Here is a 55,354-nt window from a genome sequence, read left to right on the forward strand (position 1 = left end):
TGGCGCGGCACGGCGAGCCGTCCGGTGCGGTCTCCGCCCGGCACCGGGTCAGCCCCGCTCGCCCACCCGGTGCAGCACGACCTCGGCGCAGCCCGGCAGGCCGGCACCGATCCGCGCGCTCATCCACGTTGTGTCGGGCTGACGGCGCCGGTCGGTCGGAGACCCGGGGTTGAGCAGGCGCAGCCCGGCCGGGGTGGTGGTGTCCCACGGGATGTGGCTGTGGCCGAACACGAGGAGGTCGAGGTCCTCGGCGTAGGCGGCGTCCATCCGCCTCTCGCGCCCGCCCCGCGGCCCCGTCTCGTGGACCACACCCACCCGTACCCCGGCCAGCTCGGCGCGAGCGACCTCGGGCAGCCGTGCACGGAGCTCGGGCCCGTCGTTGTTGCCCCAGCAGCCCAGGAGCGCCTGGGACCGCTCCTCGAGCTCGTCGAGGAGCCGCGCGTCCACCCAGTCCCCGGCGTGGATCACGAGCTCGGCCCGCTCGACCGCCTCCCACACCTCTCCTGGCAGCGCCTTGGCGCGGCGCGGCCAGTGCGTGTCCGCGAGCAGCACCGCCTCGAGCGGAGGGCCAGCCGTCGTCACGACAGGCGCCACGGCGCCCACCCCCTTACCGTCGAGGAACCCGATCCGAGGAGCCCAGCATGCCGCGCGCGCCCCAGTCCCTGCCCGGCCGCAGCCCCGACGGCCGCCACCACGTGGTCGTCGTCGGCTCGGGGTTCGGTGGTCTGTTCACCACCCGGGCCCTGGCCCGCGAGCCCGGGGTCGCGGTGACCTTGGTCGCGAGCACGGGCCACCACCTGTTTCAGCCTCTGCTCTACCAGGTGGCCACGGGCATCCTGTCCGAGGGTGAGGTCGCTCCGGCGACCCGGGAGGTGCTCCGGCGTCAGCGCAACGCCCGGGTGCTCCTGGGCACGGTGACCGACGTCGACCTCGAGCGGCAGGTCGTGACCTCGACCTCCCCGGGCGGCACCACCACGACCTCGTACGACTCCCTCGTCGTGGCCGCCGGGGCCGGGCAGTCCTACTTCGGCAACGACCACTTCGCGCGCTACGCCCCCGGCATGAAGAGCATCGACGACGCCCTCGAGCTGCGCGGCAGGATCTTCGGCGCCTTCGAGCTCGCCGAGCTCAGCGAGGACCCCGAGGAGGTCGAGAAGCTCCTGACGTTCGTCGTCGTCGGGGCCGGCCCGACCGGGGTCGAGATGGCCGGCCAGATCGCCGAGCTCGCCCACCGGGCCCTGCGGGGGAACTTCCGTCACATCGACCCACGGCGGAGCCGCATCGTGCTGGTGGACGCCGCCCCGACGATGCTCGGGGCCTTCAGCGACAAGCTCTCCCGCGCGGCTACCGCCCAGCTCGAGGCTCTCGGGGTCGAGGTGCGCCTCGGCCAGATGGTCACCGGGGTGGACGCCGACGGCCTGGACCTGCGCGACCAGGGCGGCAGCACGAGCAGGATCGCCACCCGGTGCAAGGTCTGGGCAGCGGGGGTCGCGGCCTCGCCCCTGGGTGCCCAGCTCGCCGAGCGGGCCGGGGCCGAGACAGACCGCGCGGGGCGGGTCCGGGTCGAGCCGGACTGCACCCTGCCCGGCCACCCCGAGGTCTTCGTCATCGGAGACATGATGGCCCTGGACGACCTGCCCGGGGTCGCCCAGGTCGCGATGCAGAGCGGCAAGCACGCGGCCGGGGAGATCTCTCGCCGTCTGCGCGGGGAGACCCAGCGCCGACCGTTCCGCTTCCAGGACAAGGGCAGCATGGCGACCGTCTCGCGGTTCTACGCGATCGCCGAGGTCGGCGGCCGCGAGGTCTCCGGGGTCCTCGCCTGGGTCCTGTGGCTCGGCGTCCACGTGTTCTACCTCATCGGCTTCAAGAACCGCGTCACCACGCTGCTGCACTGGTTCGTGAGCTTCGTCGGCCGGGGCCGGTCGGAGCGCACGGCCACGCTGCAGCAGGTCCGGGCCCGCCAGGCCCTCGCCGCGCAGGACGAGGCCGAGCGAGCCCGGGCTCAGGACCGACTCACCGAGGCGGGGGACCGCCCGCGAGGCGACACGCCTGCGCAAAGCACGTGAGCAGCGGGCCGGACGTGCTCGACGTCCTGGTCGTGGGTGGCGGGCCGGGGGGCCTCAGCGCAGCCCTGGTGCTGGCCCGTGCTCGACGGCGTGTCGTCGTGGTCGACGCCGGGGAAGCCCGCAACGCCGCTGCGTCCCACGTCCACGGGTACCTGGGGCTGGACGACACCTCCCCGGAGGACCTGCGGCGCCGGGGACGAGACGAGGTGGCACGTTATGGCGGTGTGCTGCGGGCGGGACGGGTCACGAGCCTGCGGACGGCCTCACACGGCTTCCAGGTCGGTCTGGCAGACGGGGCGATGTTGATCGCACGGCACGTGGTGGTGGCGACGGGCCTGCGCGACGAGCTACCTGAGATCCCTGGTCTCGCCGAGCGGTGGGGCCGCGAGGTGCTGCACTGCCCGTACTGCCACGGCTGGGAGCACAGCGGTGAACGGGTGGTGGTGCTCGTCACGGCGTCGGAGGAGGTCGACAAGGCCTTCACGCTGCGTCAGTGGACCTCATCCGTCCAGGTCGTGCTGCACGGCCTCGAGCCGGAAGACCTGGAGCCGGAGGTCCTCGAACGCCTCGACGCCATGGACGTCGGCGTGAGAGCAGGGCCGGTCCGTCACCTCGTCCCAACCGCGCTCCCGGGGTCCCCCGCGCCGCGCACCGACCTCGCGGGCGCCGGCCAGAGCACGGGTCGGCTGACAGCGGTCGCGCTCGCGGACGGGAGTCACGTGCCGTGCGATGCCGTCGTGGTCCAACCCAGGCTACGAGCGCAGGACGAGCTGCTCGCGGATCTCGGCGTGCCGGTCCAGGCCGACGCGTTCGGGGAAGAGGCCTGGAGCACCGACCAGGGCCGCACCGGTGTGCACGGTCTATGGGCGGTGGGCAACGTCAGCGAGCTGGGCGCCCAGGTCGTCGCGGCGGCGGCCGCGGGTCACCGTGCTGCCGTCGCGATCGACCACGAGCTCACGACAGCGGCCGTGGATGCTGCCGTGGACGCCCGCCGCTCGCGACGGGCCTGAGCCCTCAGTCAGTCGGACCCGAGGCCTCGGCGGTGGCCTGCTGGGTCGCGAGCTGGGCGCGCACGTCCTCCATGTCCAGGCCCTTGACGGCCGTGACGACCTGCTCGAGGGCAGGGGCGGGCAGCGCGCCGGCCTGCGAGAACACCAGGATGCCCTCGCGGAAGGCCATCAGCGTGGGGATCGACGTGATCTGGGCGGCGGCGGCCAGGCCCTGCTCGGCCTCGGTGTCGACCTTGGCGTGCACCACGTCGGGGTGGGACTGCGAGGACTCCTCGAAGACGGGGCCGAAGCGCTTGCACGGTCCGCACCACTCGGCCCAGAAGTCCACGAGGACGATGTCGTTCTCGGTGACGGTCTTCTCGAACTCGGTCTCGGTCAGCTCGATCGTCGGCATGGGTGATTCCTCCCTGATTCGTGTCTCTGCGTGAACGTCGCCGACGTCCTGGTATTCCGCGGCCGTAGGCTCCTGCCATGACCGACACCGCCGACTACCCCGAGGACCACACCCCCGACGGGTGGCTCTCCGAGGCCGACATCGCGACTGCCCGGTCGCGCCTCCCCATGCTCTACGTGGACGCCGTGCCCGTGCGGGTCGACGAGAGCGGGGACGTGGTCGCGGTGGGACTGCTGCTGAGGGTCTCGCACGACGGCGCGATGACCCGGGCCCTGGTCTCGGGTCGCGTGCTCTACCACGAGCGCGTGCGCGACGCCCTGCTGCGGCACATCGAGAAGGACCTCGGGCCGGTGGCCCTGCCGCAGGTGCCGGCCTCCCCGCAACCCTTCACGGTTGCCGAGTACTTCCCCACCCCCGGCGTGACGCCGTACCACGACCCCCGTCAGCACGCGGTGTCGATGGCCTACGTCGTGCCGGTCTCCGGGGACTGCGAGCCCCAGCAGGACGCCCTCGACCTCGCGTGGATGACCCCCGAGGAGGCCTGCGCCGAGCAGGTGCAGGTCGAGATGACCGGGGGCCACGGGTACCTGCTCCGCCAGGCGATGGCCCACGTCGGTCGGCTGCGCTGACCTCAGCCTCCGCTGAGGTCGAGCACAGGCCAGTCGGCGAGGTCGGTCTGCAGGGCGCGGTCGTGTGTCGCGACCACCACGGCCGCGCTCGTGGTGCGCAGGGCGTCGGTCAGCTCGTCGACCAGGGCCACCGAGAGGTGGTTGGTCGGCTCGTCGAGGAGCAGCACGTGCGGCGCGGCGAGCAGGGCCCCGGCGAGGTCGAACCGTCGGCGCTGCCCGAGGGACAGCTCCCCCAGGGGACGGTCGAGGTCCTCCTCGGTCAGCAGCCCCAGCCCGGCGACCGCGACGAGCTGCTCGGGGTCGAGGGCTCCCGCCTCGAGCAGGCGCAGGGCACGCCGGGCGTAGGCCTCGAACCCCGTGCTGTCCGGGGAGTCCTGGGTCGTCGCGTCGTCCTGCCCCAGCAGGCCCAGCCGAACGCCGGGCCGCACAGCGCGCACGCCGCGCAGGCTCGGCACCGTCCCGGCGAGCACCCCGAGCAACGTCGACTTGCCCGCGCCGTTGGGCCCCGTGACCAGCAACCGCCCGCAGGGCGGCAGGCCGACCCGGACCCCGGGGAGGTCAAGCCGGCCCGGGACCCGCGGGCCACGCACCTCGACCAGCGGGTGTGCCGGATCCCCGCCCGGGGGCATCGCGGGCAGGTCGGGGAAGGCCAGCGTCAGGGGTGGCGCGGGAACCTCGACGGCCTGGGCCTCGAGCTGCTCGACGAGCCGGTCGGCCGCCTTGACGTGGATCCTGGCCCGCGTCGCGCGCCGGTGCTTGTCGCTCCCCTTGGGCGGCCGCCACTCGTCCGAGAGACCTTCGTAGGAGGCGTCGAGCCGCTCCGCGAGCTTCTCCCGGCGCGCCTGCTCGGCCGTGTAGCGCTGCCGCCAGCGTCGAAGGGCCTGGTCGCGGGAGAAGCGGTACGCCGCGTAGCTCGTGGCCCCGTAGACCGTCGGGCGGCCGTCGATCGACGGGTCGAGGTCCACGATCGCGGTCATGATGTCGTCGAGGAGCCGTCGGTCGTGGGTCACGATCACCACGGCACCAGGCCAGGTGCGCAGCTGCTCGGTGAGGTGCTCGATGCCCGAGGCGTCGAGGTGGTTGGTGGGCTCGTCGAGCAGGAGGACGTCGGCCCGCTGGGCGATCCTGCATGCCAGACGGGCCCGGTAGCGCTCCCCCACCGAGAGCGAGGCCAAAGGACGGCTGCGGTCCCGCGGAGCCCCGAACCGGCTCAGCGCCTCGTCGGCACGCCGGTCCGCGTCCCAGACGCCGAGCCGTTCGGCGCGGGCCAGGGCCTGGGCGAGCCGGGTGGCGGGGCCCTCGTCGCGCCCCTCGGCCTCGCCGCCCAGGGCGTCGACCGCTGCCGTGGCCGCCTCGAGCTCGACCGCCGCGGCCCGCGCGTCGGCCAGGGCCTCCTCGACCAGGTCCCCGACGGTGAGCCCCTCGCCCAGGGCAAGCTCCTGCTCGACGACGGCGAGGCTCCCCACCCGGCGGACCTCACCCGCGGTGGGCTCGAGCCGCCCGGCGAGCACCCGCAGCAACGTCGTCTTCCCGGTGCCGTTCTCCCCGACCAGCCCGACGCGGTCCCCCGCCGCGGCCGTGAACGTCACCCCGGCCAGGACGGGTCGCCCCGGGTGCCCGACGGCGACGTCCTTGGCGGCCACGTGCACGACCCCCGCCGAGACCGTCGATCCGTCGCCGAGAGCGGGGCCTCGTGCGCGTCGACCAGCGCCGCGTGCCTGTGCGGCCACCTCAGGTCCCCAGCTGCTCGGCGATCACCCGGGCCAGCGCGCGGAAGGCCTGGCCGCGGTGGGAGATCGCGTTCTTCTCCTCGGCCGTGAGCTCGGCGCAGGTGAGCTCGGCGTCACCCGCCCGCGCGGGCTGGAGCTCAGGGACGAGCGCGGGGTCGTAGCCGAAACCGCCCTCGCCGCGCGGTTCCGTGGTGAGCCGTCCGCGTAGCGCACCGGTCTCGACGTGCTCGAACCCGGCCGGCGTCACCAGGGCCGCGGCGCAGGTGAACTGCGCGCCGCGGTGCGCGGCCGGGACGTCGGCGAGCTGGGCCAGCAGCAGCGCGAGGTTGGCCGCGTCGTCCCCGTGCCGCCCGGACCACCGCGCCGAGAAGATGCCGGGTGCACCACCCAGCACGTCCACCGCGAGCCCCGAGTCGTCCGCGACGGCCGGGAGCCCGGTGTGGGCCACGAGGGCCCTGGCCTTGATGAGGGCGTTCTCGGCGAAGGTGACCCCGTCCTCGACCGGCTCGGGACCACCGACCTCCCCGGCACCGACGACCTCCTGGGCGGCCAGGCCGGGCACGACCGGGCCCAGGATCGCGCGCAGCTCGCCGAGCTTGTGCTGGTTGTGGGTCGCGAGGACCAGGCGGGGTGCGCTCACGCGGTCGTCCCGCCGGCCAGCGCCTCGGCCTGCACCCGGCTCAGCTCGGTGGTACCCGCGAGGGCGAGGTCGAGCAGGACGTCCAGCTCGCGGCGGTCGAAGGGCGCCTGCTCAGCGGTCCCCTGCACCTCGACGAACTGCCCCGAGCCCGTCACGACGACGTTCATGTCCGTCTCGGCCCGCACGTCCTCGACGTAGGGCAGGTCGAGCATGGGTGTGCCGTCGATGATGCCGACGCTGACCGCGGAGACCGAGTCCCGCAGCACCGGCTTGGTGCTGCGGACCGCCCCGGACCGCTGGCCCCAGGCCACGGCGTCCGCCAGCGCGACGTACGCACCCGTGATGGCCGCGGTCCGGGTACCGCCGTCGGCCTGCAGGACGTCGCAGTCCAGCACGATGGTGTTCTCCCCGAGGGCCTTGACGTCGATGACGGCGCGCAGCGAGCGGCCGATGAGCCGCGAGATCTCGTGGGTGCGGCCACCGATGCGCCCCTTGACGGACTCACGGTCGCTGCGGGTGCTCGTCGAGCGCGGCAGCATCGCGTACTCGGCCGTGACCCAGCCCTCCCCCGACCCCTTGCGCCACCGGGGCACGCTGTCGGTGAAGGAGGCTGCGCACAGCACACGGGTGCGGCCGAACTCGACCAGGACGCTGCCCTCGGCGGCGTCGAGCCAGCCCCGGGTGATCGTCACGGGCCGGAGCTCGTCGGCGCGGCGGCCGTCCGCACGCAGGAGGAAGGAGGAGGGGGATGCGGCGTCGGAGGTCATCCCCCGAGCCTAGGTGCAGGCGGTGACGCCCGGGATCAGAGCTCGACGACCATGCCCGGCCGGGCGAGGTCGATCGGGCCCGGGTACACCGCGACGGCCTCGTCGTAGGCCGCGCCGGGCGGGTTCCAGGCCGGGACGTGGGTCAGCACGAGCCGCCCCGCACCGCCGTCGGCCGCGGCCTGCCCGGCCCGGCGACCGGTCAGGTGGATCCCCCGCACGTCGTCGTCCCGGCCCTCGACGAAGGCGGCCTCCGCCAGCAGGACGTCGGCCTCCCTCGCCAGGGCGTCGAGGCCCGGGCAGCTGTCGGTGTCCCCGGTGTAGGCGAGGGTCACCCGGCGGGTCGGGTCCCGCTCCGAGGGCCCGGTCACGCGGACCCCGTAGGCCGGCACGGGGTGCTCGACGGCCACCGGGGTCAGGGTCAGCGGACCCACCTGGATCGGGCGACCGGGCTGCCAGGCGTGGACGGCGAGCTGGTCGGTCATCGACTCGCCGGGCTCGAGCCCGTAGGCCGCTGCCAGACGCGAGGCCGTGCCGAAGGGGCCGTGGACGTCGAGCGGGCCCCGCCGCGCCCCGGTGCCCGCGCCCTCGGCATGGCCGCCGTGCCCCCGCGGCCGGTACTTGAGGTAGACGTAGAGCCCGCACATGTCGGCCATGTGGTCGGGGTGCAGGTGCGAGAGCCCGATCGCGTCGAGGTCGACGGGGTCGCAGTAGCGCTGCAGGGGCCCCAGCGCGCCGCTGCCCAGGTCCAGCAGCAGGCTCCAGGTGCGCCCAGCCTCGTCGTCGGCCTGCACCAGGTAGGAGGAGGACGCCGACTCGGGTCCGGGGAAGGACCCTGCGCAGCCGATCACCGTGAGCCTCATCGCAGACTCGTCGCCGTCTCGACCGCGAGCACCTCGGGGCCCAGGAAGCGCCGGGCGAGGGTCGCGAAGCCGTCCGCGTCCCCGGTCGCGAGGAAGCGGTGCTCGGGCGGTCCCAGGCTCGGGTCGCGTTCGAGGTCGTGGGCCACGAGGGTGCGGTACACGTCCTTGGCGGTCTCCTCGGCGCTCGACACCAGGGTCACCTGCTCGCCCATCACGTAGGAGATCACCCCGGTCAGCAGCGGGTAGTGCGTGCACCCGAGGACCAGCGTGTCGACATCGGCCTCGCGGACCTGCTCGAGGGAGCGCCGGGCGACCTCGAGGACCTGCGGGCCCGACGTCGTGCCCGCCTCGACCAGGGTGACGAACTCGGGGCACGCCTGCGAGGTGAGGCTGATGCCTGCGGCGACGGCGAGCGCGTCGTCGTAGGCGCGCGAGCCGATCGTCGCGCGGGTGCCGATCACCCCCACACGGCCGTTGCGGGTCGCCGCGGCCGCGCGCCGCGCCGCGGGGAGGATCACCTCGACCACGGGCAGCCCGCGACGCTGGGTGTAGCGCTCCCGGGCGTCGCGCAGCACGGCGGCCGAGGCGCTGTTGCACGCGATGACGAGCATCTTGACCCCCGCGTCGACCAGGTCGTCCATGACCTCGAGGGCGTGGGCCCGCACCGCGGCGAGGGGCTTGGGGCCGTAGGGCCCGTTGGCCGTGTCCCCGATGTAGAGCACTGACTCGTGCGGGAGCTGGTCGAGCACGGCGCGCGCGACCGTGAGGCCCCCGACACCGGAGTCGAAGATCCCGATCGGCGCGTCGTTCACGCGCCCGAGCCTAGCCCGGTTCGGACCCCACCTCGGGCAGCGCCTCGAGCATGAGCTCGACGAGGGACTCCTGGAGCAGGCTCAGCACCACGTACACGGTGGCGAGGAACCGCCGGGCCACCTGGGCCCGCGGGTCCGCGACGTCGGAGGGCTCGGGGTCGGAGCCGATCAGGTGGTAGAGCGCGTCGGCGTCGGCGTCGGTGCGCACCTCGAGACGCTCGGAGACCACCAGCCGCACGTCGGTCAGCGCCGCCGCGATGCGCGGGGCCTCGCTCGGCACGACGACGACGTCGAGGCTCGCGGCCATGAGAGCAGCCCGCAGCCGCAGCAGGTGGTCGGTCTTGGCGGTGCGCAGGTCCGCCTCGGTCAGCCGGCGGAACTCGGCCGTGACCTCGGGGTCCACCGAGGCGTCGGGGAGCAGCCGGCGCAGCGCCGGGTCGGTCGGGGTCTGGACGTCCTCGGCCTCCATGCGCAGCGCGTCCAACGGGTGCGACGCCGCGGCCCTGCCCCGGGCGACCGAGCTGGGCCCACCCTCGGCGAGCAGGCTGACGACGTCGTCGACGACGTCGAGCAGGACGGCCCGCTCGGCGGCGTCGAGCCGGGCCACGTAGGCATCCCCCTCGCGGCGGAAGCCCTGCATCACGGGGTCCCGGGCTGGACGGTCGCCCACAGGCCGTAGCCGTGCATGGCCTGGACGTCGATCTCCATCTGCTCGCGGTTCCCGCGCGAGACCGTCGCCTGACCGTCCTCGTGCACCTGGCGCATGAGGTGCTCGGCCCGCTGGGTGCTGTACCCGAAGTAGCTCCGGAACACGTAGGTGACGTAGCTCATGAGGTTGACGGGGTCGTTCCACACCACCGTGCTCCAGCCGTCGACGACGGCAGCCTCGCCGAGGTCCACGTCCTCGAGCGGGGCCGACGAGGCGGTCACGGTGCTCACGACCTCACTCTAGGCAGCGTGAGGCCCCCCGGCACCAGCAGGGCCGCGGTGGTCACGGTTCGTGCCTGCCGCGCCCCCGCCCTACGGTGATCCCATGAGCGCAGAGCTGCCCTCGCCGTCGGCCCCGGCCCTCTCGGGCGAGGCCCCCTGGACGGTTCCGGCGTCCACCCCGCGCACCGGGGCGGGACGCCCCTCCACGGCGCTGCACACCGACCGGTACGAGCTGACCATGCTGCAGGGCGCCCTGGCGGACGGCACCGCGGACCGGCACTGCGTCTTCGAGGTCTTCGCCCGCAGGCTCCCCGCAGGACGTCGGTACGGCGTGGTCGCGGGCACGGGACGCGCGCTCGAGGCGATCGCCGCGTTCCGCTTCGGCGACGAGGAGCTGGCCTACCTCAGCCGGGAGCAGATGGTGGACCGGCGGACCCTGGACTTCCTCGCGGGCTACCGGTTCAACGGATCCATCACGGGCTACGCCGAGGGCGAGTGCTTCTTCCCCGGCTCCCCCGTGCTCTCGGTCGAGGGCACCTTCGCCGAGGCCGTGGTCCTCGAGACCCTCGTGCTCTCCGTCCTCAACTACGACTCCGCGGTCGCCTCGGCCGCCTCCCGGATGACGAGTGCGGCCGTCGACCGTCCGTGCCTCGAGATGGGCAGCCGGCGTGCTCACGAGCAGGCCGCCGTCGCCGCCGCCCGGGCGGCCGCCGTCGCGGGCTTCGCCGGGACCTCCAACCTCGAGGCGGGACGCCGTTACGGCCTGCCGACGATCGGCACCGCGGCCCACGCCTACACCTTGCTGCACGACGACGAGGAGACCGCGTTCGCCTCCCAGGTCGCCTCGCACGGCCCCGGCACGACCCTCCTGGTCGACACCTACGACGTGACGCGCGGCGTCGAGCGGGCCGTGGCCGCCGCCGGGACCGGCCTCGGCGCCGTGCGGCTCGACTCGGGCGATCTGCCCACCCTCGCGCACGAGGTGCGCGCCCAGCTCGACCGCCTGGGGGCGACGAGCACCCGGATCGTGGTGAGCTCGGACCTCGACGAGCACGCGATCGCCGCCCTCGCGGCCGCGCCGGTGGACTCCTACGGCGTGGGCACCTCGGTGGTGACCGGCTCCGGGGCACCGACCTGCGGCATGGTCTACAAGCTCGTCGCCCGGGAGGGACGGGACGGCACCCTCGAGCCCGTGGCCAAGGCCTCAGGGGCCAAGAGCAGCCAGGGCGGCCGCAAGGTCGCGGCGCGCAGCCTCGACCAGGACGGCCGGGCGGTCGAGGAGGTCGTGGTGAGCGGGCTCGACCACGCCGTCACCGCCTGGGAGCCCGAGCGCGAGGACCTGCGGGGGCTGCACGTGCCGCTCGTCGTCGAAGGGGCGATCGACTCCCGGTGGACGGGGGCGGCAGGGGTCACGATCGCGGCCCGGCGGCACGAGGCCTCCCGCGAGGAGCTGCCGCGCGGGGCACGGCGCCTCTCGGCCGGGGACCCGGCCATCCCGACCTCGGGCCTGGTGCTTCCGGGCTGAGCGCGCCGGCCCGCCACACCCCCGCCGGTCACGAACCCGTCGAACCGCGCCCCGACGCACGAAGGTCCGGGGACCGGGCGGCTCTCGCCACCGGTCCCCGGACCTTCGTCGATCTGCGTGCCGTCACGGGGTGACGGCGGCGCGGGCCGTGAGGCCCGCGACCTGCGGCTAGACCTTGGCCTTGCCGCGCCCCACGAGCCCGAGGATCAGGCTGACGACGAGAACGATGATCGCGATCCAGATGAGGAACTGCGCGGCCTCGACGGCAACGCCGAAGACCAGCAGGACGACACCGACGAGAAGAATGATCAACCAAGTAGGCATGACGAGCCCTTTCTGCATGTGGACCGTCTGGGGGAAGCCCAGCGGCTCGTGACCTAACGTTGGCAGCCTCTGAGGCGCCTCGCATCCTGAACGGTGAAGTCGCGCGAAGGTCGGCTTGCCCTGGTATAAGCCGCTCAGCGTCGGCCGACGAACCAGTCCCGCAGCAGGGCGGTGCGCTTCTCGAGCTGCTCGACGGTCGCCAGGGCCACCTCGGGACCGCCGGACCGACGCCGCAGCTCGGTGTGCACCGAGCCGTGGGGCTGACCGCTGCGGCGGGCCCACGCCCCGACCAGGGTGTTGAGCTCCTTGCGGAGCTCGACCAGACGGCGGTGGTCGACCTCGGGCTCGGCGGCACGCCGCGCAGCGGCACCGCTGACCTGCTGGGCCTGGCGCTGCCGGAGCAGCGTGCTCACCTGGTCGGCGTCGAGCAGGCCGGGCAGCCCGAGGAAGTCCTGCTCCTCCTCCGAGCCGACCTCGGCACCCGTGCCGAACTCGCCGCCGTCGAAGAGGACGCGGTCGAAGCTCGCCTGCGCCTCGAGGGCCTGGAAGGTACCCGGGATCCCGTCCGCCCCCACCGTGTCCGAGGCGCTCTCGGCGCGGTTCGCCGCGGCGAGGAGGTCGTCGGCGAGACCGACCTCCCCCTCCTCGGGCAGCGGGCGGTCCAGGGCGTGGTCCCGCTCGAGCTCCAGGGTCGCCGCGAGGGCCAGCAGCTGCGGAACGCTCGGCAGGAAGAGGGACGCGGTCTCGCCCCGGCGCCGGACCCGTACGAACCGGCCGACGGCCTGGGCGAAGAACAGCGGCGTCGCGGTCGACGTGGCGTAGACGCCCACCGCGAGGCGCGGCACGTCGACGCCCTCGGAGACCATGCGGACCGCGACCATCCACCGGCTCGTCCCGGCGGAGAACTCGTCGATGCGGTCCGAGGCGCCGTCGTCGTCCGAGAGCACGACCGTGGGGGCCTCACCGGTGATCGACCGCAGGTGAGCGGCGTAGGCGCGGGCGTCGGTCTGGTCGGTCGCGATGATCAGGGCCCCGGCGTCGGGCACGGTGCGCCGCACCTCGGACAGCCGGCGGTCGGCAGCCGCCAGCACCGAGGGGATCCACTCCCCCTGCGGGTTCAGCGCGGTGCGCCAGGCCTGCGCCGTCATGTCCTTGGTCATGTCCTCGCCCAGGCGGGCCGAGACCTCGTCCCCGGCCCGGGTGCGCCAGCGCATCTGCCCGCTGTAGGACAGGAAGATCACGGGCCTGACCACGCCGTCCCGCAGCGCGTCGCCGTAGCCGTAGACGTAGTCGGCGACCGACCGCCGGATGCCGTGGGCGTCGGCGGCGTACTCGACGAAGGGGATGGCCGAGGTGTCCGACCGGAAGGGCGTGCCGGTGAGGGCGAGGCGCCGGGTGGCCCCCTCGAAGGACTCGCGCACGGCGTCCCCCCAGGAGAGCGCGTCCCCGCCGTGGTGCACCTCGTCGAGGATGACCAGCGTGGGGGCCGCCGCGGTGCGGGCGGCGTGCAGGGCGGGCTTGCTGGCCACCTGGGCGTAGGTCAGGGCCACGCCGTCGAAGTGGGCGCCGTGGCGACCCTGGCTGTTGCGGAAGTTCGGGTCCAGGTGGACGCCGACCCTCGCGGCGGCGTCGGCCCACTGGCGCTTGAGGTGCTCGGTCGGGGCGACCACCGTGACGCGCCGGACGACGCCTCGCTCGAGGAGGTTGGTCGCGACCCGCAGCGCGAAGGTCGTCTTGCCTGCCCCGGGGGTGGCGACGGCGAGGAAGTCCTGCGGGTGGCGGCTCTCGTAGGCCTCGAGGGCAGCGGCCTGCCAGGCGCGGAGCTTGCTCGCCGTCCCCCACGGGGCGCGCGCCGGGAAGGCTGGCGAGAGGTGCGAGGCGGCCGAGGACGACGGGGTGGACACGCTCGCGGAGGACCCCGCCGACGGGGAGCCGTCGGTCGAGGGGTGGCGCGCGGCGTCGTGCTGGGGCGTCACCGTCCGCCGGAGGAGTCGCCCGAGCCGGAGCCGTCCCCGCCGTCCTGCGGGGCGCGCAGGCCCTCGTAGATCTCCTGGCAGATGGGGCAGACGGGGAACTTCTTGGGGTCGCGACCCGGTACCCACACCTTGCCGCACAGCGCGACCACGGGGCTGCCCGAGAGCGCCGAGTCGAGGATCTTCTCCTTGCGCACGTAGTGCGAGAACCGCTCGCGGTCCCCGGGCTCGACCTCCTCGCGGGTCTCGGTGCGCTCGAGCACGCTCGTCGACGTCCCCGATCCGGGGGTGCCCGGGTCCTCCGGGCCGGTCGAGGGGGGCATCGGCTCGCTCATGGCGACGAGTCTACGACGGCGCTCCGACGCGGTCACCGTGTGCTCGCTCACCGGGAGAGACGGGCCAGGAGCCGCACCGACCGCGCGTCGTACACGCGCCCGCCCTGAGCCACGCCCGCGCCGAGGACCAGCGCCCCACCCAGCACTCCGACACCGAGGGTGACCCAGGCCATCGCCGGCTCCCACCACATCGCGGCACCGAAGGCCACGAGCACCGGCACGCACAGCGCGAGGGTCGCCACCGAGGTCACGAGCTGGGCGACGAGGCTCGCCCCCACGGCCCCCATCTGCGCCGCGTAGGGGTTGGCCCCGGCGGCCGGCACGGGGTAGATGAGCGCCCCGCTCGCCACGGCCGAGACGGCGAGCCCGCCGCAGAGCACGCCGAGCCCTGCGCCGAGGGAGGCCGGGAGCAGGTCGACCCGTCCCGCGACCATCGAGCCCACGACGGCGACCCCGACGACGACCGGCACCGACCAGGCGAGGGTCGCGAGGGTGCGCCCCGCGCGGTCAGCCCAGCCCGGGACGCCGGCCACCACGTGCATCCACAGGGCGGTGCCGTCGAAGGCGACGTCGTTGTGCCGGCCCCAGCCGATCGTCCCGCCCATCAGGGGCGCGATGCTCAGGGCGACGGCGGCCGGTGCGTCGATGACCGTCCCGGCGAGCACGACGATGATCAGCGGGGCCGCCACCGAGCCCAGCAGCGCACTGAGGTAGCGGGGGTCGGCGGTCCAGTAGCGCAGCGCCCGCCGGGTCACCGCGAGGGCAGGCCGGGCGACCGCGGGCAGGCCCAGACCCTCGCGGCCGAGGACGACGTCCCGACGACGACGGGACTGCCCACCCCGGGCCGGAGGGCTGACCAGGGCACGGTCGAGCAGGACGGCCCAGGCCCGGGCCGCGAGCACCACGGTGCCCACCGCGACGACCACCCGTCCGAGGGCTCCGAGCACCTCGCCGTCGGCGAGGGCCGCCGGGGCCGCCCAGACCGCGCCGAGGGGGGTCCAGCCCAGCACCGCGGCGACAGCGGGCACCCGCTCGAGGGCTCCCTCCAGGCCGAGGGCCGCGACGCCGACCACGACCGGCACCGCGAACCCGGCGACGAGCACCCCGCCCACCGCACTGATCTCCCGCGAGCGGCGCGAGCCGAGCACCCTCGCCGCGAGGCCCGTGCTCAGCCTCGAGGCGAGCACGCAGGTGAGCCCGGCCACCGGGGCCAGGGCCAGGGCCAGCACGGCGGGGAGCACGCCGAGCTCACGGCCCGGACCGAGCCAGGCCAGCGCCGGCGCCGCGCTCCCCAGGAAGGTCACCAGGGTCGGGACCCCGAGCAGCGCGGCGACCAGGAGCCCGGGGACCAGCCGCCGGGCCCGCAGCCCGAAGGTCGCGAACCGGCCGATGTCGAGGGAGTCGTCCAGGCCGGGGACCAGGAGGGGCACCACGGCCCACCCCAGCACCAGGACGGTGCCCACGAGGACGAGGACGTCGTGCACCACCTCGACCGGCTGACGAGACAGCCACACCATCCCACCCAGCACGGACGGGGACGAGGCGAGCGCCCACAGCAGGCCGACCACGAGCAGGACGATGCGCCACCCCTCCCGCCGCAGGGTGTGCAGCAGCAGACGCAGCCTCAGCCGGAGGAGGGTCGCAACCACGTCAGCTCCGCGTGCTCGAGGCCGCCACCCAGCAGCCCGACGAACCGCTCCTCGAGGTCCTGACCGCCGCGCACCTCGTCGACCGTCCCGGCCGCGAGCACCCGACCGCCCGCGACCACCGCCACGTGGTCGCACAGCCGCTCGACCAGGGCCATCACGTGGCTCGAGAGCACGACCGTCCCGCCCGCCTCGACGAAGCGCTGCAGGATGCCCCGGATCGCCCCCGCCGAGACAGGATCCACCGCCTCGAAGGGCTCGTCGAGCACGAGCAGCCGCGGGGCGTGCACCAGGGCGCAGGCGAGGGCGACCTTCTTGGTCATCCCCGCCGAGTAGTCCGCGACGAGGGTCGAGCCCGCGCCGACGAGGTCGAGGGCTTGCAGCAGGTCGTCGCGGCGCTCGGCCACGACCTCCCGGTCCATCCCGCGCAGCATCCCCGCGTAGCTGATGAGCTCGGCGCCGGTGAGCCGGTCGAAGAGCCGGAGCCCGTCGGGCAGCACGCCGAGCAGGGACGCTGCCGCACCCCGCGGCCGACCCCACACGTCGACCCCGTGCACCAGGACCGACCCCTCGTCAGGGACCAGCAGGCCCGTGGCCATCGACAGGGTCGTCGTCTTGCCGGCCCCGTTGGGACCGACGACGCCGTAGAAGGAGCCCGCCGGGATGTCCAGGTCGAGGCCCGCGACGGCGACCGTCGCGCCGAACCTCTTGACCAGCCCGCGCATCGACAGGGCCGGAGCCGGATCAGGGTCGGGGATGCTCACCACGCCACCCTACGGTCCGGGCGATGTGGGCTCGGCCTGGGGCCACGGCACCCACCCGTCCGGCCTAGGGCTCGGGATCACCGCCGGACGGGCCGACCTCGCTCGCGCTCCCGCCCTGCGCGCGTCGCCGCAGCAGGAGCACCGCGGCACCCAGGGCCAGCGCCCCCAGGGCACCGAGACCGAGGGTCACCGGCCCGGGCACGCCGGTCGCCGCACGCTCGGCCTCGGCCCGAGCGACCAAGCTCGCCGACGGGGAGGGGGTCGGCGTCGGTGCCGGGGCGGCCGTCGCCGTGAGGGTCGGTGCGGGGGTCGGCGTCGGGGTAGGGGTGGGCTCCGGCTCTGCCGGCTCGGCCACCTCCTCCTCGGGCGCGTCCCGACCCTCGGCCGGCGCAGCCCGGGCCGGAGGCTCGGCCGGGGCGGGCTCCGGCTCCGGCGCGGGGGCAGGGGCGGGGGCGCTCGGCTCCTCGACCGGGGCCGGGGCCGGAGCCGGGGGCGGCGCCCCGTACGCCGCGAAGACCTGCGTCCCCCAGGCCCTCCCGTCGACGACGACCACGGCGATGCCGACGTCGGTGAAGGCCGGGTTGAGGATGTTCGCGCGGTGCCCCGCGGAGTTCATCCACGCCGTGTGCAGCCCGGCGACGTCGGCGGGACGGTTCCACGCGACGTTCTCGGCCGCGGCGGTCCACCCGGCAGGGATCTGGCTCGCGTAGCTCGGGTTGTGGGACATCTCCCCGGCGTCGGCCATGGCCTGGCTCCACGCCCCGGCCACCTGGTTCATCGCACCGTCGAGCCTCAGCGGTCCCGCGCCGACGGCCGCACGCTCGGCGTTGACCTTGGCGAGCAGGTCCTCGGCGGGCCCGGCGGCGGCCGGGGTGGCGCCGAGGCCGGTGAGCACCACGCCGAGCAGAAGAGCGAGGAGCGCGGCGCGCAGGCGCCCGGACCGGTGCGGCAGGCGCGGGGAGGAGGGCATGATCACCCGCAGGATTCTGTCTGCTTTGTCCGGTTCTGCCGAGGGGACGCGCCGAGGCTCACGTCTCGGCGGGGGTGGTCTCGGGGCGCACCTGCACGGGGTCCACCGGGTCCAGGGCCCAACGGATGGTCCCTGTCGCCACCCGGCCCGCGACGCGACCGAACCGTTGCTCGTGGGCCGTGGCGGGCCGCAGGCCCAGCGGCTCCCGGCTCCACGCCGGCATGAGCGCGACCCCCGCGGCGGCGATCAGCGCGTAGGCGGGCCGGGCCGGCAGGGGCAGGGGCGGGCGCCGCAGCAGGAACTCGGCCGCCTCCGCCGCGGCCGCGCTGGGTGCGAGCTCGGGGCGGTAGCTCGTGAGGACCTCGTCGAGCTCGGCGACCGTGACGGGCACCCCCTCGGCCCCGAGGGCCCGGGCGATGACGGCGCTCTGGGCCACGTACTCGTCGCAGCCGGCCTCGTCGAGGGGCTCGCGGCCGAGGCGCTGGTGGGCGCGCAGGAAGCTGTCCACCTCGGCGACGTGCACCCAGCGCAGCAGGTGCGGGTCGGAGGCCTCGTAGGGCTCCCCCTCGGGGGTGGTCCCACGGATGTGCGCGTGCACGGCACGCACGATGGCCACCGCCTGCGCGGCGTCGTCGGCCGTCGCGAAGGTGGTGGTCGCGAGGAACGTCGCGGTGCGCTGGAGGCGCCCCCACGGGTCTGACCGGTAGCCCGAGTGATCCGCGACGGCCGCCATGGCCCGTGGGTGCAGGGACTGCAGGAGCAGGGCCCGCACCCCTCCGGCGAACATGGACGCGTCCCCGTGCACCCGGCCGATCGGGCTGTCCGCCGCGAACCAGCGCGGACCGGGCGTGCCGTGGATGCGCGCCCGGGTGGCCGTGGCCTCGGGCCCGGCGACGCGGGCCAGGAGAGCCTGCGCCACGGCGGATCGGGCGGAGCTCAGGGGCGTGGTCACGGGCATGTCTCGATCCTCACATGCTGGACGCCTTTGGTCACGGTCCGATCACCGTGCGCGGGGTCCTCATGACGAATTGATCACGATGGCCCGATCCTGCACTTCCGCTGGTCACAGCGCTCCTAGCCTTGGCCCATGCGCCGCCTGCTGACCGTGATGGTCGCCCTCCTTCTCGCCCTGACCGGGTGCTCCGCGACCTCCGGCTCCGACGCCGGCGCCGAGCCGTCGGGCGGGTACGTCGGGCACGAGAGGGCCGCCGGCGAGGACGGCACCGCCACCGACGATGCCGCGGCGGGCGAGGAGTCCACCGCCGACCTGGACGAGGGCGGGCTCGGCGGTGAGGCCTCCGGCGACGGCGAGTCCGCGAGGCAGGTCATCACCACCGGCTACGTGTCCATGACCGTCGAGGACCCGCGGCAGGCAGCACGCGAGTCCGCCCGCCTCGTCGAGCACGTGGGGGGGTGGGTCGAGCAGCGCTCGGAGACCAGCGCCGACGGGGACCTCGATGCCAGCGCCCTGCTCGTCGTGCGCATCCCGGCGACCGAGGTGACCACGACCCTCGAGCGCCTCGAGGAGCTGGGCGAGGTCCAGCAGATCTCCCAGAGCAGCGACGACGTGACGGCGCAGTCCCAGGACCTCGACGCCCGGATCCGCGCGCTGCGGACCTCGATCTCGCGGCTCGAGGCTCTCCTGGAGCGCTCGGGGTCCGTCGAGGAGATCGTCGAGGCCGAGCAGGTGCTCACCGACCGGCAGTCCCAGCTCGAGTCCCTCGAGTCGCAGCGGTCGCGCCTGTCGGAGCAGGTCGCGATGTCGACCTTCGAGCTCGACCTGTGGAGCACTCCCCCGAGCGCCATCGAGGCCCGCGGGGGCTTCCTCGGGGGCCTGTCGACCGGGTGGGACTCCCTGGTCAGCACCCTGGCGGGACTGTCCCTCGCCCTCGGTGTCCTCCTGCCGTGGCTGATCCTCCTGGGCCTGGTGGCCCTGGTCGCGGTCGCCGTGCGGCGGAGGCTCGGCCGGCGGCAGACGGCAACGGCGCCGTCTGCCGCTCCTTCCTCCCCTCCGGAGGAGCCCAGCTCGACCCAGCCCTGACCCGAGGGGACGCGCCCGCGGGAAGCGACTTCGGTACGGCGAACTCTCGCGGTTCGACCCCTCGAACACTAGAGTCGCGCCATGCTCCCCGAGCCGAACCCGTCTCGCGCACCGCGCCCGCCCCGCCCTCGCCACCTCGGCGTCCTGGCGGTCGGCGCCGCGCTCGCCCTGAGCCTCAGCGCCTGCGCGGCGGACGGCGACGCACCTGGCGGGAACGCCTCCGAGGACGCCCCCCTGGTGCTGACCACCTTCACGGTGCTCGCCGACATGGCCCAGAACGTCGCCGGGGACCACGTGCGGGTCGAGTCGATCATCAAGCCCGGGGCCGAGGTCCACGGCTACGAGCCCACCCCGGGTGACATCCGGCGCGCGTCGCGGGCCGATCTCGTCCTGGACAACGGTCTGGGCCTCGAGGCGTGGTTCGAGCAGTTCGTCGCAGACCTCGACGTGCCGCGGGTGGTCCTCACCGAGGAGGTCGAGCCGATCGACATCACCGGGGACGTCGCTGCCGGGCTGCCCAACCCGCACGCCTGGATGAGCGCGGTCGAGGCCCAGCGCTACGTCGACGCGATCGTCGACGCGCTGAGCGCCCTGGACCCGACGAACGCCGAGGAGTTCGCGGCCAACGGCGCGGCCTACTCCGAGGAGCTCGCGGCCGTGCACCAGAGCATGGTCGAGCGGCTGGTCGCCCTGCCCGAGAACCAGCGCACCCTGGTCACCTGCGAGGGCGCGTTCTCCTACCTCGCGCGGGACGCGGGGCTCGACGAGGTCTACCTGTGGCCGGTCAACGCCGAGCAGCAGTCCACGCCCCGGCAGGTCGTCGAGGTGATCGAGCTGGTCGAGCGTGACGAGGTGCCGGCGGTCTTCTGCGAGTCGACCGTCTCGGACGCGGCGATGCGCCAGGTGGCCGAGGCGACGGGGGCCGAGCTCGGTGGGGTCCTGTACGTCGACTCCCTCTCCGAGCCCGACGGCCCGGTGCCCACCTACCTGGACCTGCTGCGGCACGACGCCGACGTCATCGTCGAGGGGCTGACCGGCGAGCCGGCCGGGGACCGTGGCTGACGTGGCCACCGCGCCTGCCCCGGCGGTGGACGTCCGCGAGGTCACCGTGCACTACGGCGAGGTCCTGGCCCTGGACCGGGCGAGCCTGCGCGTCGAGCCCGGGCGCGTCTGCGGTCTGATCGGGATGAACGGCTCGGGCAAGTCCACGCTGTTCAAGACGATCATGGGTCTGGTCGCCCCCGAGCACGGCACCGTCGCGGTGGACGGCGGGACCTCGGCACGGGCCCGGCGCGCGGGGGCCGTGGCCTACGTCCCGCAGTCCGAGGAGGTCGACTGGTCCTTCCCGCTGACCGTGCGCGACGTCGTCATGATGGGCCGGTACGGGCACCTCGGCCTGACGCGGCGACCGCGACGGGGTGACCACGAGGCCGTGGACGCGGCCCTCGAGCGGGTGGGCGTGGCCCCGCTCGCCTCGCGACAGATCGGTCGGCTCTCGGGTGGTCAGCGCAAGCGCGCCTTCGTGGCCCGAGGCATCGCCCAGGGGGCCCGGGTGCTGCTCCTCGACGAACCCTTCGCCGGGGTGGACCGGGACTCCGAGGCCACCATGGTGCGCCTGCTCCGCGAGCTCGCCGCCGAGGGGGCCGGGATCGTCGTCTCGACCCATGACCTGCATGCCCTGCCCGAGCTCGCCGACGAGGCCGCCCTGCTCATGCGGCGGGTCCTGCTGCACGGCCCGACGGCGCAGGTGCTGCGTCCCGAGAACCTCGCGATGGCCTTCGGCCTCGGCCTGGACGGCAGGGCTGAGCGGTGAGCACCCTCGCGACGACCGTCCTCGACCTGCTGCTCGACCCGCTGGCCTACGACTTCATGGTCCGGGCTCTGCTGACCACCCTGATCGCCTCGGTGGTGTGCGCCGTGCTGTCCTGCTGGTTGGTGCTCATCGGCTGGTCCCTCATGGGGGACGCGGTGGCCCACGCGGTGCTGCCCGGCGTCGTGCTCGCCTACGTGGTGGGGGCCCCCTTCGCCCTGGGGGCGGTGGTCTTCGGCTTCCTCGCGGTGGGCCTGATCGGCGTGGTGCGAGACACGAGCAGGGTCAAGGAGGACGCCGCGATCGGCATCGTCTTCACGACCCTCTTCGCCCTGGGCCTCGTGCTCATCTCGGTGACGCCGTCGCAGACGGACCTCAACCACATCATCTTCGGCAACCTGCTGGGGGTGTCCTGGCCCGAGCTCACGCAGGTCATGGTGCTCGGGGCGGTCGTGCTCGCGGTGCTGGTGCTCAAGAGCCGGGACTTCACCCTGTACGCCTTCGACCGCACCCACGCCCACGCGATCGGCCTGCGTCCCCGGCTGCTGGGCGCGGTGCTCCTCGGCCTGCTGGCCCTCACGGCCGTGGTGGCCCTGCAGGCGGTGGGGGTGGTCCTCGTGGTCGCGATGCTGATCATCCCGGGGGCCACCGCGTACCTGCTGACCGATCGCTTCGGCCGGATGCTCGTGCTGGCCCCGGTCGTCTCGGCGAGCTGCGCGGTGATCGGCCTGTACGCGAGCTACTACCTCGACACGGCCCCGGGTGGCACCGTGGTCCTGGCCCAGGGCGCGGCCTTCACGGTGGTGTACCTGGCGAGCCCGCGGCACGGCCTGCTCGGCACCCGGTGGGCGGCCCGACGACGCCGGCTGCGCCGGGAGCGCGCGGGGGCCTGAGCGGGACGGACCGTCAGGGGCTGACGGGCGAGACCCAGACGGCGTCGGCCGCGGCTGGGCCGAGGCTCACCTCGTCGCGCCCCTCGGGGCGCACCCCGACGGCCTCGGAGTACGCCTCACCGGCGGAGAGCTCGAGGGTGGCGCCCACCAGCACCCCTGTGTCGGAGAAGTACTGGAGCAGACCGGGGTCGGCGTCGGAGATGCGCTCGACGACCACCTGGCCGGTGGGCTCGCGGCGTGAGAGCTGGACGGCGTCGGGGATCGTCACGGTGCCGTCCGCGGCGGGGATGGGGTCCCCGTGCGGGTCGCGGGTGGGGAAGCCGAGGAGCTCGTCGATGCGGGTGACCATCAGGTCGGAGACGGCGTGCTCGAGCTCTTCGGCCTCGTCGTGCACCTCGTCCCAGCCGTACCCGAGGACGTTGACGAGGAAGGCCTCGATGAGGCGGTGCCGGCGCACCATGGCCAGGGCGTGGGAGCGGCCGAGGTCGGTGAGGGTCACGGCCCCGTAGCGGGTGTGCTCGACGAGCCCCTGGTCGGCGAGCCGCCGCACCGCGTCGGAGACGGTCGAGAGCCGCACCCCCGCGCGCTCGGCGATCATCGTGGCGGTGACGTCGGCCGTCGACCACTCCTGCAGGCCCCAGATGATCTTGACGTAGTTCTGGGCGCTCGACGAGAGCTCGGCGACGGACACGGGTCGAGGGTATCGGGACGGTGCGCGGTGGACCTCAGGACGCCAGACGGCTGAGGAAGGCCCGGGTGCGTTCGCGCTGCGGGTCGCCGAGCACCTGCTCGGGGGTGCCGCGCTCGTGGACCTGTCCGTCGTGCAGGTAGCAGACCTCGTCGGCGACGCGGCGGGCGAAGCCCATCTCGTGGGTGGCGACGAGCATGGTGCGCCCCTCGCCCCGCAGCTCGGCGAGCAGGTCCAGGACCTCGCCGACCAGCTCGGGGTCCAGGGCTGAGGTGACCTCGTCGAGGAGCAGCAGCTCGGGGCCGTGGACGAGGGCACGGGCGATCGCGGCGCGCTGCTGCTCCCCGCCGGAGAGCTGGTCGGGGTAGGCCGTGGCCTTGTGGGCCAGGCCGACGCGGCGCAGCATCTCGACCGCGGCGGCGTCGGCCTCCTCGCGCGGCCGGCGGTGCACCAGGCGCAGGGCGAGGGTCACGTTGTCGAGGACGCGCATGTGCGGGAACAGGTTGTAGGCCTGGAAGACCATCCCCATCCGGGCACGGACGGCGTTGGCGTCCAGGCGCGGGTCGGCGACGTCCTGACCGTCGAGGAGGATCTGCCCGTCGTCGATCTCGTCGAGGAGGTTGACCACGCGCAGCAGGGTCGACTTCCCCGAGCCGGAGGCACCGATGAGCACCACGCAGCGGTGCCGGTCGACGTCGAGGTCGATGTCGTCGAGGACGACGCGGGCCTGCTCGCGGACCCGGCTGCGGGCGGCGGCCGGGGCGGGGTAGGTCTTGCGCACGCCGCGCAGGGACAGCAGGGCCGTCATCGGATGTCCCCTCCCCCGGTGACCGTGGCGAGGGAACGTCCCCACCCGCGGCGGCGCTGGTAGGCGTCCACGGCGCGGGTCAGCGGGAAGGACACCAGGAAGAACAGCAGCCCGGCCACGACGTAGGGCGTGAAGTTGTAGGTGCCGGTGGTGGCGATCTGCGCGGCGCGGATGGCGTCGACGGCCCCCAGCACGGAGATGAGACCGGAGTCCTTCTGCAGCGAGATGAGGTTGTTGGCCAGCGGCGCGGTGACGTTGCGGACCGCCTGGGGCAGCACGACGGTGCGCATGCTCTGGGCGCGGCTGAGGCCGAGGGAGCGCGCGGCGGCCACCTGCGAGGGGTGCACGGACTCGATGCCCGCGCGGAACACCTCGGCGAGGTAGGCGGTGTAGGTCAGCACGATCGCGAGGGCCCCGAGGAACGCGCTCGAGGTCGGCAGCCACTCGAGGCGCAGGGCGGGGAGGGCGAAGCCCACCAGGTACAGCACGAGGAGCACCGGGACCCCGCGGAACAGGTCGATGTAGCCGATGGCCAGGGCCCGTACGGGGAAGAGGGCCGGGATCCGGCTGGTGCGCAGGATGGCCAGTCCCAGTCCGAGCAGGGTGCCGACCGTCCCCGCGATCACCCAGACGCGCAGGTTGAGCCACAGCCCTTCGAGGATGGCGGGCAGGGCGGCCCAGGCGTTCTCAGGGTCGAAGAAGGCCGTGCGCGCCCGCTCCCACCCAGGGGCACCGACGACGACGAGCACCACCGCGGTCACCACCAGGGCGGTGCTGACCAGGGCGACGAGCCCCGAACGCCGTCGTTGGGCGCGGCGGAAGGCGGCCCGCTCGAGGGCGAGGGGCGAGGGCGACCAGGGGCGCGCCTCGGCCGTGTCGCTCACGGTCGCTCCACCGCGGTCATGGGGGGTCAGGCCCGGGTCACTCGAGGACGGGGATGTCGTCCGACTTGAGCCACGTGGTGCGCAGCTCGCCCAGGGTGCCGTCCTCCTCGAGGGAGTCGACGGCCTGCGAGACGCAGGTGGTGAGCTCGGAGTCGACGTCGAGCACCAGGCCGTACTGCTCGACGACGCCCTCGTCGGGCAGGGTGCCGATCACCACGGAGTCGGGGAAGTACTCGGTCGAGGCGGCGACACCCTGGTCGACGTCCATGACCATCGCGTCGATGGTGCCCGACTGCAGGGCCTGCATGCCGTCACCGGCCGCGCTGTAGGGCGAGATGTCGGCGTCCTCGCCGAAGGCCGCCTCGGAGAGGGTCAGGCTCGTCTGCGCGGCGGTGACGCCGATGCGCGCACCCTCGAGGTCCGCGATCGTGGTCGCGTCGGCGTAGGGGCCGTCCTCCATGACGATGACGCCCTGGCGGGTGGTCAGGTACGGGCTCGAGAAGTCCACCGCCGCGCGGCGCTCGTCGGTGATGGAGGTCTGGTAGGCCGCGACGTCGAAGGGCTTCACGGCGGGGCTGATGATCTGCTCGAAGGTCACCGTCTCCCACTGCACGTCCTCGGCCTCGTACCCGAGCTCGGCGGCGACCGCGTAGATGAGGGCGGACTCGAAGCCCTCACCCGACGCGTACTCGTCGGTGTACCAGGGCAGGTAGGGCTCCCCCGCGCCGACCGTGAGCACACCGTCGGTCAGGGTCGGCAGGCTGCCCGGCTCGCACTCGGCCTCGGTGGACTCGGGGGCGGGGGCAGCGGCGTCGTCCTCGGTGGTCTCGGAGGAGCAGCCCGCGAGCACCAGCGCGGTGGCCGCCGCGAGCACGACGCCCCCGGCGCGGGCCGACGAGGCGGGACGGACGGACGGGGCAGGACGCGCACGACGCATGGGACACCTTCGGGTTGCTGGGCACCCGCGGAGGGATGGGCACCAGCGGTCGACTCTAGTCGCGATCTCCGACAGGGCCCGCGGGCTCGCCACCGGCTGGGAGAGGGCGGGCGGTCAGGGGGATCGGCGGTGCGACCGAGGCCTGGGCCAGATCACGCGACGGTCTCGGTTCCTCCCCCCGATTGCCCGGGGCCGAGGGGCGCGATAGGGCTGGAGGTGCAGCCGAGGTCGGCGCCGCGACGTCGGCCGACTAGCACCGGAGCGAACCCATGCGACGAGCACCTCTGACCCGCACCCTCGCCGCGGCGGCAGCCGGGGCCCTGCTCCTCGCCGGGTGCACCGCGGACGAACCCGACCCGAGCACCTCCCCGACTGCCTCCCCACCGGCCGAGACCCCGCAGGCTGACCCGGTCCCGCCGTCCTCCGAGACGCCCTTGGCCGAGGACGACCCCGTCGAGGACGTGCCCTTCGGCGAGGAGCAGGATCCCAGCACCTCCCCGCCGTCGGACGAGACGACTGCCCCGTCGGACCGGCCCGGGCTCAGCCCCACGGGCATGCGCTTCGGGGTGCACGAGACCTTCGACCGCGTGGTGATCGACCTGGCCGGCGAGGGTGAGCCCGGCTGGTCGACCGAGTACACCGGCACCGCGACGGCGGCGGGTTCGGGCGAGGCCGTCCAGGTGGCCGGCCAGAGCGTGCTCGAGGTCACGATCGAGGGCGTCGCCCTGCCGACCGAGGAGGGCGCGGCCGTGTGGGAGGGCCCGGAGAGCATCGCCCCCGCGTCCGCAGGCGTGATCGAGCAGGTCGCTCGGGGACCGCTGCTCGAGGGTCGGCAGCAGGTCTTCGTCGGCGTGGGCTCGGAGGAGGCCTTCCGAGTCTTCGCGCTGCAGGAGCCGGCCCGGCTCGTGGTCGACGTCTACCACCCGCCGGTGGCGGGGGGCGACGAGCCCCTGCCCGACGAGGATCCCGCGGGCGACGACGCGCCCTTCCCCGCCAACCGCGAGCCGGACACCTCCGAGATGAGCGATGACGCGCGGCTGAGCCCGGTGGACCTGCGCTTCGGGGTGCACGACGGCTTCGACCGCCTCGTGCTCGACCTCAGCGGCCCCGGGCAGCCCGGGTGGCTCGGCGAGTACACCGACGACCCGCGCCTGGCCGGCTCGGGGGCGCCTGTCGAGCTCGCGGGTGAGGCCTCGCTGCAGACGCACGTGCGCGGCGTCGTCTACCCCACCGAGGAGGGGGCCGAGGAGTACGCCGGGCCGCAACGCTTCCGTCCCGGCTCGGCCGGCGTGGTCCAGGAGGTCGTCTACGGCGCGATCTACGAGGGCCAGCTCGAGCTCTACGTCGGCCTGACCTCCGAGGAGCCCTTCCGGGTGTTCCAGCTCGAGGACCCGACCCGACTGGTCATCGACGTCTACCACCCCGGGGAGGCACCCGCGGAGGAGGCACCCGACGGCGACGCGGCGCCCTTCCCCGCCGACCGGCAGCCCGACACCTCGGAGGTCTCGGCCGGGGCCCGGCTGAGCCCCGTGGACCTGCGCTTCGCGGCCCGGGAGGGCTTCGACCGCGTGGTCGTGGACCTGGCGGGCGAGGGCACACCGGGCTGGCGCGGGGAGTACGTCGACAACCCCACCCAGCAGGCCGCGGGTGAGCCCGTGTACCTGCAGGGCCAGCACTTCCTGCGGATCCTGGTGCGCGGGGTCGTCTACCCCACCGCCGAGGGCGCCCGTCCGTACGAGGGACCCCGCACGATGACCCCGTCGACCGGAGGCGTGATCGCAGAGGTGCGGTACGGGGCCATGTTCGAGGCCCAGGCCGAGATCTGGATCGGGTTGTCCTCCGACGAGCCGTTCCGGGTGTTCGGGCTCGAGGACCCGACGCGCGTGGTGATCGACGTCCAGCACCCGTGACCGGCGCTGCGGTGAGCTGACCGCAGAGGGTGCTGAGGGGCGGCGACCCCGCTGCGCGGATCACCCGATCGAGTTGTCCACAGGCGGGTGATTTGGGCGTCTCTGCTCCCCTATGCTCGGCCGGTCGGTACGGCGGGGCTCAGGGGGATCAGTGGACGGTGTTGCTCTGCTCGAGCACGAGGTGCGCGAGCTGGTCCGTCGGCGCGGCATCGACCCGCTCCGTGACCACGCCTCCCTGCACGAGCTGGTGAGCGCCGTCGTCGCCGACTACGACGAACGCTCCCTCCGTGGGCACGTCACGCCGCTGCCCGACCCCACCTCGGCGACCAAGGCGGTGCTCGACGCCGTCGCCGGCCTGGGACCGCTGCAGCAGTACCTCGACGACGACGAGGTCGAGGAGATCTGGATCAACTCCCCCGCCCAGGTCTTCGTCGCTCGGCGCGGCGAGCCCGAGCTCACCACCACGATCCTGACCGAGGGGCAGGTCCGCGAGCTCGTCGAGCAGATGCTCCGCCTGTCCGGCCGCCGCCTGGACCTCTCCAGCCCCTTCGTGGACGCGGCACTGCCGGGCGGTGAGCGCCTGCACGTGGTGATCCCTGACATCACCCGCGACGCCTGGGCCGTGAACATCCGCAAGCACGTGGTCCGCGCCACGCACCTCGAGGACCTCGTCGCCCTCGGCTCCCTCACCGGAGCGGCAGCGCGGTTCCTCTCCGCCTCGGTCGCGGCAGGCCTCAACATCCTCGTCTCAGGGCCCACGCAGGCCGGCAAGACGACGATGCTCAACGCGCTCGCCGGGTCCATCCCTCCCCGCGAGCGTGTGGTCACCTGCGAGGAGGTCTTCGAGGTCAAGATCCCGCACCGGGACGTCGTGGGACTCCAGTGCCGCCAGCCGAGCCTCGAGGGGACCGGCGAGGTCACCCTGCGGCGCCTGGTCAAGGAGGCGCTGCGGATGCGCCCCAGCCGCATCATCATCGGCGAGGTCCGCGAGGCCGAGAGCCTCGACATGCTCATCGCCCTCAACGCGGGCGTGCCGACATCTGTCAAGGCACACTGTAGGTATGACGACGAAGCGAGCGGTGGTCTACACCCGGATCAGTCAGGACCGCGAGGGGGCGGGCCTCGGCGTGGACCGGCAGCGCGAGGACTGCCAGGCTCTTGCAGACAAGCTCGGATGGACCGTGACCGAGACCTTCGTGGACGACGACGTGAGCGCGTACTCGGGGAAACCGCGCCCCGCCTACCGGAGGATGCTCGACGCCCTCGCATCTGGGGCCGCGTCTGCCGTGATCGTCTGGCACACCGACAGGCTGCACCGATCCCCACGTGAACTCGAGGAGTACGTCGACCTGTGCGAGCGCGGCGGGATCACGACGCACACCGTGAAGGCGGGCGAGCTGGACCTCGCCACACCTTCCGGACGAGCGGTCGCGCGGACCCTCGGCGCATGGGCCCGGTTCGAGGTAGAGCACAAGTCGGAGCGGACCAAGCGCGCACAGCTTCAGGCCGCCCAAGCTGGGAAGTGGCTAGGGGGTCAGCGGCCGTTTGGTTGGCGCTTCGGCGCTGACGGCACGCCCGTTCTGGACCCACTCGAGGCTGAGGCGATCCGCTCGGCTTGTGACCTGCTCCTCGCGGGCGCCTCGCTCGGTTCCGTCGTCACGCGGCTGAACGGCTCGGAGGTTTCGACCGCGACCGGCAAGCCCTGGAACTACACGAGCCTGCGACAGGTGCTCTCACGCGCACGCAACGCCGGGCTCTCGACCTGGCACGGTGAAGTGGTGGGAACCTCGACGTTTCCCCCAATCGTCACCGAGGACACGTGGCGGGCTGTGGTGGCGAAGGTCTCCGATCCGTCCCGTCGGCAGTCTCAGTCGAACCGTGCCCGCTGGTTGGTCGCGGGAATCGCCCGGTGCGAGTGCGGCGAGACGGTGCGGAGCGCCACGGCCTCGGATCGCAACGGCAGGAAGCGCACGACGTATCGGTGCCGCGCCAGTGGCCCCGGACACGTCGCCAAGGGCGCGATCGAGGTTGACGAGATCGTCGCTCGCACGATCGTGGCACGCCTGTCACGTCCCGACGCACTGGCCCTCCTAGCGGCGCCCGACGAGCCCGGGGGCGACGACCTGCACGCCGAAGCGCTCACCCTGCGCGGTCGGATCACCGAGGCTGGCGAGTCGTTCGCCGATGGGCTGATCACCCGCGGACAACTCGAGCAGATCACCGCACGCGTCCAGACCCGCCTTGCGGAGGTGGAGGCCAAGATGGGGGCCACGGCACGAGGGTCTGTCCTCGGGCCCGCATTGGCCGGCGGTGATGTCGAGGCACGCTGGGAGGGATTGCCGATGGACCAGCGCAGGGCGATCGTCCGCGAGCTCGTCACCGTCACCCTGCTACGGACAGACCGGGCCGCGTCCCGGCGGTTTGACCCTGAGACGGTACGTATCGAGTGGAGGGGCCAGGAGTGACCGAATACCCGTACCTGGTCGCGGGGATCAACGAGGCGCCGCGCGGCGTGCTCGACCGCCACACCCTGACATCTCTCGAGTCCGACGAGCGGCGCGTGTCGTTCTACTGTGCCGCGCCTTCTCACGCCGACGATCCGTGGTTTGTTGCTTCGTTCGTCTACGTGACAAACGAAGCGGGTTCGACGTGGGCCGAGTCGCCGAACTACCCGATGCGTGGGGGTGTGGCGTTCTGGATCGGCTTCCGCGCGTCGGACGACTTGATCGGCAATCAGCGGGCGAGCGCCGACGACTCCTCCCGGTTCTATGACCCCGGGTTTCGCCTCCGCTACAAGTTGCGGTGCCGCACGTGCGGCCTCCGACTCGCGAGGCGGTCGGACACGATTCAGGCCGACCTCGAGAAGTTGTGGCAGTCCGGCGTTTTGGAGGTCCCGCTAGCGGCCTACGCTGCTACAGTATGAAGCGCGTAGAGGACACGTCTCCGGCAACGGACAGCGATCCCTGACGCAGTAAGCCTCCCAGCAGAGGACGATTCGTCCTGCTCGGAGGCTTCACGTGTCTTGGACACAAGAACGCGCACGGGTCGCGTCTCTCTCCCGATCCCGCACCCCTGACGACCCCGACCTGGTCGGTGCCCGCCGCAACCTCAAGGCCGCTCGTCTTGAGGAGTACATCCGCCGCACCGTCGACGCCGCGCCCCCGCTCACACCCGAGCAACGCGACCGTCTCGCCGTCCTGCTGCGAGGTGGGGCCGCGTGACGAACCCCAGACGCGCCGACGCCCCCGGCTGGGAAACCGAGGGCGAGGCAACTTCCAAGGCTGGCGGGCCACTCCACATCGTACCGGGCTCACCCTCGTGGGACGAGTACGCCGCACATATCGACGGCACGTTCGTAGTGGTCGTCAAGGTCACCGGAGGCCGCTACCGACGCCGCTGCTACCTCACCGTGAAGGCAGCGCAGGACGCCGCCGACCGGGCTTGCGCACGCGGCGAGAACGCCGTGGTGATCCTCTCCGAGCTCCGCCCGCTGTACCGCGTGACGGGCGGTGGTCCGCGTGGAATCTGAGATCCCGGCACTGCACGAACTCTCTCCGCGAGGGCGGGAGATCGTCTTGGCTCACATCGAGGCGGTCGGGCCTGCCTTCATCGAGATGGGCCGACGGCAGCTCGAGGAGGAGTGGCGGGGACGGCTCGAGGTCTCCCAGGCCATCGCCCGGCAGATCGCTCAGCACGGCCCGCTCGACGAGCTCGAGGACCGCCGGGGGCGCCCCGAGAGGGCCGCTGCGCACCGTCGCCTCATGGCCGAGCGGGGGGTGGCCGGATGACTGCCCTCACCACCGGTTCGGCCGGTCCCGTCGGTTCCGTCGGTTACCAGGGGGAGGTACTGGATCAGGTACGGGCATGGCTCGGGCGCTTCATCTGCACCGTCCACGACGCCGACCTCGACCTGCTCACCCTCTGGGCCGCGCACACCCACCTGTGCAACGAGACGTACACAACGCCCCGTCTGATCCTGGACTCACCCGTCCCGGGGTCGGGCAAGACGACCGTGCTTGAGCACTTGCAGCGGTTGTGCCTGCGCCCGATTCAGGCCGCCTCTCTCTCGAGCCCGGCAATGCTCGCGCGGATGCTCGACAAGGAGCTGCGGACGATCCTCATCGACGAGGTCGACCGGAACCTCAACCCCAAGCGCGACGGCGTTGAAGACCTGATCGCCGTCCTCAACGCCGGGTACAAGCGCGGTGCGATGCGCCCCGTCCTGGTCCCCACCAAGGACGGGTGGGACGTGAAGGAGATGCCCACGTTCTCCCCGGTCGCGATGGCCGGCAACGCGCCCAACCTCCCCGAGGACACCAAGTCCCGCACCATCCGCGTCCTCCTTCTTCCCGACCTCGAGGGGCGGGTCGAAGGGAGCGACTGGGAGGAGATCGAGATCCCCGCCTACGACCTCGGGGAGTCCCTGGCCCAGTGGGCAGAGACCGTCCGGGACCAGGTGCGCAGCATCCGTCCTCCGCTGCCTGCCGGGTGCGTGGGCCGCTCCAAGGAGCGCTGGGCACCCATCCGGCGCGTGGCCGAGGTGGCGGGGGGCCACTGGCCCGAGATCGCCGACGAGCTCATCCGACGAGACCTCACGGAGGCACAGATGGACCGGGAAGACGGCATGGTCACCACCCCTCCCGCGGTGGCTCTCCTGCGCGATATCCACGAGGTCTGGCCCGAGGGGCAGGACTTCACCCCGAGCTCCTCCCTGGTCTCCACCCTCGTGCTGCACAACCCCCGGATGTGGGGACCGGAGTCCGCCTACGGTCGAGCACTGACGTTCCAGCGCATGGGTCGGATGCTCGCCCAGGGGTTCAAGGTGAACTCTTCCCGGCAGGGCGACGGTCCCCGCGGGTACTACCGGCAAGCCCTTGGACCGGTCTGGCGTCGGATGGGGATCACCCCTTCCAACGAACCGACGGGACCGACGGAACTGGCCCAACCGGCGGGGGAACCGTGGTGACCCGCGAGGCCCGTGCGGCCCTCCTCGAGCACCTCGACGCCCTCAGCGCCGCCGGCCACCCCGCCGTGTGCTGGACCGTCCCGCTCACCGACCGGGCTGTGTGGACCTCCGACGACGCGACCGACCAGCAGCACGCCGCCAACCTGTGCGGCCCGTGCCCGGCCCTGACCGCCTGCCGCACCTACGGCCTGGCCCACCCCAAGGAGGCCGGCGTGATCGGCGGCCTCACCGAACCCCAGCGCCGACGCGGCGCACGCAAGGAGACGAACCGATGAGCGAAGACACCACCCCCTACTGGGACGAGTGGACCCAACCCGAGTCCGCAGACACCCCCAAGCACGCAGCCCCAGGCGACGGCATCTCCCAGATGCTCGGAGTGATCGAGAAGCAGAGACGCGAGCTGTCCGACATGCGCAACAACCTGCTCCGCTCCGCAGGCATCAGCACCTACGAAGACGGGGTCAAGTTCGACGGGAACCTCGACGTCAACGGCAGCGCCGTCGTCGCCGGAGCCGTCTCCTCCGCCGACTACAGCCCCACCACCGGGTGGCAGCTCGACGGCAACAACGCCACCTTCAACACCATCACCCTGCGCGGCGGGATCATCGGCAACGACGCCCTGACCAACCCCGTCGCGGCATCCACCAACCAGCAGTGGTCACCGACCTACGCCATCAACACCACCGGCACGATCCGCGCACAGGTCACGTTCCCCGTCCCGGCAGGGTTCACCGAAGCGCTGATCTCCTGCGTAGCCACCGCCATGGGATTCAACGGCACCGCCGCCATGGACTACCTGTACGTGGCCGCCGCCATCAACGGCGTGCACGGCGGGGAGCTCTACGCCTCCGCCGAACCCTCCCGCGCGGTCACCGCAGCCGTACCCGAGTTCCGGCGCCTGACAGGCCTGATCGCAGGGCAGACCATCACCGTGGGAGTCCGCACCCGCACCCAGGTCGCCACGTGGCCAGTCTCGACCGGCAACCGCGCCGCGATCGACGCACAGGTGCTGTGGCTGCGATGAGCCAATCCCCAACCCTCACGCAGGGCACCCAGCCGACCACCACCACCCACCGGCCCCGCTGCGAGCGACCCGGCTGGGACGTCACCCCCGCCCGAGCCATCCACCGCGTCGCCATAGCCCGGTGCCGCGGCTGCGGAGCCGTCGAGCTGCGGACGGAGGAGCAGCAATGACCATCCCCACCGCCGAAGTGGTGAGCGTCCGGAACCGCCACGCAGTCGTCCTCTGCCCCTACTGCAACCAGAGGCACCGCCACGCCATCGAACGACGCGGCACCACCGAACACCGCGCCCCAGCGTGCGGCCTTGTCCGATCCAGCGCCCAGCGCGTCGCTGGATACCGCTTCACCACCGAAGGAGAACCATGACCGACCCCCTACAGCGAGCAATCGAGGCCGCGGTGAACCCGCGTCGTCGCGAAGCGCCGGCGGACACCACCCATCCCCTGGCACTGAACTCTCCAGCCCTCGAGGACACCCTTCGGGCCGCCCTCACCACTCCCGAACGAGAGAAGGACTAAACATGAGCGTCATCACCAACACCCAAGACGTCCTGCACAACTACCTGCGCGACGTCGACGCGATCGTCGCCGACGGGGGGCGAGTCACCGATGGGTGGCACGCCACCCTCGCCGGATGGCAGCACGCCGTGGCCACACGCGGTGCCACCGCCGACGCGGTTGAGGCATTCCACAACGCCGTACTCGTTGGCGACACCAAGGGCATCGACGGGGCACTGGTGGACATCGCCGCTGCTCGCACGGCGCGCGACGACCACGACCTCCACCGGCACACCGCCGGAGTCGTCCTGCATCGGCTGCGAACCGAGTACGGCACCGTCGCCGCGGACAACTACGCCATCCTCGCCGAGCAATTCAACGCCGCGATCGAGGATCTGCGCACACAGCACACCCTCATCGACCCCGAGTCCGACCCCGCCACGCTCCTGCGGGAGTCGGCCAAGGTCCGCAACGCCTGGGCAGAGGCCGCGGTCCATGCCGAGCGCGCCACCGAGATATCTGCCGCGCTCCTGAGAGCGGCACAGCTCGCCGGGGCGACCACCACCCACCCGTCCCTCAAGCACAACGATCAGCTCGCCAGCATCGTCCTGGACCTCGACGGCAAGGCAACGCTTCGGCAGGCATGGGAGGCGTGGGACACCACAGGCCGGTGCGGGCGATGGTCACACCTCCTCAACGCCGGCGTTGCGCTGCACGCAAGGGCACTCGAGGACATCACACCGCTGCGCAGGCCGCGGCCCCTTGAGAACCGCAACGTCAGCACAGGCCCCGGCCGCTCGGTCAACGTGTCCGTCGACCCAGAGGACCCGGACAGCTACGAACGCGCCGTGGCCGCGCTCACCAAGAGGCTGGCCAGGGCCTGACCCTCAGGTGGCGGGGGTGGCACCCCCGCCACCGCCACACGGCCCGGCCGCCACCCATCACCACGGCGGCCGGGCCGCCCCACAGAGGAGGAGACATGGCCAGACCCAACCCCCGGGTAGCCAACGGACACCGACGCCGCGAACTCCGCAAGAGAGTGCTGCGCGAGGAGGACCGCTGCGGCATCTGCGGGCAGCTCGTCGACAAGACGCTCCCGCACGGACTGCCCGAGTCACCCGAAGTCGACGAGATCATGCCCGTCAGCCTGGGTGGTGATCCACTGGCTCGGACCAACGTGCGTCTGAGCCACCGAAGAATCTGCAACCAACGCCGCGGCAACGGCAACAACGAACGCGCACAAGCCCACGCCGCACGCGGACCCGTCATCGCCTCCAACATCTGGTGAAGCATGACGCGGGGGCCGACGCAAACACCACGGGGGCATGACCTCCCCTCTCCCCCTGTCTCAGCCCTCCCGTAGGCATTGAGCCGATCTCTCTCCAGCATTTTCCAAACCCCCCACACCCGCCCTGGCCTGGGCAGATGCCAGCCCCGGTCCCGGCAGTCGCAACACTTAGGAGGCCCCGTGTCCCGCGGCCCTGGCGTCTCACAGCGCCTGATCCTCGACTCGCTACAGGCCGTCGCGGACGATTGCGGCGTGCAGATCACAGAGCCCGACAACACGCCTGCTGAGTCGGTCTCGCTGCGCCGCGCCGCGCGGCGCCTGGCCTGCCTCGGGATGGTCCGGCTCGAGTGGCGCGTCATCGATGGCCGGCGCCGGCTGACCGCCTGGCGAGCCTGACACGCTCTGTGTGTGAAAGGGCCCAATGCCTACGGGCGTGCCTGTTGGCCGGGGGGAGGGGTGGGTGCGGTGCCCACCCCTCCGGGCAGTTGTGCAGACCGGGTGAACTCCTCGGAGTGTGTATAGGCAAACCTGACACATGCGGACTACCGTGAACCCATGACGCCGCCCCTTACGCTCGTGCGCCCGGCGCAGGCCGCCCCGGAGTGTCGCCAGTTGCGGGCCGTCGGCAACGACGGCCTAACGGACGTCGAGCGCGAGGAGTACGCCTGGCGCTACCAGACGGGCCCTGCCCGGCGGGTGGGTGCTGAGGAGCTTCGCGATGTAGCCGCTTGGCTGGAAGCCAAGCGTGGTCGATCTTCACTGGCGTAGCGCAGAGGCGGACCACCGCCAGCTGCTAGACCAGTTCGTCTGCACGGACCCTCCGCGCCGCCAGTACGACCGCCACCGCGGGTCCCACCACCCACGCGTCTGGGAGCTCGAGGTGCAGTCGCACCTGCGTGGGCTACGGGTACCAGTGTCATCCGGTGAGGCGCTGGTCCTAGGGTTCGACGCTGACGGCCTAGCTGCCGCCGTCCACCTCTGCTTCGACGACACGGGAAGCCAGGTGTTGATCTTGGCTGTGGCGTGCGCGCTCAGGTGCAGGAGTCGCGGATACGGACGAGAAGCGGTGGACGTTGCATTGAACGTCGCAGCGCGCACGAAGGAGAAGCACGGAGCCGACTTTGGTGTCTTCACCCGCATCGATCCGCGCAATGAGGCGAGCCGAGGCCTCTTTCGCTCGCGAGGTTTCGAGTACCTGGGCGTGTATGAGGGGTACGAGAACTGGGTGCGCGACATCTAGGTGCAGGCGTCACCCCACGGGTAGCACCCGCTCCTCCGGCACCCACGCGTTCCAAGGCGCTCGCCCGGCGATGTCCTGGCGCACGCAGACGTATCCCGGGGCTCGAGCGATGGCGTAGACCTGCGCGGTGACTTCGTGGCCGCCGTAGGTGTTCGTCGTCACGACGGCTCTACGGGGCTGGGGCAGCACGGTCTGCGGCCGGGGCTCGCCGTGGTTGACCAACCAGGACCAGTAGTAGGGGGCGGGGGGGTTCATGCCGTGAGGATCCCCCGCGGCACCGACACCAGTGCGTCCCCGGCCGAGACGCCCTAGTCGCGGTCCGGCTTGGACTTCATGTACTGACCGACACCGTAGGCAGTGGTCAGGATTCCTGAGAGCAGCAAGATCGCGAAGAGCGGGCCCGCCCCGTTGCTGCGGACCATTACTGAGACGATCAGGAGCGCGACGCCAACGGCGAGCCAGATGGGCAGTGGTCGATCCCTGTGGTTGGTTGCCATGCCGGACAGTAGACCACCCGGAGCGGACAACGCCGCCCCCACCCGTCAGGGCAGGGGCGGCGTTCGTCGTCCAGGTGCGGGTCTCGCTCAGCCCTGCTTAGCGGCGCCAGCCTCGACGTCCGTGGTCCCGGCGATCATCCCGCCGATGCGGGCCGCTTGCGCCCTGAGCCAGGCGGCGTAGTCCCCGAGCTGGTCGGCCGTGAGCGCGTCGTCGGGGTGTAGCCCGTAGACGTGGATCTCCGGCGGGTCGCTCCTCTCGTTGCCGAATCCCTCGACCTGGACCACTCGCAGCCTGGCGTTGTACCCGTTCTTCCAGGTGTAGTCCTCGGACCAGTGGTACATGGCGAGCAGCCGGCCGTCGGGGTCGCGCTCCTCGTCGCATCCGGTCGGCGGGCACCAGGGCTGGTGCGTGATGGTCGGCTCGGTTCTGGTGCTCATGGTCATGCCTCCTGGTTGTGCAACCGCCACGCGCCGTGGCGTGTCTCAGCATTACTTGCGGTTCCGGGGATGTGCACCGTGCACGCCAACAGCGCGCGGGAGGCCCTGACCAAGGTCTGCACGCTCCCCCTCCTGGCCGGGGAGAACGTCTCGGCGGCCTTCGTGGTCCCGACGGTCGCCTCGGCCGTGGACATCGTCGTGCACCTGGACGTCGACGCCCGCGGTCGGCGACGCACCCGCGAGATCGTCGCCGTGCCGGGGCGGGTCGAGAACGGCGTGGTGGAAGCTACCGACGTCTTCTCCCAGCGGGACGGTGCTCTGCGCCGGGCCGGGGGGTTCCCCCCGCACGCGGACCGCTATGCGCGCGCGGGCATCGACCTCGCCGAGCTCCTGCGGGAGGCGGTCTGACGTGGGGGTGGTGACCGGCCTGCTCCTCGGCGCCGGGTTGTGCCTGGTGCTGTGGGCCCTGACCTCGGAGCCCTCACCGCGGCGGCGGCAGAGCCGGTGGTCGGAGAACACCAGCGACCTCCTCGTCCAGGCCGGTGCCCCCGGGGTGACCCCGGTGGCGCTGATCGGTGCGTGCGCGACCACCGGCCTGCTGGTCGGCGTGCTGGCGCTGGCGCTGACCCAGTCGCCAGCGGTCGCGACCTGCTTCGCGATCATGGGAGCCGCCGCTCCCCAGGCGCTCGTCCGGGGACGTGCCCGGTCACGCCGCGCCGCGCTGCGCACCGTGTGGCCCGAGGTCGTCGACCACCTGTCCTCCGGCATCCGCGCCGGCCTCTCCCTGCCCGAGGCCCTCGGCCAGCTCGGCACACGGGGACCGGTCGAGCTCCGCCCCGCCTTCGCAGCCTTCGCGGAGGACTACCGCGTGAGCGGACGGTTCGGCGACTGCCTCGACACCCTCAAGGCCCGCCTGGCCGACCCGGTGGCCGACCGCATCGTGGAGGCCCTGCGCCTCACCCGTGAGGTCGGCGGCACCGACCTCGGGCGGCTCCTGCGCACACTCGCCGGGTTCCTGCGGGAGGACCTGCGCACCCGGGGAGAGCTCGAGGCCCGACAGGGGTGGACCGTGAACGCGGCACGCCTGGCCGTCGCCGCCCCCTGGGTGGTCCTCGCCCTGCTCTCGACCCGACCCGAGGCGGCCTCGGCCTACGACACCCCCGCCGGGGTCGCGGTGCTCGCCATGGGCGCCGGCTCCTCGGTGGTCGCCTACCAGCTGATGGTGCGCATCGGGCGACTGCCCGAGGACGTGCGGGTCCTGCGATGACGGCGATGTGGGTGGTCCCCACCTGGATAGGAGGCGTGGTCGGAGGCCTCGGCGGTCTCGGCATCTGGCTGATCGCGTGGCGGCTCAGCTCCCGCCGACCGCGGCTCGACGCGCGGCTCGCGCCCTACCTGCGTCCCAAGCAGAGCGGCTCACGCCTCCTGCTGGCCCCCGCCGCCCACTCGCCCTTCCCGACCCTCGAGCGCCTGCTCGCCCCCGTGATGCTCGACGCCGTGGGCCTCGTCGAACGCTGGGGGTCGCCCACCGTCGAGCTCCAGCGCCGCCTGATGCGGGCCGGCCGAGGGCAGAGCGTCGAGCAGTTCCGTGCTGAGCAGGTCATCTGGACCGTGCTCGGCACCGCCCTCGGCCTGGCCTTCGCCCTCCTGCTCGTCGCGACGCGCGGGACCCACCCGGTGGCAGGTCTGCTGGTCGTGGCCGCAGCGGCGATCACAGGGCTGGTCAGCCGGGACCAGCTGCTCAGCCGACAGATCCGGCGGCGCGAGGAACGGATCCTTGCGGAGCTGCCGACGGTCGCCGAGCTCCTCGCCCTCGCGGTCGGGGCGGGCGAAGGGGCGTCCGGGGCGCTCGACCGGGTCGCGCGCACCACGCACGGCGAGCTCGCCGGCGAGCTGGCCCAGACGGTCGCCGATACCCGCGCCGGGACGCCGCTGACCGTCGCCCTCGACCGTCTCGCCGACCGCACCGGCGTGACGAGCCTGGCCCGGTTCGCCGAGGCCATCTCGGTCGCCGTCGACCGCGGGACGCCGTTGGCGGACGTCCTGCGCGCCCAGGCCGACGACGTCCGCGAAGCCGGCCGACGCGCCCTCATGGAGGCCGGTGGCCGCAAGGAGGTGATCATGATGGTTCCCGTGGTGTTCCTCATCCTTCCCGTCACCGTCGTGTTCGCGGTGTTCCCCGGGCTCGCCGCCCTGCGCATCGACCTGTGACCAGACCAACACCCGACCACCCGACGGCGTCCCTCACCGGTCGTCACCACCCACCAGGAGGACCTGTGCAGCACCACACCGAGGCTGACCTGCCCGACGAGCAGCTGATCTTCGACGACCGGGGCGACGTACCGGGCTGGGTCCTGGTGACCCTCATGACCGCGGGCCTGGTCATCGCCCTGTGGGCCGTCGCCGGTCCCGCGCTGATCGGCGTCTTCGAGAGCGCCATCGCGCGTGTCACCGCGGTCTGAGAGGCCCGCGCACCTGCGCTCCGCGCTCCCGCAGGACGGGGAACGAGGTGCGGCGATTGTCGACTTCGTCCTCGTGGGCGCCCTGACCACGGTCCTTTTCGCCGCCGTGCTGCAGCTCGCCCTGACCTTGCACGTGCGGTCGACGCTCATCGACTGCGCCGCCGAGGGGGCGCGGTACGGCGCCCTGGCCGACCGGGACCCCGCGCACGGTGCCGAGCGGGCACGTGAGCTCATCCAGATGTCCTTGTCGCCACGCTTCGCCCAGGACGTCACCGCCCAGGCCGTGGTGATCGACGGCCTGGACGTGGTGCGCGTCGAGGTCAACGCCCCGCTCCCCCTGGTCGGCCTGCTGGGTCCGACGACCCTCACGGTCGACGGCCATGCGTTGGACGAGGCCGCATGAGACGGACCGAACGAGCGCCCACCAGGGACCCGGAGCAGGCGGAGGTCGACCACGAGGCGGGCAGCGCGGTGGTCGAGTTCCTGGGCGTCTCCTTGCTCCTCCTGGTGCCGGTCGTCTACCTCGTGGTCGTGCTGGCCCACCTGCAGGCCGCCACCTTCGCCGTCGACGGGGCGGCCCGCGAGGCCGCCCGGGCGTACACGACCGCCCAGGACACCGACCAGGCCCAGAGCCGCGCCGTCTCAGCCGTGGCCCTCGCCCTCGGAGACCAGGGGCTGGATCCGGCGGCCGCCCCCGGAGCCGTCGGGGTCGTGTGCTCGACCACCTGCCTCGAGCCGGGGTCGGACGTCACCGTGACGGTCGACGTCGAGGTGCCCCTGCCCGGCGTCCCGGGCTCCGTCCGAGGTGTCGTGCCGCTCGCCGTCCCCGTGTCGGCCGTCGCGACCGGTCACGTCGACACCTTCGCGGGGGCCGGCGATGAGTGACCCCCGACGCCACGTCGACACGTGGGCGAGGCGCCTGCGGCATCGCATCACCGGCCCCCACCGCGACGAGGGCCAGATCCTCCTGCTGTCGATCGCCTACGGGGTGCTCGCCCTGCTGCTCGTCACCGTGGTGGTCTCCGCGAGCAGCATCCACCTCGAGCGCAAGCGCCTCCTCGCCCTGGCCGACCACGTCGCGCTGGCCGCGGCCGATGCCCTCGACGAGGACGTCTACTACGGGCGCGGCGACGAGCTGCCGCCCGACGGCGGCCTCGTCGTCCTCACCCCGGACTCGGTGCGCGGTGCCGCCGAGGACCAGCTCGCCGCCTCGCCCGCGACCGGGCGACTGACCGGCATCCACGTCGTCAGCACCGCGACCCCCGACGAGCGCACCGCCGAGGTCACCCTCGCGGCCCGGGCACGACCACCGCTGATCAGCGCGATCACCACGCTCTGGTCCGACGGCATCCGGCTCGAGGCCACCGCGCGAGCCCGCACCCGGTAGGGCCGCGAGGGCTTGCCCCGGGGCCTGGTCCCGACCCTCCGGCCACCTACCCGCGCCGAGGCCGCTGTCCTACAGTCCAGACGTGACCCCGGCACGCCCCGCGAGCGCCCCCGCCCCCGACCGGATCAGGTGGGCGCTCGAGCTGCTCGACCCCGCCCCGTCGGCACGCGTGCTCGAGATCGGATGCGGTCCGGGCGTCGCCGTCGAGCTCCTCACGCCGCGGCTCACCACCGGGACCATGCTCGCGATCGACCGATCAACCGTCGCCGTGACCAGGGCCCGACGACGCAACGAGGAGCACCTCCTCGACGGGCGGCTCGAGCTCCGCGAGTCCACCCTCGCCGACCTCGAGGTACCCGCAGGCTCCTTCGCCCTCGCGTTCTCGATCGACGTCAACCTCTTCTGGACCGGCGAGGCCCGCGACGAGCTCACGGTCCTCCACCGCTGCCTCGCTCCGGACGCCGTCCTGGCCGTCCTGTACGGGCCCGGCCCCGGTGGTGCCACGTCGGCCACCCGTCACCTGGAGCGCGTCGCCACGAACCTCGCGCGCCACGGCTTCGCGATCGAGCAGAGGCCCGCCACCGCACGAGGCAGCGGCGTCATCGCCCGCCGTCCCTGACCGCGGCAGCCCCGGCGCCTGACCAGCCCAGCCCACCAGCCCTCCAGGGGCAGCGACGCGCGGGCGCCGTGGGGCGCCCGCCGCAAGGTAACCTCGACCACCGTGGCAGCCACCGACTTCTCCGCCGAGATCGCCGCACTGCGGACCACCTTCGGGACCATCAGTGCGGTGACCGACCCGGACGCGCTCCGGTCCCGGATCGCCGAGCTCTCCGACCAGGCCTCGGCCCCTGACCTGTGGGACGACACCGCCGCGGCGCAGAAGGTCACCTCCGAGCTGTCCCACGCGCAGACCGACCTCGAGCGCATCGAGGGCTTCGACCAGCGCATCGAGGACCTCGAGACCCTCGTCGAGATGGCCCGCGAGGAGGCCGACGAGGACACCCTCGCCGACGCCGAGAACGAGCTCGCGTCCCTGCGCAAGGACCTGGGCGCCCTCGAGGTCCGCACCCTGCTCAACGGCGAGTACGACGCGCGCGAGGCCGTCGTCACCATCCGCGCGGGGGCCGGTGGCGTGGACGCCGCGGACTTCGCCGAGATGCTGCTGCGCATGTACCTGCGGTGGGCCGAGCGCCACGGCTACCCCACCCAGGTGCTCGACACCTCCTACGCCGAAGAGGCCGGCCTCAAGTCCGCGACCTTCGAGGTGCAGGTGCCCTACGCCTTCGGCACGCTCTCGGTCGAGGCCGGCACCCACCGCCTGGTGCGCATCTCCCCCTTCGACAACCAGGGCCGTCGCCAGACGAGCTTCGCTGCGGTCGAGGTGGTCCCGCTCATCGAGCAGACCGACCACATCGACATCCCCGAGAACGAGATCAAGGTCGACGTCTTCCGCTCCTCGGGCCCGGGTGGCCAGTCGGTCAACACCACCGACTCCGCGGTGCGCCTCACGCACATCCCCACCGGCACGGTCGTGTCGATGCAGAACGAGAAGAGCCAGATCCAGAACCGAGCCGCGGCCCTCCGCGTGCTGCAGTCCCGGCTGCTCGTGCTGCGCCAGGCCGAGGAGAAGGCCACCAAGAAGGAGCTCGCGGGGGACATCAAGGCCAGCTGGGGCGACCAGATGCGCTCCTACGTGCTGCAGCCGTACCAGATGGTCAAGGACCTGCGCACCGAGTTCGAGGTCGGCACCCCGAGCGCCGTGTTCGACGGCGACATCGACGGGTTCATCGAGGCCGGCATCCGCTGGCGCCGCGGCGGCAGCGAGACCTGAGGTCGCGCCGGCGTCCGCTGGTGCGCCCTCGGCCCACCTGTCCGCCGGCTCCTCAGTTCTGGGTCGCCAGCACGGCGAAGACCAGGACAGCGGCCAGCACCAGGCCGGCCATGAGCCACACCGCGGTGCGCACGAGCTGATGTCGCACTGCTCACCTCCTCACACGAGCTCGAAGAGCTCGAGATGGACATGGTCGGTCGGAACACCGCGCTCCGCGAGGGCGGCCTGGACGGCGTCGGTCATGGGGACGGGGCCGCACAGGAAGTACCGCGACCGCTCGTAGCCCTCGCCGAGGTGGCGGTCGAGCACGTCGCCGTCGATGAACCCCGTCTCGCCCTCCCACCCCTCGGGCGCGTCCTCCAGGACGTGCACCACGGTGAGGTCCAGCCGACCGCGCAGCTCCTCGAGCTCCTCGCGGTACGGCACCTCCTCCCAGGTGGGGTTGCCCAGGACGACCAGGCACGGGCGGGCGTCCTGCCGGTCGGCGAGGGTGCGCAGCATGCTCAGCACCGGGGCGATGCCGATCCCCCCCACCACGAAGACGAAGCGAGGGCCCTCGTGCCGCTCGTAGCTGAACACGCCGTACGGCCCGTCGAGGTAGGCGCGGGTCCCGGGCTCGAGGTCACCCACGGTCGAGGTGAAGTCCCCGGCCTCGGCGATGGCGAACTGCACCGCCCCCGGCTCCTCGGCCGAGGAGGCGATCGAGAAGGGGTGCTCGCGCACCGCGAAGGGGGAGCGCCCGAAGGTGACCCAGGCGAACTGCCCGGGGGCGAAGCGCAGGCCGTCGTGCCCGACGGGCCGGAGCTCGACCGTCCACGACGAACCTCGCGCCGGGGTCACCGAGGTGACCTCCCAGGGCCGGCGCCGCTCCCGCCACGGCTGCACGACGTACACGTTCACCAGCAGCGTCACGAACGCCGCGGACATCACGATCCACAGGCTTCGCTTCCAGAACCCGTCGACGTAGTACCCGACCTGCTCGATGTGCGCGAGGGCCGCCACGACGACCACCGCCGCCAGCGAGCCGTGCAGCACCCGCCACACCTCGTACCGGAGCCGCAGCCGACGGCGCCAGATCGAGGTGGCGACCAGCACCAGGAGCGCGGCGACGGAGAGCACCCCGAACCGGGCCTGCCAGTCCGCCTCGACCAGGTTGAGGACCTCGAGCATCTCTGGCTGGGTCACGAAGATGATCGTCGGGTGGGCCAGGACGAAGACCATCGCGACGTAGGAGATCTCCCGGTGGAACTGGAGGACGGCGTCCAGTCCGAAGGGGGCGTTCACCGCCGAGAACCGGCTGACCACCGCGAACTGGAGCCCCAGCATCGACAGCCCCACGAACCCCAGCCCGACGGAGATCTCCGTCCAGAGGTCTCGGCCGGGCGGCGGGTTCGCCGTCACGGCGACCAGCAGAGGCCCTACCGTGACCAGGAGGTACAGCATGAACCAGGCGGCCCCGCCCGCAGCGACCCCGACCCCCGTGGCCCGCGAGGACCCGCCACCTGCTGCCTGCGCCATACGCCTCCCTCATACCGGCCCCGCGCCTCGAACGGGCCCGTGGGTCGTCCACTACCGTGCCGTCGTGGGAGAGTCACCGCATCTTGGGAGGGTCCCCGCATCTCGGCAGACTCCCGCTCAGCAGCTCCGGTGTCAGGCTCTGTGACCACTTGTCCGCCTTCGCCTGCGGGGTCCACCCCCTGCTGGCGGCGTGTCACGAGCGCGGGCGAGGCCCCGCCTGCCTACTCTCGACCCGGCGTGAGCCACGCCCACCTCCTGGTGGTCGGGGCGCGCACCGCACCCACACCCCCCTGAGAGTGGCCGGCACCCGTGATCCGATTCGAGAACGTCACCAAGGTCTATGCGCGTGGCGCCCGCCCGGCGCTCGACGCCATCGACCTCGAGGTCGAGCGTGGAGAGTTCCTCTTCCTCGTCGGCGCCTCGGGCTCCGGCAAGTCGACCTTCCTGCGCCTGGTCCTGCGTGAGGAGCGGCCCAGCGCGGGCCGCATCTTCGTGGCCGGCAAGGAGCTCTCGACCCTGTCCACCTGGAAGGTCCCGCACCTGCGCCGTCAGATCGGCGCCGTGTTCCAGGACTTCCGGCTGCTGCCCAACAAGACGGTCTTCGAGAACGTGGCCTTCGCGCTGCAGGTGATCGGCAAGCCCCGCCACCACATCCTCACCACCGTCCCGGACACCCTCGAGCTGGTCGGCCTGGGCGGCAAGGAGAAGCGGCTGCCGCACGAGCTCTCCGGCGGCGAGCAGCAGCGCGTGGCCATCGCCCGCGCCTTCGTCAACCGACCCTCGATCCTCCTCGCGGACGAGCCCACCGGGAACCTCGACCCCACCACCTCGGTCGGCATCATGCGCCTGCTCGACCGCATCAACCGCACCGGGACCACGGTCGTGATGGCCACCCACGACGACGAGATCGTCGACCAGATGCGCAAGCGCGTGGTCGAGCTCGAGTCCGGCCAGATGGTCCGTGACCAGTCCCGCGGCGTCTACGGATCGGCTCGCTGATGCGACTGCAGTTCATCCTGTCCGAGATCGGCATCGGGCTGCGCCGCAACCTGTCGATGGCCGTCTCGGTGATCCTCGTGACCTTCGTGTCGCTGACCTTCGTCGGCGCCGCCGGGCTGCTCCAGCTGCAGATCGGCGAGATGAAGGACGACTGGTACGACCAGGTCGAGGTCACCATCTACCTGTGCCCCCAGGACTCCGACGTCCCGACCTGCGCCGGCGGTCAGATCAGCGACGAGCAGACCGAGGCCCTGCGCGAGGAGCTCGACTCCCCGGCCATGGCGGACTACGTCGAGGCGGCCTACTACGAGAGCCAGGAGGAGGCGTACGACGCCTTCCAGGAGCGCTTCGCCGACGAGTGGTGGGCCCAGGGCCTGACTCCCGACCAGATGCAGGCGTCCTTCCGGGTGGCCCTGGTCGACCCGTCCCAGTACCAGGTGGTCGCCGACCAGTTCACCGGCCGCCAAGGTGTCGAGGACGTGCGCGACCCACGGGCGGTCGTCGAGCCCCTGATCCTGGTGATGAACAGGCTGAGCCTCGTGGCCGCGGGCATCGCGGGGATCATGCTGCTCGCCGCCGTGCTGCTCATCACGACCACGATCCGCCTCTCGGCCATGAGCCGCCGGCGCGAGACGGGCATCATGCGGCTCGTCGGTGCCTCCAACCTCTTCATCCAGCTGCCGTTCATGCTCGAGGGGGCGATCGCCGCGACCATCGGCGCGGTCATGGCCGTCGCCGGGCTGTGGTTCGGCATGAGGTACCTCGTCGAGGACTGGCTGGCCCAGTCGGTGCAGTTCATCCCCTACGTGGGGACCGACGAGGTGTGGATGATCGCCCCGGTGCTCGTGGCCGTCGCGATCGCCCTCGCGGCGATCTCCTCGGTGGTCACCCTGAGCCGCTACACGAAGGTCTGACGATGCGCACCCTCCCCCGCCCCGCCCGCCCCGCCGCGAGGACCTCGCCGTCGGGCGCGCCCCGCGCCGCAGGACGGCGGTTCTCGCCCGCACGCGTCCGAGCCGGCCTCGCCGGGGGGCTGGCCACGCTGATGCTGGGCGTCGGCCTGGTCTCGCCGATCGGTCCCGCCGTCGCCAGCAGCCTCGAGGACCAGCGCGAGAAGACCGAGGCCGAGCAGCGCGCGACCGACGAGGCGATGAAGGAGCTCGAGGCCCACCTCGAGGACACCGACGCCGACATCATCGCGACCCAGGCCGAGCTCGAGGGCATCGAGGCGCGCATCCCTGCGGCCGAGGCCGAGCTCGCCACGGCCGAGAACCTCCTGGCCGAGCTGCAGCGCGAGGCCGCGCTGATCGCCGAGCGGCTCGTGGACGCCGAGGTGCTCGAGGAGAGCATCAGCACCAAGATCGACGAGGATGACGCCCGCACCGACCAGACGCGCTCGGCGATCGGCCAGATGGCGCGCGAGGCGTACAAGGGCGACATGACGGCGTCCTCCTTGTCGGCCGTGCTCGGCGCGCAGGACACCGACGACTTCGTCACCCAGTCCGCCATGGCCACGACGGCCCTGCGCACCCAGACCCAGGCCCTGCGGGACCTCGAGCAGCTCAACGGGGTCAACCGGAACCGCCAGGTGCGCCTCGAGGCCGTGCGTAAGGAGATCACCGGGCTCAAGGCCGAGGCTGACGCCAAGGTCGTCGAGGCCGAGGCGGCGCGCGAGCAGGCCGAGGCGCGCAAGGTCGAGCTCGACACCCTGCTCGACCAGCAGCAGGTCAAGCTGGCGAAGATCGAGGCCACCCGCGACCAGTACTTCGCCGACAAGGCCCAGCTCGAGCGCCAGCAGAAGTCCCTCGAGAGCGAGCTCAAGGAGATCATCCGCAAGGAGCAGGCCGCCGAGGCCAAGCGTCTCGCCGAGGAGGAGGCCCGGCGCAAGGCCGCCGAGAAGGCTGCGGCCGGCAGCGGGTCGTCCGGGGGCTCCTCGGGCGGGTCATCGGGCGGCGGCGCGTCCTCGGGCGGATCATCCGGTGGGGGCTCCGCCGGGGGGGCGTCCGGCGGGACACCCGGGGCCGTCCTCAGCTACCCGAGCCCGATGAACCCGCCGTACATCACCTCGGAGTACGGCTGGCGCGTGCACCCGATCCATGGCGACCTGCGCCTGCACGCCGGCACCGACTTCCGCGCGTACTGCGGCACCCCGATCATCTCCGCCGGCTCGGGGACGGTGCAGTGGGCCTACTACCGCGGGGGTTTCGGCAACCAGGTGATGGTCAACCACGGGTACCACAACGGCTCCTCGCTCATGACGAGCTACAACCACCTCTCGCGCTTCGCCGTGAGCGCTGGCCAGCAGGTCAGCGCGGGCACCGTGCTCGGCTACTCGGGGACCACCGGCACCTCGACCGCGTGCCACCTGCACTTCGAGGTGTACGTCAACGGGTCGACGCAGAACCCGCGCAACTTCTTCTGAGACGGGCCCGCGAGAGCTCGGCCGGCCGTCGGCGGGAATTGCGGAGCCGGGGGCCGCCCCGATCACCTAGCCTGGTGCGATGGCCAAGGAGACAGGGCGCAAGCTCGTCGCGAGCAACAAGAAGGCGCGGCACGACTTTCACATCGACGACACGTTCGAGGCGGGCATCGTGCTGACCGGCACCGAGGTCAAGGCCCTGCGTGCCGGACGCGCCTCCCTGGTCGACGGGTTCGTGCAGGTGGACCGCGGTGAGGCCTGGCTCGAGGGGGTCCACATCCCCGAGTACACCGAGGGCACCTGGACCAACCACGCTCCCCGGCGCAAGCGCAAGCTCTTGCTGCACAAGCACCAGATCGTCGAGATCGAGCACGAGTCCCAGGGCAAGGGTCACACGGTCATCCCCCTGGCCCTGTACTTCGTCGACGGCCGGGCCAAGGTCGAGATCGCCCTGGCCCGGGGCAAGAAGGAGTACGACAAGCGCCACGCGCTGCGCGAGCGCCAGGAGGTCCGCGAGGCCCAGGCCGCGATGAGCCTGCGGAAGAACCGGTGAGGGCAGCCCGCCCCGCCACCACGCCCTCCAGCCCGGCCCCGTCGCCGCACCCCGTCCGCGCCGCCGCGCGGGGAGCCCTCGCCCTCCTCGCCGGAGCCGCCCTCGCCCTGATCGGCGCCGCCCCCGCTGCGGCCGGGTCCGAGGACGCCGCGCAGGACGACCGCGTCGCGGCCTACGACCTCACGGTCGACCTCGACGAGCAAGGGCTCGCCGCCGTCACCCTCGGCCTGACCATGGACTTCGGCTCCGAGCCCAACCGCGGCCCGTACCTGACCTACCCGGTCAAGCAGCGTTTCGACGACGAGCAGGACCGGGTCTACCGGATCACCGACGTGCAGGCCACGAGCGAGACCGCCCCGACCGACGTGGACGTCGAGGAGAACGGCCGGTGGCTGGAGATCCGCATCGGTGACCCGGACGAGAACATCCTCACCGGTGAGCACTCCTACCAGGTGACCTTCCAGGTCGAGGGCTGGGTCAACGCCGCCGACTACCCGTGGCCCGACGGCGCCCTCGAGCGTGACGAGCTCTACCTCAACGTCGTGACCGACTGGGCCCTGCCCGTCGAGGACGTCACCGTCACGGTCAACGCTCCGGCGGAGCCCGTGGACGGTGCCTGCGGGGTCGCCGAGGACCTCCCCTGCCAGGACGCCCGCGCCGCCGACGGCGGGGCGAGCTTCGCGCACGACCTGGTCCCCGCCGGGACCCCGCTCACCGTCGCGGTCGCCTACCCCCCGGGCACCTTCGCCGGGGTCGAGCCCGTGCTCATCGACCGGTGGGCCTTCAGCCGCGCCTACGCCCTCACCCCCGTGACCGGTGGTCTCGCGGCGCTCGTCGGCGTCGGTGGGGTGCTGCTCGTGCTGCGTCGGGTGCGGCGCCAGGGGCGGGACGAGCAGTTCCTCGGTCTGACCCCGGGGCTGCTGCCCGCCGGCGACCAGGAGCACGCCGTCGGCCCCCGGCGTCGCGGGCCGACGGCCGTCCAGCTCACACCGCCCGCCGGGCTGCATGCGGGCCAGCTGGGCACCCTCGTCGACGAGACGGCCGACCCGCACGACGTCACGGCGACGATCATCGACCTCGCGGTCCGCGGGTACCTGGTCATCGAGCAGGTCGACCCGGCCGAGGTCGCTGCGGCCGCCGAGGACGCCGACGCCGACCCCGCCGACGAGGACGCCGAGAAGGACTGGCGGCTCATCCGCACCGAGCAGCCCGCGACGGACCTGCTGCCCTACGAGACGACCCTCCTCGAGGAGATCTTCACCGACCGCGACCAGGTCACCCTGGCCGACCTGCGGACGAGGTTCCACGCCTCGATGACCAAGGTCCAGGGCGAGCTCTACGACGAGGTCACCGACCGCGGCTGGTTCCGCGGCAACCCGCAGAAGGCCCGCACCCGCTGGGCCCTGCACGGGTTGCTGCTGAGCGTCGTCGGCGTGCTGGTGGCCGTCGGGCTGGGCATCTGGACCTCGTTCGGCCTGGTGGGCCTGGCCGCCGTCGTGCCCGGGTTCCTCATGCTCGCGACGACGGGCAGGGCCCCCGCGCGGACGGCCCGCGGCACGGCGGTGCTCGTCCAGGCCGAGGGGTTCCGCCAGTACCTCGCCACGGCCGAGGCCGCCCAGCTGCGCTTCGAGGAGGGCGAGGACCTGTTCAGCCGGTACCTGCCCTTCGCGGTGGCCTTCGAGCTGACCGAGCGGTGGGCGCAGGTCTTCGCCGACCTCGCCGCGCAGGGCCGTGAGCTCCCCGAGCCCACCTGGTACGTCGGCCACTACGGCTACGCCGGGTTCTGGGCCGGGGCCGCGACCCTGGGCAGCGACCTGTCGACCTTCACGCACATCGCCGACACCGCGATCTCAGCACCGACCGCGGGCTCCGGGGGCTCCTCCGGCTTCAGCGGAGGTGGCTTCTCGGGCGGCGGCGTGGGTGGAGGGGGCGGCGGGTCCTGGTGACCCCGCCGCCCACTCCCCCGGCACCGCCGCCGACGGGGGCCGGGGCGTCTGAGCCGAGCTAGAGGCCGAGGGTCTCCCGGACCTCCGCCGCGACCAGGTCGGTGGCCGCGGCGCGGCCGGCCGGGGCGTCAGGGGCCGCGAGGGCTGCCGTGGCGATGGCCTCGCACTCGGCGAGGGTGTGCCGCCGCAGGGCGAAGCGGGCGGCCGCCAGGCTCCCGGGTGACATCGACAGGCTCGTGACGCCGAGGCCCGCGAGCACCAGGGCCATGACCGGGTCCCCGGCTGACTCCCCGCACACCCCGACCGGCTTGTCGGCCTGACGTCCACCGCGGGCCGTGGCGGCGACCAGGTCGAGCACGGCCGGCTGCCAGGGGTCGAGCAGGTCGGCGAGCTCACCCCGCAGCCGGTCCGTGGCCATCGTGTACTGGGCGAGGTCGTTGGTGCCCAGGGAGACGAAGTCCACCTCGGCGAGGATCTGCTCGGCCCGCAGGGCAGCGGCCGGGATCTCGACCATGACGCCCACCCGGGTGATCCCCGCGGCACGGGCACGCTCGGCCACCTCGCGGGCCTCGGCCGGGGTCGCGACCATCGGGGCCATGACCCACAGGCGGTCCCGCTCGGCCTCGGGCAGGCTGCGGGCCACCTGGCCGAGGGCGTCGAGCTGGGTGCCGACCACCTCGGGCAGGGTCCGTGCGAGGCGGTAGCCACGCACCCCCAGGGCCGGGTTCTCCTCGGTGCCCTGCTGGGCGAAGGCCAGGGGCTTGTCCGCCCCGGCGTCGAGGGTGCGGACGACGACCTTGCGGTCGCCCAGGGCCTCGAGCACGGCGCGGTAGGCCGTGACCTGCTCCTCGAGGGTCGGTGCCGTCTGCCGCCCGAGGAAGAGCACCTCGGTGCGGAACAGACCGACGCCCTGCGCGGGGGTGCTCCCGGCCCGCGCGGCGTCCTCGACGGTGCCGATGTTGGCGAGGAGCGCGACCTCGTGGCCGTCGGAGGTCGCCCCCGGAGCCTGGTCGGCGTCGAGGGCGGCCGACCGTTGGGCGCGCAGCCGGTAGGACTCCTGCAGCGCGGCGTCGGGCTCGGGGGTGATGGTCCCGGCAGCGGCGTCGACCGCGACGAGGGTGCCATCGGTCAGCTCCGTGACGCCCGCCGCCCGCACCACGCAGGGCAGGCCGAGCTGGCCCGCGATGATCGCGGTGTGTCCGGTCGGCCCACCCTCCTCGGTGAGGATCGCGGCGACGAGGTCGAGGTCCAGGGCTGCGGTGTCCGCGGGCGACAGGTCGACCGCGACGACGACGCTCGGCCGGTCCAGGGCGGGCAGCCCCGGGTCGGGGGCCCCGAGGAGCCGCGCGACGATGCGGTCGCGCACGCTGTGCAGGTCGGTGACCCGCTCGGCCAGGTATCCCCCGGCTGCCGCGAAGGTGGCGGCGAACCCGGCGACGGCCTCGGTCACGGCGGTCGCGGGCCCGGTGCCCTGCTCGATGCGACGACGAGCCTCGGCAGCGAGGGCGGGGTCTGCCGCGATGGCCGAGGTCGCCATCAGCACCTCAGCCAGCGCGCCGTCGGCCTGGGCGCTGCGCTCGGCGAGCTCGGCAGACAGGCCCGTGAGCAGGCTGGCGACCTGGGCGGCTGCCGCGTCGGCGTCCGCCGGGGCGGCCTCGTCCTGCGGGGCCCGGGGGGCGGGACGCAGCTGGGCCACGGGGGCCACCGCCACCCCACGCCCGACGCCGAGTCCGGTCAGGGCTGGGCTCGTCGTGAGGCTCATGAGTCCGCGTCGAGGTCCGTCTCGAGCAGGGCCACGAGCTCCTCGAGGGCGGCCTCGGCCTCGGTGGACTCCGAGGCGAGCACCACCTCCTCACCGTGGTCGAGGGCCATGCCCATGACCATGAGCACGCTCGACGCCGGGACGCCCTCACCGCCGGCACGGGCGATCGTGATCGGGAGTCCCGTGGCCGCGACGGCCTGGGTGAAGTGGGAGGCCGGTCGGGCGTGAAGACCCGAGCTGGACCTGATCGTGGCTCGTCGTTGCAGCACCGTTCTTGCTCCCCGTCGTCCGTGAGCGTCCGCACCCGTGTGGTGGGGACAAAAAAAGACCCAGGACGCGGCGCGGGCGGGCCCGACGACGACATCCCAGGTCTTGCCTGATCGAGATCAGTAACAACCCTCGGCAGTGATGTGCTTTATACGCCCCGGCCAGGAGCAGCGTCAAAAACGGAGCTGCGCCGCGGGCTCGTGGCCGGTGCGGACCACGCGCCGCCCGCCGTCGGCGTCGATCTCGACGGTGGAGATGCTGGCGTTGGCCAGGGGCGCCACGGCCGCGCCGTGGACCATCACCAGGTAGGCCATCAGGGTGACCCCGTGACCGACCACGAGCACGTGGTCACCCGCGCTGTGGGCAGCGGCGATCTCCTCGAAGGCGGCGCTCACGCGCGCCAGGTAGTCCGAGGACGACTCCCCGCCAGGCAGCCCCTCGAAGGTGCCCATGAGCACCCCGGTGAACATCTCGTGCGGGTCGATGCGCGCCCACAGCTCGACCTCGGGGGTGGCCTCGTAGTCACCGAAGCTGAACTCACGCAGCCCGTCGAGCGTGGTCAAGGAGGTGTCCGGGTGGTGCCGGAGCAGCTCCCGGGCCGTGGCCACCGTGCGTCCTGACGGGCTCGCGTAGGCCGCCGTGAAGGGGGTGGCGCTCAGGTGGTCGGCAGTGACCCGGACGCCGTCGAGCCCTTCCTCGGTGAGGGGCGAGTCGCACCAGCCCTGGAGCCGGCCCTCGGTGTTGTAGACCGTGCGTCCGTGACGCACCAGGTGCAGGGTCAGCGGCGTAGGGCTCAGGGCAGGGTCAGCAGGGGGCACGATCGCCGATGCTAGCCCCCGGTCATGGATCGGGGCGGAGCGCGCTGGCACCAGAGGGTGGACACGGGGTGAACGCGGCGCTATGTTCCCTTCCCGGACGGCATGCCGTCCCGCCGGTTCTGGGATTGTTACTGCACTCCAGGCAAAACCCAAGCTCTGGCCGAGTCCTCGCCCCCGCGAGCGACCAGGCCCACGAGCTTGGGTTTTTTTGTTGCCCGGACCAGCCCAGGCGGGTCGCTCAACGGACTGGTTCAAGGAGGAATCGTGAAGTACGACGCAACAGCGGCCGCCGTCCTGGACGGGGTGGGTGGCGAGTCCAACGTGAGCTCGGTGGTGCACTGCGCCACCCGCCTGCGCTTCAAGCTCGTCGACCGTGACAAGGCCGACAAGGCCGCCATCGAGGCCACCCCCGGCGTCATCACCGTGGTCGAGAGCGGCGGCCAGTTCCAGGTCGTCATCGGCAACGACGTGCCGACGGTCTACGCCGAGCTCGGCAAGATCTCCTCGCTGACCGGCGAGCGCGCCCAGACCGCCGACGCGGGCCCGAAGGGCAACATCCTCAACCGCGCGATCGACCTGATCTCCTCGATCTTCAGCCCGATCCTGTGGGCCCTGGCGGGCACCGGTCTGCTCAAGGCCCTGCTGGCCCTCGTGGTGACCGTGGGCTGGCTCGACGCCACCACGCAGAGCTACACGATCCTGTACGCGGCCTCGGACGCGCTCATCCACTTCCTGCCGATCCTGCTCGCGGTGACCTCGGCCAAGCGGTTCGGTGCCAACCAGTTCGTCTCCATGGCCATCGCCGGAGCCCTCGTCTACCCGGACATCATGGCCCTCAACACCGGCGACCCGGTGAGCTTCTTCGGCCTGCCGGTGGTGATGGTCAGCTACGTCTCCTCGGTGATCCCGATCATCGTGGCCGTGTGGGTGCAGAGCCACCTCGAGCGCTGGCTGCACCGGGTGCTGCCCAGCACCGTGCGCAACTTCCTCTCCCCCATGCTCGTGGTGCTCGTGCTGGTGCCGCTCACCCTGCTGACCATCGGCCCGGCCACCACCTACGCCGGCCAGGGCATCTCCAACGGCATCGAGTCGCTGTGGTCCCTGAGCCCCGCCGTGGGCGGTGCCCTCATGGGTGGCCTGTGGCAGGTCTTCGTGATCTTCGGCCTGCACTGGGCCTTCGTCCCGATCATCACCAACGACCTGGGCGTCCAGGGCTACTCGCTGCTGACGGGCCCGCTCTTCGCCGCGGTGCTCGCCCAGGCCGCTGCCGCCCTCGGTGTGTTCATCCGCACCCGCAACGCCGAGCTGCGCCAGATCGCCGGTCCGTCCACGGTCTCCGGGTTCCTCGCCGGTGTCACCGAGCCCGCCATCTACGGCGTGACCCTGCGCCTCAAGAAGCCCTTCGTCTACGGCGTGATCGCCGGTGCCGTCGGTGGTGGCATCGCCGCCGCGGGTGGCTCGGCCGCCGAGGGCTTCGTCCTGCCGGGCCTCATCACCATCACCTCGACGATCAACGTCGGCAGCTTCACGATGCAGCTGATCGGTACCGGGGTGGCCATCGCCCTGGCCCTCGTCCTGACCCTCACCCTCGGCTTCAAGGACCTGCCCGCCTCAGCCCCGGCAGCCGTCCCCGCCGAGGACGTCGCCACGAACGACACCCCGGCCGACGACGCCGCGACCGCCACGGGCAGTGCTGCTGCCGCGGGTGGTGGGACCGCGACGATGACCCGCACCGCGGTGGTCGAGGTGGGGGCCCCGCTCGAGGGTCGCGTGATCGCCCTGGCCGAGGTTCCTGACCAGGTGTTCTCCTCGGGGGCCCTGGGTGAGGGGGTCGGCCTGGTGCCGACCTCGGGCGAGATCCACGCCCCGGTCGCGGGCGAGCTGGTCAGCGTCATGCCGCACGCCTTCGGCATCCGCACGGCCGACGGCGTCGAGCTGCTGGTCCACGTCGGCATCGACACCGTCCAGCTCAAGGGCCAGCACTTCACCACGGCCGCCACGCAGGGCGCCACGGTCGCCCAGGGCGAGCTGCTCGGCACGGTCGACCTCGACGGGGTGCGGGACGCGGGCTACGACCCCACCACCGTCGTGCTGGTGA

Annotated in this window: 61 protein-coding genes and 2 pseudogenes (1 of these 63 cut by a window edge); 37 read left to right on the forward strand and 26 right to left on the reverse strand. The window is 72.8% G+C overall.

Going from position 1 to position 55,354, the window contains the following annotated elements; genetic code table 11:
- Window positions 1–48: 48 nt before the first annotated feature.
- Window positions 49–594, reverse strand: coding sequence for a metallophosphoesterase family protein (locus tag J4G33_RS07705; protein ID WP_307793802.1), 546 nt, complete (start codon window positions 592–594; stop codon window positions 49–51).
- Window positions 595–641: 47 nt separating this feature from the next.
- Here J4G33_RS07705 and J4G33_RS07710 point away from each other — a divergent pair, with 47 nt between their 5' ends.
- Complete coding sequence (locus tag J4G33_RS07710; protein ID WP_208055361.1) at window positions 642–2,066, forward strand: NAD(P)/FAD-dependent oxidoreductase; 1,425 nt, start codon at window positions 642–644, stop codon at window positions 2,064–2,066.
- Window positions 2,063–3,076, forward strand: a complete 1,014-nt coding sequence (locus tag J4G33_RS07715; protein ID WP_208055362.1) for an NAD(P)/FAD-dependent oxidoreductase — start codon at window positions 2,063–2,065, stop codon at window positions 3,074–3,076. Before J4G33_RS07710 ends, J4G33_RS07715 begins: the two co-directional genes overlap by 4 nt.
- 4 nt (window positions 3,077–3,080) lie before the next feature.
- On the opposite strand, the gene trxA is transcribed toward J4G33_RS07715, so the two are convergent.
- Window positions 3,081–3,470: a thioredoxin gene (gene trxA, locus J4G33_RS07720; protein ID WP_208055363.1), complete on the reverse strand. Its 390-nt coding sequence runs from the start codon at window positions 3,468–3,470 to the stop codon at window positions 3,081–3,083.
- A gap of 77 nt (window positions 3,471–3,547) precedes the next feature.
- On the opposite strand from trxA, the gene J4G33_RS07725 reads away from it, so the two are divergent.
- Window positions 3,548–4,099, forward strand: coding sequence for an NUDIX hydrolase family protein (locus J4G33_RS07725; RefSeq protein ID WP_208055364.1), 552 nt, complete (start codon window positions 3,548–3,550; stop codon window positions 4,097–4,099).
- A gap of 2 nt (window positions 4,100–4,101) precedes the next feature.
- Here the strand turns inward: J4G33_RS07725 and J4G33_RS07730 are convergent, their stop codons facing one another.
- The 7 genes from J4G33_RS07730 to clpS all read right to left on the reverse strand — a co-directional run bounded on the left by J4G33_RS07730 (window position 4,102) and on the right by clpS (window position 9,838).
- Window positions 4,102–5,748, reverse strand: coding sequence for an ABC-F family ATP-binding cassette domain-containing protein (locus tag J4G33_RS07730; RefSeq protein ID WP_208055626.1), 1,647 nt, complete (start codon window positions 5,746–5,748; stop codon window positions 4,102–4,104).
- Between the two features lie 82 nt (window positions 5,749–5,830).
- A complete protein-coding gene (gene rdgB, locus J4G33_RS07735; RefSeq protein ID WP_208055365.1) occupies window positions 5,831–6,469 on the reverse strand; it encodes an RdgB/HAM1 family non-canonical purine NTP pyrophosphatase in 639 nt (212 codons plus the stop codon).
- A complete protein-coding gene (gene rph / locus J4G33_RS07740) occupies window positions 6,466–7,236 on the reverse strand; it encodes a ribonuclease PH (RefSeq protein WP_305852919.1) in 771 nt (256 codons plus the stop codon). The genes rdgB and rph overlap by 4 nt, the downstream gene beginning before the upstream one ends.
- A gap of 35 nt (window positions 7,237–7,271) precedes the next feature.
- Window positions 7,272–8,096, reverse strand: coding sequence for an MBL fold metallo-hydrolase (locus J4G33_RS07745; protein WP_208055366.1), 825 nt, complete (start codon window positions 8,094–8,096; stop codon window positions 7,272–7,274).
- On the reverse strand, window positions 8,093–8,908 hold the full coding sequence (gene murI, locus J4G33_RS07750; protein WP_208055367.1) for a glutamate racemase: 816 nt from the start codon (window positions 8,906–8,908) through the stop codon (window positions 8,093–8,095). Before murI ends, J4G33_RS07745 begins: the two co-directional genes overlap by 4 nt.
- 10 nt (window positions 8,909–8,918) lie before the next feature.
- Window positions 8,919–9,548, reverse strand: a complete 630-nt coding sequence (locus tag J4G33_RS07755) for a DUF2017 family protein (RefSeq protein ID WP_208055368.1) — start codon at window positions 9,546–9,548, stop codon at window positions 8,919–8,921.
- Window positions 9,548–9,838, reverse strand: coding sequence for an ATP-dependent Clp protease adapter ClpS (gene clpS / locus J4G33_RS07760; protein ID WP_372435041.1), 291 nt, complete (start codon window positions 9,836–9,838; stop codon window positions 9,548–9,550). Before clpS ends, J4G33_RS07755 begins: the two co-directional genes overlap by 1 nt.
- 103 nt (window positions 9,839–9,941) lie before the next feature.
- Between clpS and J4G33_RS07765 the strand changes: the two genes are divergently transcribed.
- Complete coding sequence (locus J4G33_RS07765; protein WP_208055370.1) at window positions 9,942–11,363, forward strand: nicotinate phosphoribosyltransferase; 1,422 nt, start codon at window positions 9,942–9,944, stop codon at window positions 11,361–11,363.
- A gap of 168 nt (window positions 11,364–11,531) precedes the next feature.
- Here J4G33_RS07765 and J4G33_RS07770 read toward each other — a convergent pair whose 3' ends face one another.
- The 7 genes from J4G33_RS07770 to J4G33_RS07800 all read right to left on the reverse strand — a co-directional run bounded on the left by J4G33_RS07770 (window position 11,532) and on the right by J4G33_RS07800 (window position 18,333).
- Window positions 11,532–11,687: a hypothetical protein gene (locus tag J4G33_RS07770; protein WP_208055371.1), complete on the reverse strand. Its 156-nt coding sequence runs from the start codon at window positions 11,685–11,687 to the stop codon at window positions 11,532–11,534.
- A 134-nt stretch (window positions 11,688–11,821) separates the two neighbouring features.
- On the reverse strand, window positions 11,822–13,591 hold the full coding sequence (locus tag J4G33_RS07775) for a DEAD/DEAH box helicase (RefSeq protein WP_307793831.1): 1,770 nt from the start codon (window positions 13,589–13,591) through the stop codon (window positions 11,822–11,824).
- 68 nt (window positions 13,592–13,659) lie between these two features.
- On the reverse strand, window positions 13,660–13,995 hold the full coding sequence (locus tag J4G33_RS07780; RefSeq protein ID WP_208055373.1) for a DUF3039 domain-containing protein: 336 nt from the start codon (window positions 13,993–13,995) through the stop codon (window positions 13,660–13,662).
- Between the two features lie 47 nt (window positions 13,996–14,042).
- Complete coding sequence (locus J4G33_RS07785; protein ID WP_208055374.1) at window positions 14,043–15,644, reverse strand: hypothetical protein; 1,602 nt, start codon at window positions 15,642–15,644, stop codon at window positions 14,043–14,045.
- Window positions 15,620–16,366: an ABC transporter ATP-binding protein gene (locus J4G33_RS07790; RefSeq protein WP_208055628.1), complete on the reverse strand. Its 747-nt coding sequence runs from the start codon at window positions 16,364–16,366 to the stop codon at window positions 15,620–15,622. The genes J4G33_RS07785 and J4G33_RS07790 overlap by 25 nt, the downstream gene beginning before the upstream one ends.
- A 103-nt stretch (window positions 16,367–16,469) precedes the next feature.
- Window positions 16,470–17,375 carry a CAP domain-containing protein gene (locus tag J4G33_RS17605; protein WP_305852920.1) on the reverse strand — a complete coding sequence of 302 codons (906 nt, stop codon included), beginning with the start codon at window positions 17,373–17,375 and terminating at the stop codon, window positions 16,470–16,472.
- Between the two features lie 58 nt (window positions 17,376–17,433).
- Window positions 17,434–18,333, reverse strand: a complete 900-nt coding sequence (locus J4G33_RS07800) for an oxygenase MpaB family protein (RefSeq protein ID WP_208055375.1) — start codon at window positions 18,331–18,333, stop codon at window positions 17,434–17,436.
- A gap of 129 nt (window positions 18,334–18,462) precedes the next feature.
- Here J4G33_RS07800 and J4G33_RS07805 point away from each other — a divergent pair, with 129 nt between their 5' ends.
- From J4G33_RS07805 to J4G33_RS07820, 4 genes are all read left to right on the forward strand, one after another.
- Window positions 18,463–19,416, forward strand: coding sequence for a DUF4349 domain-containing protein (locus J4G33_RS07805; RefSeq protein ID WP_208055376.1), 954 nt, complete (start codon window positions 18,463–18,465; stop codon window positions 19,414–19,416).
- 81 nt (window positions 19,417–19,497) lie between these two features.
- Complete coding sequence (locus J4G33_RS07810) at window positions 19,498–20,478, forward strand: metal ABC transporter substrate-binding protein (protein ID WP_208055377.1); 981 nt, start codon at window positions 19,498–19,500, stop codon at window positions 20,476–20,478.
- A gap of 1 nt (window position 20,479) precedes the next feature.
- Window positions 20,480–21,229, forward strand: a complete 750-nt coding sequence (locus J4G33_RS07815; RefSeq protein WP_208055378.1) for a metal ABC transporter ATP-binding protein — start codon at window positions 20,480–20,482, stop codon at window positions 21,227–21,229.
- A 56-nt stretch (window positions 21,230–21,285) separates the two neighbouring features.
- Entirely contained in the window at window positions 21,286–22,119 is an 834-nt protein-coding gene (locus J4G33_RS07820) for a metal ABC transporter permease (protein WP_208055629.1), read from the forward strand.
- Window positions 22,120–22,132: 13 nt separating this feature from the next.
- Here J4G33_RS07820 and J4G33_RS07825 read toward each other — a convergent pair whose 3' ends face one another.
- The 4 genes from J4G33_RS07825 to J4G33_RS07840 are packed head-to-tail and all read right to left on the reverse strand — an operon-like array spanning window position 22,133 to window position 25,436.
- Complete coding sequence (locus J4G33_RS07825; protein ID WP_208055379.1) at window positions 22,133–22,810, reverse strand: metal-dependent transcriptional regulator; 678 nt, start codon at window positions 22,808–22,810, stop codon at window positions 22,133–22,135.
- 34 nt (window positions 22,811–22,844) lie between these two features.
- Window positions 22,845–23,615 (reverse strand): amino acid ABC transporter ATP-binding protein, encoded by a 771-nt coding sequence (locus J4G33_RS07830; protein ID WP_208055380.1) that lies wholly within the window; start codon window positions 23,613–23,615, stop codon window positions 22,845–22,847.
- Window positions 23,612–24,499, reverse strand: a complete 888-nt coding sequence (locus J4G33_RS07835; RefSeq protein WP_208055381.1) for an amino acid ABC transporter permease — start codon at window positions 24,497–24,499, stop codon at window positions 23,612–23,614. The genes J4G33_RS07830 and J4G33_RS07835 overlap by 4 nt, the downstream gene beginning before the upstream one ends.
- A gap of 37 nt (window positions 24,500–24,536) precedes the next feature.
- On the reverse strand, window positions 24,537–25,436 hold the full coding sequence (locus tag J4G33_RS07840) for an ABC transporter substrate-binding protein (RefSeq protein ID WP_208055382.1): 900 nt from the start codon (window positions 25,434–25,436) through the stop codon (window positions 24,537–24,539).
- Window positions 25,437–25,705: 269 nt separating this feature from the next.
- On the opposite strand from J4G33_RS07840, the gene J4G33_RS07845 reads away from it, so the two are divergent.
- The 14 genes and pseudogenes from J4G33_RS07845 to J4G33_RS07910 all read left to right on the forward strand — a co-directional run bounded on the left by J4G33_RS07845 (window position 25,706) and on the right by J4G33_RS07910 (window position 36,359).
- Window positions 25,706–27,346, forward strand: coding sequence for an AMIN-like domain-containing (lipo)protein (locus J4G33_RS07845; protein WP_208055383.1), 1,641 nt, complete (start codon window positions 25,706–25,708; stop codon window positions 27,344–27,346).
- Window positions 27,347–27,497: 151 nt separating this feature from the next.
- Window positions 27,498–28,400 (forward strand): annotated as a pseudogene (locus J4G33_RS07850) (TadA family conjugal transfer-associated ATPase); the annotation flags it as partial.
- A gap of 7 nt (window positions 28,401–28,407) precedes the next feature.
- The gene (locus tag J4G33_RS07855) at window positions 28,408–29,811 is read left to right on the forward strand and encodes a recombinase family protein (protein WP_208055384.1); all 1,404 of its coding nucleotides are present in this window, start codon (window positions 28,408–28,410) and stop codon (window positions 29,809–29,811) included.
- Window positions 29,808–30,269, forward strand: a complete 462-nt coding sequence (locus J4G33_RS07860; protein ID WP_208055385.1) for a hypothetical protein — start codon at window positions 29,808–29,810, stop codon at window positions 30,267–30,269. Before J4G33_RS07855 ends, J4G33_RS07860 begins: the two co-directional genes overlap by 4 nt.
- 94 nt (window positions 30,270–30,363) lie before the next feature.
- Entirely contained in the window at window positions 30,364–30,567 is a 204-nt protein-coding gene (locus J4G33_RS07865; protein WP_208055386.1) for a hypothetical protein, read from the forward strand.
- Window positions 30,564–30,875 carry a hypothetical protein gene (locus J4G33_RS07870; protein WP_208055387.1) on the forward strand — a complete coding sequence of 104 codons (312 nt, stop codon included), beginning with the start codon at window positions 30,564–30,566 and terminating at the stop codon, window positions 30,873–30,875. Before J4G33_RS07865 ends, J4G33_RS07870 begins: the two co-directional genes overlap by 4 nt.
- A 46-nt stretch (window positions 30,876–30,921) precedes the next feature.
- Complete coding sequence (locus J4G33_RS07875; RefSeq protein ID WP_208055388.1) at window positions 30,922–31,134, forward strand: hypothetical protein; 213 nt, start codon at window positions 30,922–30,924, stop codon at window positions 31,132–31,134.
- On the forward strand, window positions 31,131–32,312 hold the full coding sequence (locus J4G33_RS07880; RefSeq protein WP_208055389.1) for a DUF3631 domain-containing protein: 1,182 nt from the start codon (window positions 31,131–31,133) through the stop codon (window positions 32,310–32,312). Before J4G33_RS07875 ends, J4G33_RS07880 begins: the two co-directional genes overlap by 4 nt.
- The gene (locus J4G33_RS17430; protein ID WP_208055390.1) at window positions 32,309–32,587 is read left to right on the forward strand and encodes a WhiB family transcriptional regulator; all 279 of its coding nucleotides are present in this window, start codon (window positions 32,309–32,311) and stop codon (window positions 32,585–32,587) included. Before J4G33_RS07880 ends, J4G33_RS17430 begins: the two co-directional genes overlap by 4 nt.
- On the forward strand, window positions 32,584–33,336 hold the full coding sequence (locus J4G33_RS07890) for a hypothetical protein (protein ID WP_208055391.1): 753 nt from the start codon (window positions 32,584–32,586) through the stop codon (window positions 33,334–33,336). The genes J4G33_RS17430 and J4G33_RS07890 overlap by 4 nt, the downstream gene beginning before the upstream one ends.
- A gap of 518 nt (window positions 33,337–33,854) precedes the next feature.
- Window positions 33,855–34,715: a hypothetical protein gene (locus J4G33_RS07895; protein ID WP_208055392.1), complete on the forward strand. Its 861-nt coding sequence runs from the start codon at window positions 33,855–33,857 to the stop codon at window positions 34,713–34,715.
- 95 nt (window positions 34,716–34,810) lie between these two features.
- A complete protein-coding gene (locus tag J4G33_RS07900; protein ID WP_208055393.1) occupies window positions 34,811–35,119 on the forward strand; it encodes a hypothetical protein in 309 nt (102 codons plus the stop codon).
- A 252-nt stretch (window positions 35,120–35,371) separates the two neighbouring features.
- Window positions 35,372–35,515, forward strand: a complete 144-nt coding sequence (locus J4G33_RS07905; RefSeq protein ID WP_208055394.1) for a hypothetical protein — start codon at window positions 35,372–35,374, stop codon at window positions 35,513–35,515.
- A 670-nt stretch (window positions 35,516–36,185) separates the two neighbouring features.
- On the forward strand, window positions 36,186–36,359 hold the full coding sequence (locus tag J4G33_RS07910) for a hypothetical protein (RefSeq protein WP_208055395.1): 174 nt from the start codon (window positions 36,186–36,188) through the stop codon (window positions 36,357–36,359).
- A 9-nt stretch (window positions 36,360–36,368) separates the two neighbouring features.
- Here the strand turns inward: J4G33_RS07910 and J4G33_RS07915 are convergent, their stop codons facing one another.
- Complete coding sequence (locus J4G33_RS07915; protein WP_208055396.1) at window positions 36,369–36,614, reverse strand: hypothetical protein; 246 nt, start codon at window positions 36,612–36,614, stop codon at window positions 36,369–36,371.
- Between the two features lie 329 nt (window positions 36,615–36,943).
- Window positions 36,944–37,294: a hypothetical protein gene (locus J4G33_RS07920; protein WP_208055397.1), complete on the reverse strand. Its 351-nt coding sequence runs from the start codon at window positions 37,292–37,294 to the stop codon at window positions 36,944–36,946.
- Between the two features lie 60 nt (window positions 37,295–37,354).
- On the opposite strand from J4G33_RS07920, the pseudogene J4G33_RS07925 reads away from it, so the two are divergent.
- From J4G33_RS07925 to prfB, 9 genes and pseudogenes are all read left to right on the forward strand, one after another.
- Window positions 37,355–37,702, forward strand: a pseudogene (locus J4G33_RS07925) (CpaF family protein); the annotation flags it as partial.
- Between the two features lies 1 nt (window position 37,703).
- Window positions 37,704–38,561 (forward strand): type II secretion system F family protein, encoded by an 858-nt coding sequence (locus tag J4G33_RS07930; protein WP_208055398.1) that lies wholly within the window; start codon window positions 37,704–37,706, stop codon window positions 38,559–38,561.
- Between the two features lie 35 nt (window positions 38,562–38,596).
- Window positions 38,597–39,505: a type II secretion system F family protein gene (locus J4G33_RS07935; RefSeq protein WP_307793803.1), complete on the forward strand. Its 909-nt coding sequence runs from the start codon at window positions 38,597–38,599 to the stop codon at window positions 39,503–39,505.
- A gap of 65 nt (window positions 39,506–39,570) precedes the next feature.
- On the forward strand, window positions 39,571–39,756 hold the full coding sequence (locus tag J4G33_RS07940; protein WP_208055400.1) for a hypothetical protein: 186 nt from the start codon (window positions 39,571–39,573) through the stop codon (window positions 39,754–39,756).
- Window positions 39,740–40,159, forward strand: a complete 420-nt coding sequence (locus J4G33_RS07945; protein WP_307793804.1) for a TadE family protein — start codon at window positions 39,740–39,742, stop codon at window positions 40,157–40,159. Before J4G33_RS07940 ends, J4G33_RS07945 begins: the two co-directional genes overlap by 17 nt.
- Window positions 40,156–40,641, forward strand: coding sequence for a pilus assembly protein (locus J4G33_RS07950; protein WP_208055401.1), 486 nt, complete (start codon window positions 40,156–40,158; stop codon window positions 40,639–40,641). The genes J4G33_RS07945 and J4G33_RS07950 overlap by 4 nt, the downstream gene beginning before the upstream one ends.
- Window positions 40,634–41,143: a pilus assembly protein TadG-related protein gene (locus J4G33_RS07955; RefSeq protein ID WP_208055402.1), complete on the forward strand. Its 510-nt coding sequence runs from the start codon at window positions 40,634–40,636 to the stop codon at window positions 41,141–41,143. Before J4G33_RS07950 ends, J4G33_RS07955 begins: the two co-directional genes overlap by 8 nt.
- A gap of 82 nt (window positions 41,144–41,225) precedes the next feature.
- Window positions 41,226–41,762: a class I SAM-dependent DNA methyltransferase gene (locus J4G33_RS07960; RefSeq protein ID WP_208055403.1), complete on the forward strand. Its 537-nt coding sequence runs from the start codon at window positions 41,226–41,228 to the stop codon at window positions 41,760–41,762.
- Window positions 41,763–41,864: 102 nt separating this feature from the next.
- Complete coding sequence (gene prfB / locus J4G33_RS07965; RefSeq protein ID WP_208055404.1) at window positions 41,865–42,974, forward strand: peptide chain release factor 2; 1,110 nt, start codon at window positions 41,865–41,867, stop codon at window positions 42,972–42,974.
- Between the two features lie 159 nt (window positions 42,975–43,133).
- Here the strand turns inward: prfB and J4G33_RS07970 are convergent, their stop codons facing one another.
- Complete coding sequence (locus J4G33_RS07970; protein WP_208055405.1) at window positions 43,134–44,492, reverse strand: ferredoxin reductase family protein; 1,359 nt, start codon at window positions 44,490–44,492, stop codon at window positions 43,134–43,136.
- Window positions 44,493–44,801: 309 nt separating this feature from the next.
- Here J4G33_RS07970 and ftsE point away from each other — a divergent pair, with 309 nt between their 5' ends.
- The 5 genes from ftsE to J4G33_RS07995 all read left to right on the forward strand — a co-directional run bounded on the left by ftsE (window position 44,802) and on the right by J4G33_RS07995 (window position 50,409).
- Entirely contained in the window at window positions 44,802–45,491 is a 690-nt protein-coding gene (gene ftsE / locus J4G33_RS07975; protein WP_208055406.1) for a cell division ATP-binding protein FtsE, read from the forward strand.
- A complete protein-coding gene (gene ftsX, locus J4G33_RS07980; protein ID WP_208055407.1) occupies window positions 45,491–46,405 on the forward strand; it encodes a permease-like cell division protein FtsX in 915 nt (304 codons plus the stop codon). The genes ftsE and ftsX overlap by 1 nt, the downstream gene beginning before the upstream one ends.
- A 2-nt stretch (window positions 46,406–46,407) precedes the next feature.
- Window positions 46,408–47,913 carry a M23 family metallopeptidase gene (locus J4G33_RS07985; protein WP_208055408.1) on the forward strand — a complete coding sequence of 502 codons (1,506 nt, stop codon included), beginning with the start codon at window positions 46,408–46,410 and terminating at the stop codon, window positions 47,911–47,913.
- Between the two features lie 79 nt (window positions 47,914–47,992).
- Complete coding sequence (gene smpB / locus J4G33_RS07990; RefSeq protein WP_208055409.1) at window positions 47,993–48,463, forward strand: SsrA-binding protein SmpB; 471 nt, start codon at window positions 47,993–47,995, stop codon at window positions 48,461–48,463.
- Window positions 48,460–50,409, forward strand: a complete 1,950-nt coding sequence (locus tag J4G33_RS07995) for a DUF2207 domain-containing protein (protein WP_208055410.1) — start codon at window positions 48,460–48,462, stop codon at window positions 50,407–50,409. The genes smpB and J4G33_RS07995 overlap by 4 nt, the downstream gene beginning before the upstream one ends.
- Window positions 50,410–50,467: 58 nt before the next feature.
- Here J4G33_RS07995 and ptsP read toward each other — a convergent pair whose 3' ends face one another.
- The 3 genes from ptsP to J4G33_RS08010 all read right to left on the reverse strand — a co-directional run bounded on the left by ptsP (window position 50,468) and on the right by J4G33_RS08010 (window position 53,256).
- Window positions 50,468–52,171, reverse strand: coding sequence for a phosphoenolpyruvate--protein phosphotransferase (gene ptsP / locus J4G33_RS08000; RefSeq protein ID WP_208055411.1), 1,704 nt, complete (start codon window positions 52,169–52,171; stop codon window positions 50,468–50,470).
- On the reverse strand, window positions 52,168–52,440 hold the full coding sequence (locus tag J4G33_RS08005; RefSeq protein ID WP_208055412.1) for an HPr family phosphocarrier protein: 273 nt from the start codon (window positions 52,438–52,440) through the stop codon (window positions 52,168–52,170). Before J4G33_RS08005 ends, ptsP begins: the two co-directional genes overlap by 4 nt.
- A 171-nt stretch (window positions 52,441–52,611) precedes the next feature.
- Window positions 52,612–53,256: a histidine phosphatase family protein gene (locus tag J4G33_RS08010; protein ID WP_208055413.1), complete on the reverse strand. Its 645-nt coding sequence runs from the start codon at window positions 53,254–53,256 to the stop codon at window positions 52,612–52,614.
- Between the two features lie 264 nt (window positions 53,257–53,520).
- On the opposite strand from J4G33_RS08010, the gene J4G33_RS08015 reads away from it, so the two are divergent.
- Window positions 53,521–55,354: the 5' portion of a beta-glucoside-specific PTS transporter subunit IIABC gene (locus J4G33_RS08015; RefSeq protein ID WP_208055414.1), read on the forward strand. Its footprint extends 86 nt past the window's final position; only the first 1,834 of its 1,920 coding nucleotides appear in the window; its start codon is at window positions 53,521–53,523; its stop codon lies beyond the right edge, outside the window.

The organism is Actinotalea soli, from assembly GCF_017565425.1.
GTDB lineage: Bacteria > Actinomycetota > Actinomycetes > Actinomycetales > Cellulomonadaceae > Actinotalea > Actinotalea soli.

What these genes read in the sequence shown, in the direction of transcription:
- ptsP (WP_208055411.1), bottom strand. Translation starts at nt 52,171, where the DNA reads ATGAGCCTCACGACGAGCCCAGCCCTGACCGGACTCGGCGTCGGGCGT.
- ftsX (WP_208055407.1), top strand. Translation starts at nt 45,491, where the DNA reads ATGCGACTGCAGTTCATCCTGTCCGAGATCGGCATCGGGCTGCGCCGC.
- J4G33_RS07790 (WP_208055628.1), bottom strand. Translation starts at nt 16,366, where the DNA reads ATGCGCGGGCTGGTCAAGAGGTTCGGCGCGACGGTCGCCGTCGCGGGC.
- J4G33_RS07915 (WP_208055396.1), bottom strand. Translation starts at nt 36,614, where the DNA reads ATGAACCCCCCCGCCCCCTACTACTGGTCCTGGTTGGTCAACCACGGC.
- J4G33_RS07710 (WP_208055361.1), top strand. Translation starts at nt 642, where the DNA reads ATGCCGCGCGCGCCCCAGTCCCTGCCCGGCCGCAGCCCCGACGGCCGC.
- smpB (WP_208055409.1), top strand. Translation starts at nt 47,993, where the DNA reads ATGGCCAAGGAGACAGGGCGCAAGCTCGTCGCGAGCAACAAGAAGGCG.
- J4G33_RS07895 (WP_208055392.1), top strand. Translation starts at nt 33,855, where the DNA reads ATGAGCGTCATCACCAACACCCAAGACGTCCTGCACAACTACCTGCGC.
- J4G33_RS07855 (WP_208055384.1), top strand. Translation starts at nt 28,408, where the DNA reads ATGACGACGAAGCGAGCGGTGGTCTACACCCGGATCAGTCAGGACCGC.
- J4G33_RS07820 (WP_208055629.1), top strand. Translation starts at nt 21,286, where the DNA reads ATGGTCCGGGCTCTGCTGACCACCCTGATCGCCTCGGTGGTGTGCGCC.
- J4G33_RS07985 (WP_208055408.1), top strand. Translation starts at nt 46,408, where the DNA reads ATGCGCACCCTCCCCCGCCCCGCCCGCCCCGCCGCGAGGACCTCGCCG.
- J4G33_RS07890 (WP_208055391.1), top strand. Translation starts at nt 32,584, where the DNA reads ATGAGCGAAGACACCACCCCCTACTGGGACGAGTGGACCCAACCCGAG.
- J4G33_RS07725 (WP_208055364.1), top strand. Translation starts at nt 3,548, where the DNA reads ATGACCGACACCGCCGACTACCCCGAGGACCACACCCCCGACGGGTGG.
- J4G33_RS07770 (WP_208055371.1), bottom strand. Translation starts at nt 11,687, where the DNA reads ATGCCTACTTGGTTGATCATTCTTCTCGTCGGTGTCGTCCTGCTGGTC.
- J4G33_RS17605 (WP_305852920.1), bottom strand. Translation starts at nt 17,375, where the DNA reads ATGCCCTCCTCCCCGCGCCTGCCGCACCGGTCCGGGCGCCTGCGCGCC.
- trxA (WP_208055363.1), bottom strand. Translation starts at nt 3,470, where the DNA reads ATGCCGACGATCGAGCTGACCGAGACCGAGTTCGAGAAGACCGTCACC.
- J4G33_RS07880 (WP_208055389.1), top strand. Translation starts at nt 31,131, where the DNA reads ATGACTGCCCTCACCACCGGTTCGGCCGGTCCCGTCGGTTCCGTCGGT.
- J4G33_RS07845 (WP_208055383.1), top strand. Translation starts at nt 25,706, where the DNA reads ATGCGACGAGCACCTCTGACCCGCACCCTCGCCGCGGCGGCAGCCGGG.
- J4G33_RS07950 (WP_208055401.1), top strand. Translation starts at nt 40,156, where the DNA reads ATGAGACGGACCGAACGAGCGCCCACCAGGGACCCGGAGCAGGCGGAG.
- J4G33_RS07810 (WP_208055377.1), top strand. Translation starts at nt 19,498, where the DNA reads ATGCTCCCCGAGCCGAACCCGTCTCGCGCACCGCGCCCGCCCCGCCCT.
- J4G33_RS07745 (WP_208055366.1), bottom strand. Translation starts at nt 8,096, where the DNA reads ATGAGGCTCACGGTGATCGGCTGCGCAGGGTCCTTCCCCGGACCCGAG.
- J4G33_RS07805 (WP_208055376.1), top strand. Translation starts at nt 18,463, where the DNA reads ATGCGCCGCCTGCTGACCGTGATGGTCGCCCTCCTTCTCGCCCTGACC.
- J4G33_RS07755 (WP_208055368.1), bottom strand. Translation starts at nt 9,548, where the DNA reads ATGCAGGGCTTCCGCCGCGAGGGGGATGCCTACGTGGCCCGGCTCGAC.
- J4G33_RS07800 (WP_208055375.1), bottom strand. Translation starts at nt 18,333, where the DNA reads ATGCCCGTGACCACGCCCCTGAGCTCCGCCCGATCCGCCGTGGCGCAG.
- J4G33_RS07970 (WP_208055405.1), bottom strand. Translation starts at nt 44,492, where the DNA reads ATGGCGCAGGCAGCAGGTGGCGGGTCCTCGCGGGCCACGGGGGTCGGG.
- J4G33_RS07780 (WP_208055373.1), bottom strand. Translation starts at nt 13,995, where the DNA reads ATGAGCGAGCCGATGCCCCCCTCGACCGGCCCGGAGGACCCGGGCACC.
- J4G33_RS07765 (WP_208055370.1), top strand. Translation starts at nt 9,942, where the DNA reads ATGAGCGCAGAGCTGCCCTCGCCGTCGGCCCCGGCCCTCTCGGGCGAG.
- J4G33_RS07955 (WP_208055402.1), top strand. Translation starts at nt 40,634, where the DNA reads ATGAGTGACCCCCGACGCCACGTCGACACGTGGGCGAGGCGCCTGCGG.
- J4G33_RS07920 (WP_208055397.1), bottom strand. Translation starts at nt 37,294, where the DNA reads ATGAGCACCAGAACCGAGCCGACCATCACGCACCAGCCCTGGTGCCCG.
- J4G33_RS07830 (WP_208055380.1), bottom strand. Translation starts at nt 23,615, where the DNA reads ATGACGGCCCTGCTGTCCCTGCGCGGCGTGCGCAAGACCTACCCCGCC.
- J4G33_RS07840 (WP_208055382.1), bottom strand. Translation starts at nt 25,436, where the DNA reads ATGCGTCGTGCGCGTCCTGCCCCGTCCGTCCGTCCCGCCTCGTCGGCC.
- rph (WP_305852919.1), bottom strand. Translation starts at nt 7,236, where the DNA reads ATGACCTCCGACGCCGCATCCCCCTCCTCCTTCCTCCTGCGTGCGGAC.
- J4G33_RS07900 (WP_208055393.1), top strand. Translation starts at nt 34,811, where the DNA reads ATGGCCAGACCCAACCCCCGGGTAGCCAACGGACACCGACGCCGCGAA.